General features: G+C 72.2%; 43 protein-coding genes. 35 read left to right on the top strand and 8 right to left on the bottom strand.

All coding sequences use genetic code 11. From position 1 onward, the window contains the following. Positions 1 to 9: 9 nt before the first annotated feature. From V5O46_RS29035 to V5O46_RS29065, 7 genes are all read right to left on the bottom strand, one after another. Positions 10 to 1,161: a DegT/DnrJ/EryC1/StrS family aminotransferase gene (locus tag V5O46_RS29035; protein WP_332887696.1), complete on the bottom strand. Its 1,152-nt coding sequence runs from the start codon at positions 1,159 to 1,161 to the stop codon at positions 10 to 12. Between the two features lie 230 nt (positions 1,162 to 1,391). Continuing rightward, positions 1,392 to 3,320 (bottom strand): hypothetical protein, encoded by a 1,929-nt coding sequence (locus V5O46_RS29040; protein ID WP_332887697.1) that lies wholly within the window; start codon positions 3,318 to 3,320, stop codon positions 1,392 to 1,394. A 138-nt stretch (positions 3,321 to 3,458) separates the two neighbouring features. Then, the gene (locus tag V5O46_RS29045; RefSeq protein WP_332887698.1) at positions 3,459 to 4,079 is read right to left on the bottom strand and encodes a dTDP-4-dehydrorhamnose 3,5-epimerase family protein; all 621 of its coding nucleotides are present in this window, start codon (positions 4,077 to 4,079) and stop codon (positions 3,459 to 3,461) included. 52 nt (positions 4,080 to 4,131) lie between these two features. Beyond that, positions 4,132 to 5,013 carry an SCO6745 family protein gene (locus V5O46_RS29050; RefSeq protein ID WP_332887699.1) on the bottom strand — a complete coding sequence of 294 codons (882 nt, stop codon included), beginning with the start codon at positions 5,011 to 5,013 and terminating at the stop codon, positions 4,132 to 4,134. A 609-nt stretch (positions 5,014 to 5,622) separates the two neighbouring features. Continuing rightward, entirely contained in the window at positions 5,623 to 6,171 is a 549-nt protein-coding gene (locus tag V5O46_RS29055) for a TetR/AcrR family transcriptional regulator (protein WP_332887700.1), read from the bottom strand. Between the two features lie 1,256 nt (positions 6,172 to 7,427). Further along, positions 7,428 to 8,078 carry a ScbR family autoregulator-binding transcription factor gene (locus V5O46_RS29060; RefSeq protein WP_332887701.1) on the bottom strand — a complete coding sequence of 217 codons (651 nt, stop codon included), beginning with the start codon at positions 8,076 to 8,078 and terminating at the stop codon, positions 7,428 to 7,430. 128 nt (positions 8,079 to 8,206) lie between these two features. After that, on the bottom strand, positions 8,207 to 8,998 hold the full coding sequence (locus tag V5O46_RS29065) for a response regulator transcription factor (protein WP_332887702.1): 792 nt from the start codon (positions 8,996 to 8,998) through the stop codon (positions 8,207 to 8,209). A gap of 337 nt (positions 8,999 to 9,335) precedes the next feature. On the opposite strand from V5O46_RS29065, the gene V5O46_RS29070 reads away from it, so the two are divergent. From V5O46_RS29070 to V5O46_RS29080, 3 genes are all read left to right on the top strand, one after another. Next, positions 9,336 to 10,364, top strand: coding sequence for a ScbA/BarX family gamma-butyrolactone biosynthesis protein (locus tag V5O46_RS29070; protein ID WP_332887703.1), 1,029 nt, complete (start codon positions 9,336 to 9,338; stop codon positions 10,362 to 10,364). Positions 10,365 to 10,392: 28 nt separating this feature from the next. Continuing rightward, positions 10,393 to 11,325: an NAD-dependent epimerase/dehydratase family protein gene (locus tag V5O46_RS29075; RefSeq protein WP_332887704.1), complete on the top strand. Its 933-nt coding sequence runs from the start codon at positions 10,393 to 10,395 to the stop codon at positions 11,323 to 11,325. Positions 11,326 to 11,526: 201 nt separating this feature from the next. Next, on the top strand, positions 11,527 to 13,296 hold the full coding sequence (locus V5O46_RS29080; RefSeq protein WP_332887705.1) for an acetyl/propionyl/methylcrotonyl-CoA carboxylase subunit alpha: 1,770 nt from the start codon (positions 11,527 to 11,529) through the stop codon (positions 13,294 to 13,296). Between the two features lie 356 nt (positions 13,297 to 13,652). On the opposite strand, the gene V5O46_RS29085 is transcribed toward V5O46_RS29080, so the two are convergent. Continuing rightward, positions 13,653 to 14,567 (bottom strand): hypothetical protein, encoded by a 915-nt coding sequence (locus tag V5O46_RS29085; RefSeq protein ID WP_332887706.1) that lies wholly within the window; start codon positions 14,565 to 14,567, stop codon positions 13,653 to 13,655. A gap of 406 nt (positions 14,568 to 14,973) precedes the next feature. Between V5O46_RS29085 and V5O46_RS29090 the strand changes: the two genes are divergently transcribed. The 32 genes from V5O46_RS29090 to V5O46_RS29245 all read left to right on the top strand — a co-directional run. Beyond that, a complete protein-coding gene (locus V5O46_RS29090; RefSeq protein WP_332887707.1) occupies positions 14,974 to 16,449 on the top strand; it encodes an FAD-dependent monooxygenase in 1,476 nt (491 codons plus the stop codon). Positions 16,450 to 16,569: 120 nt separating this feature from the next. Continuing rightward, the gene (locus tag V5O46_RS29095; RefSeq protein ID WP_332887708.1) at positions 16,570 to 17,229 is read left to right on the top strand and encodes a TetR/AcrR family transcriptional regulator; all 660 of its coding nucleotides are present in this window, start codon (positions 16,570 to 16,572) and stop codon (positions 17,227 to 17,229) included. Between the two features lie 37 nt (positions 17,230 to 17,266). After that, a complete protein-coding gene (locus V5O46_RS29100) occupies positions 17,267 to 17,596 on the top strand; it encodes a TcmI family type II polyketide cyclase (RefSeq protein ID WP_332887709.1) in 330 nt (109 codons plus the stop codon). A 34-nt stretch (positions 17,597 to 17,630) separates the two neighbouring features. Beyond that, complete coding sequence (locus V5O46_RS29105; protein ID WP_332887710.1) at positions 17,631 to 18,899, top strand: beta-ketoacyl-[acyl-carrier-protein] synthase family protein; 1,269 nt, start codon at positions 17,631 to 17,633, stop codon at positions 18,897 to 18,899. Further along, on the top strand, positions 18,896 to 20,113 hold the full coding sequence (locus tag V5O46_RS29110; RefSeq protein WP_332887711.1) for a ketosynthase chain-length factor: 1,218 nt from the start codon (positions 18,896 to 18,898) through the stop codon (positions 20,111 to 20,113). The genes V5O46_RS29105 and V5O46_RS29110 overlap by 4 nt, the downstream gene beginning before the upstream one ends. Before the next feature lie 104 nt (positions 20,114 to 20,217). Beyond that, positions 20,218 to 20,487 carry an acyl carrier protein gene (locus V5O46_RS29115; protein ID WP_332887712.1) on the top strand — a complete coding sequence of 90 codons (270 nt, stop codon included), beginning with the start codon at positions 20,218 to 20,220 and terminating at the stop codon, positions 20,485 to 20,487. 133 nt (positions 20,488 to 20,620) lie between these two features. Further along, positions 20,621 to 21,406 carry a 3-oxoacyl-ACP reductase FabG gene (fabG, locus tag V5O46_RS29120; RefSeq protein ID WP_332887713.1) on the top strand — a complete coding sequence of 262 codons (786 nt, stop codon included), beginning with the start codon at positions 20,621 to 20,623 and terminating at the stop codon, positions 21,404 to 21,406. A gap of 76 nt (positions 21,407 to 21,482) precedes the next feature. Next, positions 21,483 to 22,427 carry an aromatase/cyclase gene (locus tag V5O46_RS29125; RefSeq protein WP_332887714.1) on the top strand — a complete coding sequence of 315 codons (945 nt, stop codon included), beginning with the start codon at positions 21,483 to 21,485 and terminating at the stop codon, positions 22,425 to 22,427. 2 nt (positions 22,428 to 22,429) lie between these two features. After that, the gene (locus V5O46_RS29130; protein ID WP_332887715.1) at positions 22,430 to 24,784 is read left to right on the top strand and encodes an SDR family oxidoreductase; all 2,355 of its coding nucleotides are present in this window, start codon (positions 22,430 to 22,432) and stop codon (positions 24,782 to 24,784) included. 148 nt (positions 24,785 to 24,932) lie between these two features. Next, positions 24,933 to 26,309, top strand: coding sequence for an MFS transporter (locus tag V5O46_RS29135; protein ID WP_332887716.1), 1,377 nt, complete (start codon positions 24,933 to 24,935; stop codon positions 26,307 to 26,309). Between the two features lie 11 nt (positions 26,310 to 26,320). Beyond that, entirely contained in the window at positions 26,321 to 26,899 is a 579-nt protein-coding gene (locus V5O46_RS29140; RefSeq protein ID WP_332887717.1) for an NADPH-dependent FMN reductase, read from the top strand. Between the two features lie 93 nt (positions 26,900 to 26,992). Then, entirely contained in the window at positions 26,993 to 27,370 is a 378-nt protein-coding gene (locus V5O46_RS29145; RefSeq protein WP_332887718.1) for an acyl carrier protein, read from the top strand. After that, the gene (locus tag V5O46_RS29150) at positions 27,367 to 28,188 is read left to right on the top strand and encodes a 4'-phosphopantetheinyl transferase family protein (RefSeq protein WP_332887719.1); all 822 of its coding nucleotides are present in this window, start codon (positions 27,367 to 27,369) and stop codon (positions 28,186 to 28,188) included. The genes V5O46_RS29145 and V5O46_RS29150 overlap by 4 nt, the downstream gene beginning before the upstream one ends. A 44-nt stretch (positions 28,189 to 28,232) precedes the next feature. Further along, a complete protein-coding gene (locus V5O46_RS29155; RefSeq protein WP_332887720.1) occupies positions 28,233 to 29,192 on the top strand; it encodes an ACP S-malonyltransferase in 960 nt (319 codons plus the stop codon). Between the two features lie 54 nt (positions 29,193 to 29,246). Further along, on the top strand, positions 29,247 to 30,812 hold the full coding sequence (locus tag V5O46_RS29160) for an acyl-CoA carboxylase subunit beta (RefSeq protein ID WP_332887721.1): 1,566 nt from the start codon (positions 29,247 to 29,249) through the stop codon (positions 30,810 to 30,812). Positions 30,813 to 30,923: 111 nt separating this feature from the next. Further along, complete coding sequence (locus V5O46_RS29165; protein ID WP_332887722.1) at positions 30,924 to 31,790, top strand: NAD(P)H-binding protein; 867 nt, start codon at positions 30,924 to 30,926, stop codon at positions 31,788 to 31,790. Continuing rightward, positions 31,787 to 32,449, top strand: coding sequence for a putative quinol monooxygenase (locus V5O46_RS29170; RefSeq protein WP_332887723.1), 663 nt, complete (start codon positions 31,787 to 31,789; stop codon positions 32,447 to 32,449). The genes V5O46_RS29165 and V5O46_RS29170 overlap by 4 nt, the downstream gene beginning before the upstream one ends. A gap of 164 nt (positions 32,450 to 32,613) precedes the next feature. Beyond that, positions 32,614 to 32,847, top strand: coding sequence for an acyl-CoA carboxylase epsilon subunit (locus V5O46_RS29175; RefSeq protein ID WP_332887724.1), 234 nt, complete (start codon positions 32,614 to 32,616; stop codon positions 32,845 to 32,847). Positions 32,848 to 33,042: 195 nt separating this feature from the next. Further along, positions 33,043 to 33,969 (top strand): hypothetical protein, encoded by a 927-nt coding sequence (locus V5O46_RS29180; RefSeq protein WP_332887725.1) that lies wholly within the window; start codon positions 33,043 to 33,045, stop codon positions 33,967 to 33,969. Between the two features lie 59 nt (positions 33,970 to 34,028). Continuing rightward, entirely contained in the window at positions 34,029 to 34,721 is a 693-nt protein-coding gene (locus V5O46_RS29185) for a hypothetical protein (protein WP_332887726.1), read from the top strand. A 5-nt stretch (positions 34,722 to 34,726) separates the two neighbouring features. Next, on the top strand, positions 34,727 to 35,542 hold the full coding sequence (locus V5O46_RS29190) for a class I SAM-dependent methyltransferase (protein WP_332887727.1): 816 nt from the start codon (positions 34,727 to 34,729) through the stop codon (positions 35,540 to 35,542). 111 nt (positions 35,543 to 35,653) lie between these two features. After that, positions 35,654 to 36,871, top strand: a complete 1,218-nt coding sequence (locus tag V5O46_RS29195) for an MFS transporter (RefSeq protein WP_332887728.1) — start codon at positions 35,654 to 35,656, stop codon at positions 36,869 to 36,871. 32 nt (positions 36,872 to 36,903) lie between these two features. Next, the gene (locus V5O46_RS29200; RefSeq protein WP_332887729.1) at positions 36,904 to 38,046 is read left to right on the top strand and encodes a nucleotide disphospho-sugar-binding domain-containing protein; all 1,143 of its coding nucleotides are present in this window, start codon (positions 36,904 to 36,906) and stop codon (positions 38,044 to 38,046) included. A gap of 153 nt (positions 38,047 to 38,199) precedes the next feature. Beyond that, positions 38,200 to 39,270, top strand: coding sequence for a glucose-1-phosphate thymidylyltransferase (locus V5O46_RS29205; RefSeq protein ID WP_332887730.1), 1,071 nt, complete (start codon positions 38,200 to 38,202; stop codon positions 39,268 to 39,270). Beyond that, a complete protein-coding gene (gene rfbB / locus V5O46_RS29210) occupies positions 39,270 to 40,280 on the top strand; it encodes a dTDP-glucose 4,6-dehydratase (RefSeq protein ID WP_332887731.1) in 1,011 nt (336 codons plus the stop codon). Before V5O46_RS29205 ends, rfbB begins: the two co-directional genes overlap by 1 nt. Then, positions 40,277 to 41,581, top strand: a complete 1,305-nt coding sequence (rfbH, locus tag V5O46_RS29215; RefSeq protein ID WP_332887732.1) for a lipopolysaccharide biosynthesis protein RfbH — start codon at positions 40,277 to 40,279, stop codon at positions 41,579 to 41,581. The genes rfbB and rfbH overlap by 4 nt, the downstream gene beginning before the upstream one ends. Next, on the top strand, positions 41,578 to 42,987 hold the full coding sequence (locus tag V5O46_RS29220; RefSeq protein ID WP_408649079.1) for an NDP-hexose 2,3-dehydratase family protein: 1,410 nt from the start codon (positions 41,578 to 41,580) through the stop codon (positions 42,985 to 42,987). The genes rfbH and V5O46_RS29220 overlap by 4 nt, the downstream gene beginning before the upstream one ends. Continuing rightward, positions 42,987 to 43,979 (top strand): Gfo/Idh/MocA family protein, encoded by a 993-nt coding sequence (locus V5O46_RS29225; RefSeq protein ID WP_332887737.1) that lies wholly within the window; start codon positions 42,987 to 42,989, stop codon positions 43,977 to 43,979. The genes V5O46_RS29220 and V5O46_RS29225 overlap by 1 nt, the downstream gene beginning before the upstream one ends. Positions 43,980 to 44,029: 50 nt before the next feature. After that, positions 44,030 to 44,521, top strand: a complete 492-nt coding sequence (locus tag V5O46_RS29230) for a nuclear transport factor 2 family protein (protein WP_332887733.1) — start codon at positions 44,030 to 44,032, stop codon at positions 44,519 to 44,521. A 104-nt stretch (positions 44,522 to 44,625) separates the two neighbouring features. Further along, the gene (locus tag V5O46_RS29235) at positions 44,626 to 45,252 is read left to right on the top strand and encodes a DsbA family oxidoreductase (protein WP_332887734.1); all 627 of its coding nucleotides are present in this window, start codon (positions 44,626 to 44,628) and stop codon (positions 45,250 to 45,252) included. A 95-nt stretch (positions 45,253 to 45,347) separates the two neighbouring features. Continuing rightward, complete coding sequence (locus V5O46_RS29240) at positions 45,348 to 45,482, top strand: hypothetical protein (protein ID WP_332887735.1); 135 nt, start codon at positions 45,348 to 45,350, stop codon at positions 45,480 to 45,482. A gap of 304 nt (positions 45,483 to 45,786) precedes the next feature. Beyond that, on the top strand, positions 45,787 to 47,094 hold a 1,308-nt coding region (locus V5O46_RS29245), incomplete at its 3' end, for a 2-oxoacid:acceptor oxidoreductase family protein (RefSeq protein ID WP_408649080.1).

Raw genomic sequence — 47,094 nt, forward strand, 5'->3', positions numbered from 1 at the left:
GGGGTGTGGTTAGTTGTGGGTGGGTGTGGTGTGGTGTTTGATGGATGTGTGTAGTGCGGTGGCTATGGTGTGGATGTCGTTGGTGTCGAGTCCGGGGTGTTGGGGGAGGAGCAGGGTGTTTTCGGAGGATTTTTCGGTGCCGGGGAGTTCGGGGTGTCCGGGGCCGTAGGCGGGTATTTTGTGCAGGGGTGGGTAGCGGAAGGTGGTGTAGATGCCTTCTTTGAGCAGGTCGGCGGCGACGTGGTCGCGGATGGTGGGGTCGAGTTGTATCCAGTAGAAGTAGTGTGAGGAGGTGTGGCCTTTGGGTGTTTGGGGTGGCAGGAGTACTCCGTGGGTGTCTGTGAGGAGTTGGTCGTAGAGTTCGCTGTTGGTGCGGCGGCGTGTGATCAGTTCGGGGAGCCGGGCCAGTTGGACGAGTCCGATGGCGGCTGTGAGGTCGTTGCCGACGATGCGGCGGCCGAAGTCTTTGACGTTCAGTTCCCACCAGCGGTGGGAGACCTTGGCGGCGGTGAAGCCGCTGGATTGCTCGAGGCCGTGGTAGGCGAGCCGTTTGGCCCGTAGGGCGAGTTCGGTGTCGCGGACGTACAGCATGCCGCCGTCGCCTGTGACCAGTACTTTCATTGCGTCGAAGCTCCACATGGCGACGTCGCCGAAGGTGCCGCAGGCGGTGCCGTCGACGGAGGAGGACACGGCGCAGGCCGCGTCCTCGATGAGCTGGATGCCGCGCTCGCGGCAGAGCTGGGCGATCGCGGCGATCTCCCCGGGGAGGCCTCCGTAGTGGAGGACCAGGACGGCCTTGGTGTCGGGGGTGAGGGCCTGTTCGATGTGCGCGGCGGTCGGGTTCATGGTCCGCTCGTCGACGTCGCAGAACACCGGCCGGGCGCCGGTCGAGGCGACGGCGTTGCCGGCTGCCACGAAGCTCGCGGAGGGCATGACGACGTCGTCGCCGGGGCCGAGGCCGAGCAGTTCGGCGGCGAGGAAGAGTCCGGAGGTGGCGGAGTTGATGAACAGCACGTGGCCGGGGTCGACGCCCAGGTGTGCGGCGAACTGTTCCTCGAAGGCCTTGGTGCGGGGGCCGTGCCCGAGCCAGTTGCTGGCGAACACCTCTGCGATGGCGTCGAGTTCGTCGGCGCCCAGTGTGGGCTGGAACACGTTGATCATGTGTGGTTCTCCTGTGGAGGCGCGGGCTCGTACGAGCGGGGCGGGCTGGTGGAGGGGTCGGGCGGGGGCGTGCGGGGGGTTGTGGAGGACTCCGGGGTCTGGCGTGGGGCGGGGGGTTTCTGGGGGGTGTGACTGCTGTGTGGTCGGCTTCGTCGGCGGTGTCCCTTGCGCTGCGGGCGTGCGGGGCGTGGGTGTCTGTGGTGGGGACGCGGTGAGGGGGGCCGTGGTCGTCAGGGTGGTCGCCGGGCGGGCCGGGGCTGTGGCGTGGAGGGTGTCCGGTGGGGGCCTGTCGGGCCGGGGTGGGCGGGCGGTCCTCTCACGTGGTCTGGCCGTGCCGTTCGGTCGCGGCCGGGGTGGCGCCGTGGGTGGCGGGGGCTGCGGTGTGGGGTGTCTGTGAGGGTGTCTTGTTCGCTGGTCTCCGTCTGGTGGGCGGTGCTCGGGACGCTGCCGGTCCGGGCCGGGGCCGGGGCGAGGGCGGGGCCGGTGGTGGTCTGCTGTTTGGCGGATGCCGCACCGGTCCGTTCCGGTGGGACGCTGCCGGTCGGGGCCGGGGCCGGGGCGAGGGCGGGGCCGGTGGTGGTCTGCTGTTTGGTGGATGCCGCACCGGTCTGTTCCGGTGGTGCGGAGCGTGCCGGGATGTCGGTGCTCGGCGCTCCGGCCGGGGCCGGGCCGGCGGTGAGGGCCGCCGTGGCCGGTGCGGGTGTGCCGGTGCCGGTGCTGCTGTCCGGCCGGGTGGGCAGCGGGAGTTGGGCGGTGGCGGGCGGGCCGGCGCAGAGGGTGACGGCGGGGTGCACCACGTGCGCCGGAGCGGTGCGCGGTGTCACCGTGGTCGTGCCGGTGTCCGTTGTCGGTATCGTCCGCAGCCGCGCCGTGAGCGGTGGGAGCCCGGTGGTGAGCTGGTGGTGCCGGGCGGCCGGCGGATGGGCGTCTGCCGGCATGGGTGTGCCGGGCGTGGTCGCGGGCGGCGCCGTGGTGAGCGCGCGGTTCCTGGACTGCTTCGGGGCGGGGAAGGGGTCGTTGGGGGCGTGCTGTCTGCGGACGTGCACGGTGCCCGGGAGCAGAGCGGGTGCCGTGGACCTGGGTGGCAGCGGGCCGGGCCCCCCGGTGGCGGTGGTCTTCGCGCCGTGCACCGTGCTCGGCACCGTGGGCGGCCAGGGCGGGGGGCTGGGCAGGTCGGGTCTTTCGGTGTTCTCGTTGCGGTACTCGGGCAGCACCTGCGGGCCGATCACCGGCGGCGGTGCCGTCACGGGCACGGCGGGCAGGGGGACCGGGCCCCGGCGGAGGGCGCCGAGCCGGGCGCCGCCGGCCGGCGGGCCCGCCGGGGCGCCGGCCGTGGAGCTGGTCATCCGCACGCTGACGGCGGCGGGCCGTTCCCCGGTGTCGCCGAACTCTCCGGCGTCGCCGAACTGTCCGGTGTCGGGGAGCTCTCTGGTGTCGGGGAGCTCTCTGGTGTCGCCGAGCTGTCCGGTGTCGGGGAGCTCTCTGGTGTCGCCGAGCTGTCTGGTGTCGGGGAGCTCTCTGGTGTCGCCGAGCTGTCTGGTGTCGGGGAGCTCTCTGGTGTCGTCGAGCTGTCTGGTGTCGGGGGACTCTCTGGTGTCGCCGAGCTGTCCGGTGTCGCCGAACTCTGCGGTGTCGCCGAGCTGTCCGGTGTCGCCGAACTGTCCGGTGTCGGGGGACTCTGCGGTGTCGGGGAGCTGTCCGGTGTCGGGGGACTCTGCGGTGTCGTCGAGCTCTCTGGTGTCGTCGAGTTCTGCGGTGTCGTCGAGCATGGTGCGGATCGGTGGCAGTGTGGGCGGCGTCGGTGTCGAGGCGGTGGTGCCGGGCGGGCGGCGGGTGACGGTGGGCATGGTCGCGCTGGTGGGCAGGGACGCGGGTGCCGGCGCGGTGGTGAGGGCGGCCGTGCCGGTCGGCGGCAGTCTGCGGCGGCCGGTGCGGTCCTCGGGGGTTCGCGTGCGGATGGGGAGTTTGGGCGGTGTGAACCCGTGGGTGCCGGTGGTCGGCGGCGGGTGTGCGGTGCTGGGCTTCCGGCCGGTGCTGATCGGGGGGGCGGCGGGATGCGGCGCGGTGAGGTCCGTGGGCAGCGGCACGGTGGGTGGTGCGGGAGTGGTGAGGCCGGTCCACTCGCGCCGCCCGGCGCGTGGCGGGGCGGTTGTGCTCATGGGGCGTCCTTCGCGTTCATGGGGCGTCCTTTCGGGCCGGCGCGGTGCGGCGCCGCGTCCGGTGTCCGCCGTGGTTCGACGGCTCAACCCTCATGGAGGGCGGGGGGCGGGCTCAATGGCTCCGGCTACAGGGCTTGGTCAGGTTGTGTCAGAGGTCCGGGGGCGGCGGGGGACGTGACCGGTACGCGGCGGTTCCTGCCACGGGGTGAGCAGGCCGGCCCGCAGTGCCTCGGCGGCGGTCTGCGCGGAGGCGTCCTTGTCGGACATCAGGGGCGGCTGCGTGAAGCCCCAGGGCAGGCCGAGTTCGGCGTCGAGCGGGTTGATGTCCACCTGGGTGCCGGGCACGTGCGCGGTGGAGAGCACGTAGCAGATGCAGGCGTCGTCGGTGAGGGTGAGGAAGCCGTGCCCGACCCCTTCGGGCACGAACACCGACACACCGTCCTCGGCGTCCAGGACATGGCTCACGTGCCTGCCGTACGCGGGGGAGCCGATCCGCAGATCGACCAGGATGTCCCGCAGGACCCCCCGCACACTCGTGACGATCTTCGCCTGGCCCGGGGGGCTGGTCACGCTGTGGATGCCGCGCAGGGTGTTGCGCCGGGAGACGGAGTAGTTGATCTGCTGGGGGGTGAAGGCGCGGCCGAGTTCTGCCGTCAGCGCCTCGACGCGCAGCCCCTCGTAGAAGGAGCCGCGTGCGTCGCGGATGTGATGGGGCGTCATACGGAATGCCCCGGGTATGTCCAGCTCGGTTATCTGCACGTCGGCTCCGGGGGTCGTCGTCTGCTGCGGTCTCTGGGGGTGCCCGGGCGTCTCAGTCGCCGGCCGTTGCCAGGAACAGGGCGGCGAGGCCGTCGGGGAACAGCCCCGACGTGCCGATGGAACGGACCAGGCCGGCGGTCAGCGCGGTGAGTTCGGCGACACCGTCCGCGCCGAGGTGTTCGTAGGGGGCCCGGTCCCGCTGGTCCGTGTCCTCCTCGAGGGCGAGGCGCATGCGTCGTCCTCTCTCGGTGAGGGCGCCGTCGGCCGTCATCAGACCGCGCCGGCGCAGCCGGTCCTCGGCGGCCGCGCCGTCCTCGGCGGTCCAGCCGCGTTTGGCCATCTCGGCCTCGCGCGGCATGCCGTCGTCGCCGGCGCTGTGCGAGATCAGTGCCTCCAGGCCGTCCAGGCGGGCGGCGCTGAGCGCGGCGACATGGCTGTCCCCGCGGTGCTCGCGCAGCAGGGTGGCGGCGTGCCACAGCGTCAGGTGCGGTTGTGGCGGTACGGGGTGGTCGGCGTGTGCCGCGTAGAGCGGGCGCCCGGAACGCTCGCCCGCCCCGGCCGCGCCCAGGGCCAGCGCGGCGGCCTCCTTCAGCCGCAGGGAGCCGACGGCCTCCTCGCCCAGCAGGCGCCGCAGGGTGCTGTCGGCGGCCTCCAGCCGCGCGGCCCGTGCCTCCTCGGGGGAGAGGCGCTCCCATACCGCGGGGAGGTGCCGGGCGATCGTTTCGTGCCGGAAGCTGTAGAAGGTGGCGGTGACCACCCCCGGGCCGACCGGACCGAGGGCCGCGGCGCGGCCGGCCAGGTAGCGCCCGATGGGGTCGTCGACGCCCCGGCGGGACAGCTTCTCGTCGAAGTCGGGGCTGAAGTAGACCACGCAGTGCAGGATGTTCAGCAGGTTCTGGCAGTGCCGGAGATCCTGCCCGGCAAGGTGGGACATGTTCGAGGACTCCGTTTCCGCGCGGTCGCTTCGGTCGTGGCGGGCCCGCCGGGGGGCCGGCGACCGCCGGAGCCGGGACGGCTCGGGGCGCGGGCAGGGCCGTGCGCCGGCACGATCGCTGCGCCGGGGCCAGGACGTCGGGCGCTGGGCAACACCCTCGTCAACCCCTGTGGCGTGAGGCAACGGAGTTGACGAGGAGTTGACGGCCGTGTCCGGCAGTTGACGCACGCCGTGCGTACGGGCAGGGGCCCCGCCCGAGGCGCAGGGGGCGGCCCGCGCCGGGCGGATAGCGGTGTGCCGTTTTCCAGCAGGCCTTCCCCGGCGTGGTCCGAGGCAGACATCCCCCGGCGGAAGGAGACGCCCTGCGGTACGGCAACGGTGCCTGCCGTAGACCGCCGGCCGGTCCGGCCGCCGGCGGGGTCACGGGCGGGGACCCGGCCCGCAGCGGCTCCCCGGGGCGCCCCGGGGAGGGTCACGGGCACGGCCGGGGGTGATCGGGGCCGGCCCGGTGGTGACGCGCGGGGCGGTGGCGACAAGGAGGCGGCGGCGCGAAGGCCCGCGGCCGGATCGCACCGCTGTGCCCTGGCGGCCGGATCCGGTCCCGGGGGATCAGGCCTCCTCCAGCCGGCGGACCATGCCCCAGATCCGCCGGGCCGTCTCCGGATGCCACCAGTAGGCGTCGGTGTGGCCGAGTGACTCCAGCCCGGCGGTGACCACCACGGCGAGGTCCGCGGCCCGGCCGATGTCCTCGGCGTCCTCGGGCCCGTCCGCGACGATCCGCTCGCGCACCTTCGCCAGCGCCTCCTCGCGCAGCCGCGGCGGGTCGTTCGTCCCGTCGGCCCCGATCCGGACGCCCGCACGCACCAGGTGCTCGTGGAGCAGCGCCGCGCCCAGGGCGATGCTGAACTCCGCCGGGGCCTCGCAGGCCGGCTTCTTGAACGCCTCCTCGAACAGGTCGTCCACGCGCACGCGAGCCTGCGTGTACACCCCTGTCACCAACTCCGAGATGGAGCCGAAGTGGTGGTACAGCGCGCCTCTGCTCACTCCGGCCGCCCGGCAGATGTTCACGAGCCCGGCGTCGGCGAACCGGCCGTCGGCTATGAGCCCCGCCGCGGCGCTGATGAGTACTTGACGGGTGTGTCCGGGATGTTTCTCCATCGGGTTCCTACTCTTGTGTCCCGCTACAACCACGCACGGCTGCTGACCTGTTGAGATGGACAGGGGCAAGTGGGGGTACGGGGTGATGCCCACCCACGAAGCATACAACCTTGTCTGTTTTTCCTGGCAAGCCGTGGGCGGGGAATGGGCTTGATTCCCATCCTTCGCGGCAATCCTCCGTGGACCTCCGGGTGCTGCGGAATCTCCGGCGTTCGCAAGCCGACAAGTCGGTATGTTGAGGAAGGCGGCATCGGCGCCCCGGCGGTGTACGGCAGGTGTACCGGGCGGGCGGCGGGGCTGCTGCGGGACGGCGGTGGCCGAAAGGCCGCCGCCGCTGTGCGAGGGGCTGCGAGCGCTCGGCGGCCGTGCGTGCGGCAGGCCGGGCCGGCGTGCCGGGCGAGCGCTCGGCGGCAGCCTTCCGTCCGGCGGCGCGGGCGGGTGCGGGTACCGCTCCGGTCCTCCGGGGCCGTGGGGGCCGCGGCGGCCGTCACCGGTGGCGCAAGTCCGTGACGCGGGCGGCGGTGTCCGCCGGGTCGGGCGGTCCCGATGCGCCGCGGGGGGCCGGAGCCGGCCGTTGCGCAGAGCCCCGGCGGCTCTGGGCATCCGGGGCAGTCTCGGCCCGGAAGGTCCCTCTGGTCCCCGGAGCGTGCGGGCCTCGGCCCGGGTGCGGTCCCCCGCTTCCGTCTGCCGCTGGTGCGGCCCGGTTGCGCCGCCCCCGCCGCCCGCCCCCGCCGCCCGCCCGCGGCGGGGGTCCCGCGGTCGGCTCCGTGGGGCTTCGGCACCGGCTTGGGGTGTCCTGGTCTGCGGCCACGCGGGTGCCGGCGTCGCGGCAGGACAGGGCGGGATCTGCCGCCCCCGGCGAACAGCCCGGCGCCGGGGCTCGCAGCGGCCGAGCGTCCGTGGACCTCGGCCCGGACGGGTCGCAATCCCCCTTCTTCCCGCAGGGGGAGGATGCCGGACCGGGCCGGCCGGGCTCGGGGCGCGTGAGGCGGACCGGCGCAGGGGCCGGTGCGAGAAGACCTCGGCGGCGCCCGCCCGCTGGTGCTGCCTCGTGCGCTTCGGCAAGCCCGGCGTCGAGACCATGACCGCCGGGGCCGGGGCGGCACCCGGGTGCCGCCCCGGGAACGGCCGGCACCCCGGGAACGGCCGGGCCGCGAAGGCCGGAGGGGACCGGGCCGCCCGCGCCCGGGGCCGGGGGCCCGCTCCGTCGGCGTACCGGGCACGAGGCCCCCGGCCGGACCGGACCGGGCGGGGGCTCAGGACCGGGCGGACTCCCGGACCGCACCGGACAGTTCGGCCGGCGCCGGGTCCGCGGTGAGCCGCAGGCGGCCGATCATTCCGGGGTTGACGAGGCCCGGCAGCAGGAACCGCCACATCATGCCGACGCGCTCGGGCAGGTCCGCCCGGCCCGTCTGGACCTGCGACATCACCTGGATCCCGGTGAACGTTCCGGTGATCATGGCCGCGGCCTCGGCCAGGTCCAGGCCCGGCAGGAGCTCGCCCTGCTCCTGCGCCTGGCCCAGCAGCCTCTCCACGGCCGCGCTCGACTGCTGATAGGGCGTGAACGCATGGCGCCGGAAGGAGGTCTGCTCCACCGCCAGGCGCACGCAGGCGCGCAGCACCGGGTCGCGCTGGAGCCGGAAGGCGAAGTCGAAGGTGTGGTCGATGACGGCCTGGAGCTTCACCGCTTGCGCGGGCACGTCGACGGCCTCGCCGTGCACGGTGAGCAGGGCGACGGCGATGGCTTCCTTGGAAGGGAAGTGGTGGTAGAGGGCGCCGCGGGTCAGTCCCGAGCGTTCGAGGATCTCGGTGGTGCTCGCGGAGTCGTACCCGCGCTCGTCGAAGACCTCCGCGGCCGCCCTCAAGATCAGATTCCGGGACTTGATCCCGCGTTCCTGCAGTGCCATCTCTCGTCCCTGTGCTCGCTGGCAAACCGACTTGTCTGCATCATATGGCCGACCTCTTTCCTGCGGGACCGGCCGCGCCCGGAGCCGGGGCCGGGGGGCCGTGGAAGGGGCGGCCGGGCGGGGTGGGCTCAGGGGTGGCCGAGGCGGAAGCCGACGCCGCGGACCGTGATGATCCAGCTGCTGGAACCGAGCTTGCCGCGCAGGCTGCTGACGTGGGTGTCGATGGTACGCCCGCGCCGGGACCAGGTGTCGTCCCAGATCTGCGCCATCAGCTGACGGCGCGAGACGACGGCGCCGGGGCGCATGGCGAGCAGGTGCAGCAGGTCGAACTCCTTGCGGGTCAGATCCACCGCATCGCCGTCCAGGGTGACCTCGCGCGTGGCCGCGTCGATGTGCAGCGGTCCGTGCGAGATGGCTCGCGCCGTTTCGGCGCGGGGCCCCGAGCGGCGCATCACCGCTTCGATACGGGCCAGGAGTTCGCGGAAGCCGTACGGCTTGACCAGGTAGTCGTCCGAGCCGGCCTGGAGGCCGAGCACCCGGTCGAGCTCGTTGCCGCGCGCGGTGACGGCGATGACCGGGGTGTCGCTGACCGCCCGGATGCCGCGGCAGACCTCGAGGCCGTCCAGGTCGGGCAGATCGAGGTCGAGCAGGACCAGGTCGGCGTCGTGGTGGGCGTTCAGGGCCGCGCCGCCGGTGTCCACGTGCTCGGCGTGGTGGCCCTGCCGCAGCAGGCCCTGGACCAGCGCGTCGGCGGCGGTCGCCTCGTTCTCGACGACCAGGATGCGCAGGGTTCTGTGCTCGGCGCCGGACGCCGGGGGGAGCCGGGGTGCGGGCGGGACGGCACGCCGCGCCGGCGGGCTCGCGGTGCGGTGGCGTTTCGTGCGGTGAGGCCCGAGCTGATCGACGGCCTGCTGGTTCATGTGTTCTCTCCTGGGCGACAGGCATGGCTCGCGGACTGTCGGAGGGTGGATACGCTCCACGATACCAAACAGACTTGTCTGATTGTCAAGGGAAGGGCAGATCCTTCGCGGAGCTCTTGACGGAACGTCAAATGGGGCTTCCTCATTCCGTTTGCGGTGCGGAGAGAGGATGTGCCGGGAGGATGTGTGGCCACTCCCGGTAAATGGGCGGTCAAGTTTTACTTGATTTATCGGACAGACCTGTCTGTACTTACAGGGTCCGATCACCCGGCTCAGGGGGCGCCGCCGGTATCTGGGGTGCGCTCCCCTGCCCAGAAGCAGCTCAGGAGTGGCACGCATGCAGACGCAGACCCATGCCTTCGCGGTGCACGAGCCCCGGCGGAACGTCAGGACGCACCGGCCAGGCGCGATCGGAACCACCGTCGTCGGCCGGCCGGCGGCCACGGCGGGCCCCGTCCTGACCACCACCGTGCCCCGCGAGTTCGTGCACCGCGCGGCGGTCGCGGAGGTCCTGCTCACCGGCTGGGAGGCGGCGGGGGAGCAGCAGGAGGGGCCGGGCGACTCCTTCGTGGTCCGGGCGCAGTGGCCGCGCGGACACTCCCTCTTCGCCCAGTCGGGCGGCTACCAGGACCCGATGCTCCTGGTCGAGTCGGTCCGCCAGGTCGGATCCCTGCTGGCGCACGCCGAGTTCGCGGTGCCCTTCGGCCACCAGTTCATGATGCGGGACATCGCGGTCACCACGACCCCTGATCTGCTCCGCGCCACCCCGGAGCCGACCGAGCTCGAACTGCACACGCAGTGCCGTGAGGTGGTCCGCCGGGGCACGAGGCTCTCCGGCATGCGCTACGACGTGACCGCGATGCTCGGCGGGAAGCCCCTGGCCACCGCGTCGGCGTCCTTCACCTGCATCAACCCGGACGTCTACCGCAGACTGCGCAAGGACCAGCCCACCGGCACCACCCGGGCCGCCGCAGCACCGGTCGACCCGGCGACGGTCGGGCGGCTCAGCGCCGAGAACGTGGTGCTCACCGAGGAGTCGGACACGGCCGACGGCCGCCGCTCCTGGGACGTGCGCATCGACAGCTCGCACCCGATCTTCTTCGACCACCCCGTCGACCACATACCCGGCATGGTGCTCCTGGAGGCCGCCAGGCAGGCCGCGTACGCCGCCACCGGCCGGCCCGACCGGCTCGTCACCGGCGTCGGCGGTACCTTCACGCGCTACGCCGAACTCGACGCGCCGTGCCGGATCGAGGTGGCCCCGGGCGAGTGCGCCGCCGGCGAGATGCCGGTGCGGGTGACCGGGACGCAGGACGGCAGGGCCGTCTTCGCCGCCGTCGTCACCCTGAGCACGCCGGCCCGTTGACCATGCCCGCAGAGCTGAGAGGTGTCCGGTGCTGACCGTGATGATCGCCGGCGCGGCCGGGTTCGCAGGCCGTCATGCCGCCGCCGAAGCCGCCCGGCAGGGCGTGGCCCTGGCCCTGATGTCGCACCGCCGCACGCCCGGCCGGCCGGGCCCGGGCCCGGTGCGGTTCGTCCGGGCCGACCTCGCGGACCCGGACTCGCTGCGCGGCGTGTGCGAGGGCGTGGACGTACTGCTGCACTGCGCCTCCCGGATCGGAGGGACGCTTGAGGACAACCACAGCGTCAACGCCCGCGGGACCGCCGCGCTCGTCGCCGAGGCGCAGCGCGCCCAGGTCTCCCGCCTCGTGTACCTCAGCACCGCCTCCGTGTACGGCCGCGGCACCTTCCGCAGCGCGCTCCCCGGGGAACTCGAGCGCAGGCCCCTGTCGCCGACGTCACGGACGCGGGCGCTGGCCGAGGACGTCGTACTGGCCGCCGGCGGCATCGTGCTGCGCCCGTATCTCGTGTACGGCCGCGGCGACGACTGGGTCGTTCCCGGGCTCACCCGCCTGCTGCGGGCCCGGCCCGGCGGGACGTCGCGCTGGGACGCCAGGCTCTCCGTCATCTCCGTGGCCGAACTGGCCGCGCTTGTGGTGGGAGCCGGCCTCGCCCCGCGCGAGCGCCTGTCGGCGTCCGTCTATCACGCGGCACTGCCCGAGCCGGTCCCGGCGTCGCAGCTGCTGCGCGCCGTGGCCGACTGCGCGGGACTCCCCCCGGCGCTGCCCGAGGTCACCCCCGAGCAGGCCCGCGCCCGTCTGCGTGCGGACCGGGAGTCCTCGTACGCCCTGGACATGGTGACCACCGACCACTGGTTCGACAGCCGACCGGTCTGGACCGATCTGGGACGCGCGGTGCCGGGTACGGCGGCGGACGTGGACTTTCCGAGACTGCGCGAGTGGTACGCGGAGCGGATGGCCGCCTGAGGCGCACCACGAGGTACGTCCCGTCGGCCGCGGCGGGACCGCCGCGCCCCGGTGCGGCCCTCACGCCCGCACGCGTGACGGTTGACTCCCGCTTCTGGTCCGGGAGCCGGCCGGAACCTGCACCCGCACGCCTGGACCTCCCAGGCCGGTCGCGGCGCGGCCGAATCGAAGTATCTGGACCCTCAGGAGAGTTGGTACATCGTGCGCAAGGTGCTCATCGCCAACCGTGGCGAGATCGCTGTCCGCGTGGCCCGGGCATGCCGGGACGCCGGGATCGCGAGTGTGGCCGTCTATGCCGAGCCGGACCGGGACGCTCTGCATGTCCGTGCGGCGGACGAGGCGTTCGCCCTGGGCGGTGACACCCCGGCCACCAGCTATCTGGACATGGGCAAGGTACTGGCCGCGGCGAAGGAAGCGGGGGCGGACGCGGTTCATCCCGGATACGGCTTCCTCTCGGAGAACGCGGACTTCGCGCAGGCGGTCCTGGACGCGGGCCTGACGTGGATCGGCCCGCCGCCGCAGGCGATCCGGGACCTGGGCGACAAGGTCGCCGCCCGGCACATCGCCCAGCGCGCCGGTGCCCCGCTGGTGGCCGGCACGCCGGACCCGGTGTCCGGGGCGGACGAAGTGGTGGCGTTCGCCGAGGAGCACGGCCTGCCGATCGCGATCAAGGCGGCGTTCGGCGGTGGCGGCCGTGGCCTGAAGGTGGCCCGCACCCTGGAGGAGGTGCCCGAGCTGTACGACTCGGCGGTTCGTGAGGCCGTGGCGGCGTTCGGGCGCGGGGAGTGCTTCGTGGAGCGGTACCTGGACAAGCCGCGGCACGTGGAGACGCAGTGCCTGGCCGACACCCACGGCAATGCGGTGGTGGTCTCCACGCGTGACTGCTCGCTGCAGCGCCGGCACCAGAAGCTGGTGGAGGAGGCCCCGGCGCCGTTCCTGTCCGAGGCGCAGAACGCCGAGCTGTACCGGGCGTCGAAGGCCATCCTGAAGGAGGCCGGCTACGTCGGTGCGGGCACGGTGGAGTTCCTGGTCGGGGCGGACGGCACGATTTCCTTCCTGGAGGTCAACACCCGTCTCCAGGTGGAGCACCCGGTCACCGAGGAGGTCACCGGCCTGGACCTGGTGCGGGAGATGTTCCGCATCGCCGACGGCGAGGAGCTCGGCTACGACGACCCGCCCCTGCGCGGCCACTCCTTCGAGTTCCGCATCAACGGCGAGGACCCGGGCCGGGGCTTCCTGCCCGCGCCCGGCACCGTCACCGCCTTCGCCCCGCCCTCCGGGCCCGGGGTGCGGCTGGAGGCGGGCGTGGAGTCCGGCAGCGTGATCGGCCCGGCCTGGGACTCACTGCTGGCCAAGCTGGTCGTCACCGGCGCCGGCCGCGAGCAGGCCCTGCGGCGCGCGGCCCGGGCGCTGGCCGAGTTCCGGGTGGAGGGCATGGCCACCGCCATCCCGTTCCACCGGGCCGTCGTCACCGATCCCGCGTTCGCGCCCGAACTGGCCGGGTCCGCCGAGCCGTTCACGGTCCACACCCGCTGGATCGAGACCGAGTTCGTCAACACCATCAAGCCCTTCGCCGCCGCCCCGGCGGACGCGGAGGAGGAGACGGGGCGGCAGACCGTCGTCGTCGAGGTCGGCGGCAGGCGCCTGGAGGTCTCGCTGCCGTCGTCGCTGGGCACGCCGCCGGCCCGTACCGGGCCGGCGGCGGGCGCCAGGCCCAAGCGCCGCGCGGCGAAGAAGTCCGGCCCGGCCGCCTCCGGCGACACCCTCGCCTCCCCGATGCAGGGCACCATCGTCAAGGTCGCCGTCCAGGACGGCCAGGAGGTCCAGGAGGGCGACCTCGTCGTGGTCCTGGAGGCCATGAAGATGGAACAGCCCCTCAACGCCCACAAGGCCGGCACCGTCAAGGGCCTCACCGCCGAGGCCGGCGCCTCCCTCACCTCCGGCGCCGCCGTCTGCGAAATCAAGGACTGACATCCACGACAAGGACCGACGTCCAGCGGCACATACACGCGAAAAAGTCCTCCGGAAACACCGAACGGGCCCGCGCCGGCACGGTGGACGACCCTGCCGCCACCGTGCCGGCGCGGGCCCGCAGCCGAATTCGTCGACGTACCCGTCGCGGCCGCCCCCGGAAAGACGGAAAACACCGGATCCGACTGCTTGCGGAAAACGTGGCGAAACCCCGGGAGAGCCCGAGGGGGACAGCACCCGGGCGATCCGTGCACCGGAGAACGTCCGGTGCGCGCAGTGCCCGTACCCGCCAACGGCCCGGACCGCCCCGGTGACTTCACCCGGGACGGCCCCGGCCGGGTGCCGCGCAGGGGATCTCAGGCGGTGCGGCGCAGGGCGCTGAGCGTCTTGTGGACGTCGGCGTCGTGGTAGTACGTACGGCCCTGCTTGGTGCGGCGGCGCCACTGCTGCTGGCTCGCGTGGCGGTAGACCGTACCCGGCGGAACGTTCCACAGGCGGGCGACGTCGGCCGCGCTGAACCAGCGGGTCCGCGGCACCCCCACCGGTGCCGGGAGCCCGCCGCCGGCCGCGTCGGCCGAAGCGGCCGGCACCCCGGACGGACCCCTGCGCGCACCCAGCAGACGGCTCAGCTGCAGCCACTGGTGGCCGAACCAGCGGTGCTCGGGCGAGACGTCGCAGGCGATCTCGGCCGGGACGTTGGGCCGGTCCGGGCCAACCGACGCCGTCAGCCGGCCGCGGCAGCCCTCCTCCACACAGGCACCGATGTCCATCCGGCGGCGCGTCCCCGGATCGATCACCCGCCGGGCACCCCGCACCAGCTGGGCCGTCTCCTGGGAGAGATCGCCCACGGCCTCGTGCGCGGCCAGCCAGCCGGCGTGCCGCAGCAGGAAGCCGGCGAGCTGCCCGACCGCGCGCCGGGGAGCGGTGACGCCACGCCCCTCGGCGACCACGGTGGCCCAGGAGGCGAGTACGGAGAGCGTCGCGGAACGCGCCTCCACGGCGGCGGTGTTGAGCGGCAGCCCGGGCAGCGGCCCCCCGGACGTCCGCTCCCGCTCACGGGCCACGCTGATGTCGAGCCGCTTGCCGCACTCCTCGTACAGCGCGGGCAGCTGCCTCAGCTCCGCGAACAGCCGCTCCCGGCACGCCGGGCACAGCCGCAGCCCGTCGACGACGAGACGCCTCGCCCGCCCGGCGGACTCCCGCCGCACACAGCCGGCCCCCGCGCACGCCGCCGTCAGCACGGCGTTGCTGCTGGTTGTTCCGTACGACACCGTTACCCCCCACTCTCGGAATTCTGCAGGAACGGCAAAGCTAATGACGAGAGTTCGGGACAGGCAACCGGACAAGCGCGTTGTTGGGAATCCCTGACATGTATTTCACGGTTCCCCGGCGGGAAGAACCCGGGACGGGAGCCGCCCGGTGCGGCCGTGCCCGGTACGGAATTTTGCGTTCCTCTGACGCTCCGCTCACCGGCACTTATCGCTCGTGTAGCTGACTGCCGGAACATTGCGTAAACCTGAACAGCAGAGCCTTGAAGTCCCGCTCCCCGGCGAAGAAGCTCATAACTACCTTCCGCTGCTCTGTCTTGAGCCGCACCCGATTCGAACTCCGCGTACCACCGGTACGCCGATACCCCAACCCTTTGACGGATCCCCTGAGTTGGCCGAGGAGAGGTTCATGGACGCCGCAGTGATCGTCGTGGGCGCAGGTCCCGCCGGAATGACGCTGGCAGGTGAACTGCGGCTCGCGGGAGTCGACGTCATCGTCCTGGAGCGCCTGGAGCAGCGCACCGGGGAATCCCGCGGTCTGGGCTTCACCGCACGGACCATGGAGGTCTTCGACCAGCGGGGCATCCTGCCCCGGTTCGGTGAGGTCGAGACCAGCAATCAGGGGCACTTCGGCGGGCTGCCGATCGACTTCGGTGTCCTGGAAGGCGCCTGGCAGGCGGCCAAGACCGTCCCGCAGTCCGTCACCGAGACGCACCTGGAGGAGTGGGCCACCAGCCTGGGCGCCGACATCCGCCGCGGCCACGAGGTCCTCTCGCTGACCGACGACGGCACCGGCGTCACCGTCGAGGTGCGCGGCCCGGAGGGCGAGCAGAGCTTGCGCGCCGACTACCTGGTGGGCTGCGACGGCGGCCGCAGCACGGTGCGCAAGGCCGCCGGCTTCGACTTCCCCGGCACCGCCGCGACGATGGAGATGTTCCTCGCCGACATCAAGGGCATCGAACTCCAGCCCCGCATGATCGGCGAGACGCTGCCCGGCGGCATGGTCATGGTCGGCCCGCTGCCCGGCGGCATCACCCGCATCATCGTCTGCGAGCGCGGCACCCCGCCGCAGCGCCGCGAGACCCCCCCGACCTGGCACGAGGTCGCCGACGCCTGGAAGCGGCTCACCGGCGACGACATAGCGCACGCCGAGCCGGTCTGGGTCAGCGCCTTCGGCGACGCCACCCGCCAGGTCACCGAGTACCAGCGCGGCCGCGTCCTCCTGGCCGGCGACTCGGCGCACATCCACCTGCCCGCCGGCGGCCAGGGCATGAACACCAGCATCCAGGACGCCGTGAACCTCGGCTGGAAGCTCGCCGCCGTCGTCAACGGCACGGCCACGCAGGAACTGCTCGACACCTACCACAGCGAGCGGCACGCGGTCGGCAAGCGGCTCCTGATGAACACCCAGGCCCAGGGCCTGCTGTTCCTCAGCGGCCCCGAGGTGCAGCCGCTGCGGGAGGTACTGACCGAACTCATCCGGTACGAAGAGGTCGCCCAGCACCTCGCCGCCATGGTCAGCGGCCTGGAGATCAGCTACGACGTCGGCTCCGGCGAGCACCCGCTGCTCGGCAGGCGCATGCCGCACCTGGAACTGACCACCGCCAGGCGCACCACGTCCAGCACCGAGCTGCTGCACTCCGCCCGCGGCGTGCTGCTCGACCTCACCGACAACGCGCGGCTGCGGGCCCGCGCCGCCGGCTGGTCCGACCGCGTGGACATCGTCACCGCCGAGCCGGGCGCCGTCTCGGCGGCCGGCGGCCTCGACGGCACCACGGCCGTCCTGATCCGCCCCGACGGCTACGTCGCCTGGGCCGCACCCGGCTCCCACCACGACCTGCCGATGGCGCTGGAGCGCTGGTTCGGCAAGCCCCTGGCCGGCTGAACGCCGCACCCCACCGGCACCCCCCCCAGGCCCCGCCCGATCCGAAGGAGACGACCCGGGCCCGCACCGCGCGCCGCGGGCCCGGCTATCGGACCCGCACACCCATTGGAGGAGAACCGAATGGCTACGCCGCAGGCAACCGTCGAGCGGGTCAAGGCCGGTCCGGCGGAGCAGCGCCGGGACGTCGTGCGAGCGGCCCGCGCCGTCTTCGCCCGCGAGGGCTGGGCACACACCACCCTCGAGGCCGTCGCCGCCGAGGCCGGTCTCGAACACGCCGTCGTCGAGCACTACTTCAAGGACAAGGAGCAGATGCTGCTCTCCGTCCTGCTCGACAGCTCCGCCTCCGTCGCCGCCGCACTCACCGTCGTCGCCGAGAGCCACCTCGTCGGCGTCACCGACCTGGAACAGCAGCTCACCGCGCTGGGACGGGCCTGGCTGACGCCCCTGGCCGACTTCCCCGAGCACTTCGCCATCGTCCGGCACGTCAGCGCCGAGGTGACCCGGCTGCCCACCGGGTTCCTGGAGATGTGGCAGACCGCCGGACCCCGGCAGGCCCAGCGCGAACTGGCCCGCAGGCTGGCGCGCCTCGCCGACGAGGGCCTGCTCGACATCGTCGACGCCGACCACGCGGCCGGCCGCTTCATCCAGCTGGTCGCAGGCAGCGTCGTGCAGCGCTCGTTCCACGGCGCCCTGCCGCTCGCGGACTTCGAGACCGAGGCGCTGATCGCCGCCGGGGTGACGGACTTCATCCGCCTGTTCAGCCCCGGGCCCGTCCGCTGACCCACCAAGCGTCACCCAACGGAGGAGAGAGAAGCACATGCACAGCACCCTGATCGTGGCCCGGATGGACGTCCGGTCCAGCGCCGAGGTGGCCACGCTCTTCGGCGAGTTCGACCGGACCGAGATGCCGCACCGCATGGGCACCCGCCGCCGCCAGCTGTTCTCGTACAACGGCCTGTACTTCCACCTGCAGGACTTCGACGGCGAGAACGGCGGCGAGCTGATCGAGGACGCCAGGACCGACCCGCGGTTCGTGCAGATCAGCGAGGACCTCAAGCCGTTCATCGAGGCGTACGACCCCGCGACCTGGCGCTCGCCCGCCGACGCGATGGCCACCCGCTTCTACAACTGGACGGCCGCTCAGTGATGCCGTCCGCCGACACGAGGGGAGGCCACCGCTAGTGGGCCGCCGGGTAGCAATCACAGGAGTCGGAGTGCTCGCGCCGGGCGGCATCGGCGCCAAGAACTTCTGGAGTCTGCTGAGCGAAGGACGCACGGCGACCCGGGGGATCACCTTCTTCGACCCCTCCGCCTTCCGATCCAGGGTCGCGGCCGAGGCCGACTTCGACCCCGAACTGCACGGGCTGACTCCGCAGGAGATCCGCCGCATGGACCGCGCCGCCCAGTTCGCTGTGGTCACCGCCCGTGAGGCACTCGCCGACAGCGGGCTCGACCTCGCCGGGTTCGACCCGCACCGCACCGGTGTCACCATCGGCAGCGCGGTCGGCGCCACCACCGGACTCGACGACGAGTACCGCGTGGTCAGCGACAACGGCACCCTCGACCTGGTCGACCACACCTATGCGCCGCAGCACCTGTACAACCACTTCGTGCCCAGCTCGTTCGCGGCCGAGGCGGCGTGGGCGGTCGGCGCCGAAGGCCCGGCCACGGTGGTCTCCACCGGCTGCACCTCCGGCCTCGACTCGGTCGGCCACGCCGTCGAGCTGATCCGCGAGGGCACCGCGGACGTGATGATCGCCGGTGCGACGGACGCCCCGATCTCGCCGATCACCATGGCGTGCTTCGACGCGATCAAGGCCACCACACCGCGCAACGACGACCCCGCGCACGCCTCGCGGCCCTTCGACGGCACCCGCAACGGCTTCGTGCTCGGCGAGGGCAGCGCCGTCTTCGTACTCGAAGAGCTGCAGAACGCCCGGAAACGCGGCGCGCACATCTACGCCGAGATCGCCGGGTACGCCTCGCGCTGCAACGCCTTCCACATGACGGGCCTGCGCCCCGACGGGCGGGAGATGTCCGAGGCCATCGACGTCGCCCTCGCCGAGGCGCGGATGAACCCCGACCGGATCGACTACATCAACGCGCACGGCTCCGGCACCAAGCAGAACGACCGGCACGAGACCGCCGCGTTCAAGCTGAGCCTCGGCGACCACGCGTACCGCACCCCCGTGAGCTCCATCAAGTCGATGGTGGGCCACTCGCTCGGCGCGATCGGCTCGATCGAGATCGCCGCGTCCGTCCTGGCGATGGAACACCACGTGGTGCCCCCCACCGCGAACCTGCACACCCCCGACCCGGACTGCGACCTCGACTACGTGCCGCTCACCGCGCGCGAGCAGCGCACCGACGCGGTCCTGACGGTCGGCAGCGGCTTCGGCGGATTCCAGAGCGCGATGGTCCTCGCCCGACCCGGGAGGAACGCGGCATGAGCACCAGGACAGTCATCACCGGTATCGGCGTCGCGACGCCCAACGGGCTCGGCGTGGACGAGTTCTGGGCCGCCACCCGGGTCGGCAAGAACGCCATCGGGCGGGTCACCCGCTTCGACCCGTCGTCGTACCCGGCACAGCTCGCCGGGGAGATCCGCGGCTTCGAGGCCAAGGAGCACCTGCCCAGCCGGCTGATCCCGCAGACCGACCGGATGACGCAGCTCGCCCTGGTCGCCGCCGAGTGCGCCTTCGAGGACGCGGGCGTCGAGCCGGGCAACATCCCCGAGTACGACATGGGCGTCGTCACCGCCTCCACCTCGGGCGGCTTCGAGTTCGGCCAGAACGAGCTGAAGAAGCTGTGGAGCCAGGGCAGCCAGTACGTCAGCGCGTACCAGTCCTTCGCCTGGTTCTACGCCGTCAACAGCGGCCAGATCTCCATCCGCAACGGCATGAAGGGCCCCAGCGGTGTCGTCGTCAGCGACCACGCGGGCGGCCTCGACGCCATCGCCCAGGCGCGCCGGCAGATCCGCAAGGGCAGCAAGCTGATCTTCTCCGGCGGCTTCGACGCCTCGATCTGCCCCTGGGGTTGGGTCGCCCAGATCGCCGGCGGCCGCCTCTCCACCAGCGACCAGCCCGAGCGCGCCTACCTGCCCTTCGACCGGGCCGCGAACGGCTACGTGCCGGGCGAGGGCGGCGCGCTGCTGATCCTGGAGGACGAGCGGACCGCCCGTGAGCGGGGCGCCGGGAAGATCTACGGCGAAGTCGCGGGCTACGGCTCCACCTTCGACCCGAAGCCCGGCAGCGGCCGCGAGCCGGGGCTGCGGCACGCCGTCGAGGCGGCCCTCGCCGACGCCGGAGTCACGGCCGCCGACGTCGACGTGGTCTTCGCCGACGCCGCCGGCAGCCCGGACCTGGACCGCCAGGAGGCCGACGCGATCACCGCGGTCTTCGGGCCGTCCGGAGTCCCGGTCACCGCGCCCAAGACGATGACCGGCCGCCTCTACTCCGGCGCCGCCCCGGTCGACGTGGTCTGCGCCGTTCTGGCGATCCGCGAGGGCCTGATCCCGCCGACCACCAACGTCGAGCCGTCGCCCGAGTACGACCTGGACCTGGTGACCGGCCAGCCGCGCACCGCCCCGGTACGCACCGCCCTGGTGCTCGCCCGCGGTGTCGGCGGCTTCAACTCCGCCGTCGTCGTCCGCGCGGTCGACTGACCTCCCTCCCTCGCCGGCCCCGCCGCCCCGCCGACTCCCGAGCGGGCGGCGGTACACCACCGCTCCGCACCCGCGCGGGTGCTCGAACCCAGAAAGGGACCCGTATGTCCGACAAGGAATTCACCATCGAGGACCTCAAGCGCATCCTCCTCGAGGGCGCCGGTGCGGACGAGGGCGTCGACCTCGACGGCGACATCCTCGACACCGACTTCGAGGAGCTGGGCTACGAGTCCCTGGCGCTCCTGGAGACCGGTGGCCGAATAGAGCGCGAGTACGGCATATCCCTCGACGACGACGTCTTCACCGACAACCGCACCCCGCGGACCCTGGTGGCCGCCATCAACGGCTACCTCGAGGAACTCGTCGCCTCCTGACGGGACGCTCCCGGCCCCAGCACCGGCCCGCCGGCACGGCCGCCGCGCCGGCTCCCGTCGCGGCGGCCGTGCACGCCAGGCCCCCCTTCATGGCTCGTACGCCAAGTCCCTTTTGCTTACGGAGAACACAGACATGTCGCAGCAGGACAAGAGGGTCGCCCTCGTCACGGGTGGCACCAGCGGAATCGGGCTCGCCGCCGCCAGGCTCCTGGCCACGCAGAACCATCGGGTGTTCATCGGTGCCCGCAGCGCCGACAACGTCGCCGAGACCGTCAAGCAGCTCCAGAGCGAGGGCCTCGACGCCGACGGCACCACCCTCGACGTGCGGTCCACGGACGACGCCCGGGCCTTCGTCCAGGCCGCGGTCGACCGCTTCGACACCGTCGACGTCCTGGTCAACAACGCCGGCCGCAGCGGCGGCGGCGTCACCGCGGACCTCACCGACGAGCTGTGGGCCGACGTCATCGACACCAACCTCAACAGCGTCTTCCGGCTGACCCGCGAGGCGCTCACCACCGGTGGGATGCGCGCCAAGGACCGCGGCCGCATCATCAACATCGCCTCCACCGCGGGCAAGCAGGGCGTCGTCCTCGGCGCCCCCTACTCGGCCTCCAAGCACGGCGTCGTCGGCTTCACCAAGGCCCTCGGCAACGAGCTGGCCCCCACCGGCATCACCGTGAACGCGGTCTGCCCCGGCTACGTCGAGACGCCGATGGCGCAGCGGGTCCGCCAGGGCTACGCGGCCGCGTACGACGCCACCGAGGAGGCGATCCTGGAGAAGTTCCAGGCGAAGATCCCGCTGGGCCGCTACTCGACCCCCGAGGAAGTGGCGGGCCTGGTCGGCTATCTCGCCTCCGACACCGCCGCCTCCATCACCTCGCAGGCCCTCAACGTCTGCGGCGGCCTCGGCAACTTCTGAGCCCAACGGCCGCGCCGGACGCGCCTGTTCCGTCCGGTCCCCACTCCAACCCGACCCCGAAACCGAGGAGCACAGCATGTCGCAGCCCGGCCTGCGCGAGGTGGAGCACGAGACGACGGTCGCGGCGCCGGCCGCCGCCGTGTACCGGCTGATCGCAGAGGTCCAGAACTGGCCGCGGATCTTCCCGCCGACCATCTACGTCGACCGCGAGGAGCAGGGCGAGGGCACCGAGCGCATCCACATCTGGGCCACCGCCAACGGCGAGGCCAAGAACTGGACCTCGCGCCGCACCCTGGACCCCGAGCAGCTGCGGATCACCTTCCGCCAGGAGGTCTCCGCACCCCCGGTCGCCGCCATGGGCGGTACGTGGATCATCGAGCCGGTCTCCGAGGGCGAGTCCCGAATCCGGCTCCTGCACGACTACCGGGCCGTCGGCGACGACCCGGAGAGCCTGGCGTGGATCGACGAGGCCGTCGACCGCAACTCCCGCTCCGAGCTGGCCGCGCTGAAGGAGAACGTGGAGGCCGCGCACGCCGCCGAGGACCTCACGTTCTCCTTCGAGGACACCATCCGCGTCAACGGCCTGGCCAAGGACGTCTTCGACTTCATCAACGAGGCGCAGGCCTGGCCCGAGCGGCTGCCGCACGTCGCCACCGTCCGCTTCGACGAGCCCTCCCCGGGCCTGCAGGAGCTGGAGATGGACACCCGCGCCAAGGACGGCTCCACGCACACCACCAAGTCGTACCGGGTGACCTTCCCGCACGAGAAGATCGCCTACAAGCAGGTGACCCTGCCGGCACTGATGACCCTGCACACCGGCTACTGGACGTTCGCCGAGGACGAGACCGGCGTCTCCGCCTCCTCACAGCACACCGTCACCATCAACACCGCGAACATCGCCCGGATCCTCGGCGCCGACGCGACCGTCGAGGACGCCAGGAAGTACGTCCAGGGCGCGCTGTCCACCAACAGCCGGGCCACCCTCGGCCACGCCAAGGACTACGCGGAAGCGCGGGCCTGACCATGCCCGGGGACTACACCGAGACCCAGGTGGTCGTGGTCGGCGCGGGCCCCGTCGGGCTGTTCCTCGCGGGCGAGCTCCGGCTCGCCGGCGCGGACGTGGTGGTCCTCGAACAGCTCACCGCACCGACCACCGAGTCGCGGGCGTCCACCCTGCACGCCCGCACCATGGAGATCCTCGACAGCCGTGGTCTGCTCGCTCCGCTGGGCGACATACCCAACGAGCCGATGGGCCACTTCGGCGGGATCCCGCTCGACCTCACGCTTCCCAGCCCCTACCCGGGCCAGTGGAAGGTCCAGCAGACCCGCATGGAGGAGCTGCTCGGACAGTGGGCCAAGGACCTGGGCGCGGACATCAGGCGCGGCCACGAGGTGACCGCCCTGACCGCGACCGGCGACTACGCCGAGGCCGAGGTGCGCACCGCGGCGGGGACGACGGAGCTCTTCCGCGCCAAGTGCGTCGTCGGCTGCGACGGCGAGAACAGCGTCGTGCGCCGCCTGGGGGGCTTCGCGTTCCCCGGCGCCGACGCGGAACGCGAACTGCTGCGCGCCGACGTCGCGGGCATCGACGTACCCAACCGCCGCTTCGAGCGGCTCGACGGCGGACTCGCCATCGCCGCCCGGCGTCCCGACGGAGTGACCCGGGTGATGGTGCACGAGTTCGGTGCCAAGCCCCGCGGCACCCAGCCGCGGTTCGCGGACGTCGCCGACACCTGGAAGCGCGTCACCGGCGAGGACATCTCCGGCGGCACCCCGCTGTGGGTGAACTCCTTCGGCGACGCCTCCCGGCAGGCGGAGAACTACCGCGACTTCCGGTTCCTCCTCGCCGGCGACGCGGCGCACCAGCAGATGCCGATCGGCGGGCAGGCCCTCAACCTGGGCCTGCAGGACGCCGTCAACCTCGGCTGGAAACTCGCCGCGCAAGTGGCCGAGCGGGGCCCGCACGGACTGCTCGACAGCTACCACGGCGAACGGCACGCCGTCGGCCAGAAGGTCCTCGGCAACATCAGGGCACAGGCACTGCTGCTGCTCGGCTCCGCCGAGGTCGAGCCGGTCCGGCAGGTCCTCGCCGAACTGGCCGCGGGCAGCGAGAACGTACGGGCCCATCTGGCCGGAGCGATCTCCGGCCTCGACACCCGTTACGAGGTGGGGCCGGGCGAACACCCGCTGCTCGGCCGCCGGCTGCCGCACTGGCAGCTCACCACCGACGAGGGCGCCGTCACCAGCACGGCGACGCTGCGCCCCGGGCGGGGCGTCCTGCTCCTGCTGCCCTGCGGCAAGCCCGGCGGCGCCGCCCGGCACGAGGCGCTGCGCTCCGCCGCGGCGCCCTGGGCAGACCTGGTGCGCACCGTCAGCGCCGGCTCGTGCACCGGCGGCGCGGCACCGGACACCGGGGCCCTCCTGGTGCGCCCGGACGGCTACGTCGTCTGGGCCGACACCCCCGGCACGGACCTGGAGCAGGCGCTGCACCGCTGGTTCGGAACGCCCGCCGCGCAGGCGGCGGCCACCCGCCCCGCCCCGGCGGCGCCGTCGGCCGCGGCGCGGGCGAACACCAACCCGTCGGCCACAGCGACGGCGAAGAAGTGGAGAACACACATGAACAGGCTCACGGGCAAGACCGCGCTGGTCACCGGCTCCAGCCGGGGCATGGGCCGGGCGGCCGCGACACGCCTCGCCCAGGAGGGCGCGCTCGTCGCGGTCCACTACACGGCACGCAAGGACGCCGCCGACGAGGTCGTCACCGAGATCGAGAAGGACGGCGGCCGGGCCTTCACCGTCCGCGCCGAACTCGGCGTCCCCGGCGACGTGCACGAACTCTTCCTCGGCCTGGAGAGCGGACTGCGCGAGCGCACCGGCTCCACCGACCTGGACATCCTCGTCAACAACGCCGGTGTCATGGGCGGCGTCAAGCCCGAGGACACCACCCCGGAGAAGTTCGACGAGCTCTTCGCCGTCAACGCCAAGGCGCCGTTCTTCCTCATCCAGCGCGCGCTGAAGAACATGCCCGACGGCGGCCGCATCATCAACATCACCTCCGGCCTCACCCGGTTCGCGAACCCGGACGAGATCGCGTACGCCATGACCAAGGGCGCGGTCGACCAGCTCGCCCTGCACTTCGCGAAGTACCTGGGCCCGCGGAACATCACCATCAACTCCGTGGCACCCGGCATCACCCGCAACGACAACCCCGTCTTCGGCATCCCCGAGGCGGTGGAGCAGATGGCGCAGCTGTCCGCCTTCAACCGCGTCGGCGAGCCCGAGGACATCGCCGACGTGGTGGCCTTCCTCGCCGGTGACGAGGCCCGCTGGATCACCGGGTCCTTCGTCGACGCCACCGGCGGCACCCTGCTGGGCTGACCCGCCCGGCCCCACGGACGGCCGGCGTGCCCCCCCGTCACGTCGGCAGGGCCGGCCGGGCACCAACCCGCCCGGCCGGCCCGACCCCCCCACCACCCCCATCCCGCGACCAGGCCGGAACAGGACCATGACACGTACGACACCACCCGTGAACGGCGCCCGAGCGGCCCCGTGGGGCCTGCTGTTCGTGCTGGCGGGCAACATGCTCATCGACGCCCTGGAGGTGTCCGTCGCCCTGGTGGCGCTGCCCGCCATCGGCGCCGACCTGGATCTGGCCCCCCGTCAGCTCCACTGGGTGGTCTCGGGGTTCGCCGCCGGCTTCGGCGCCCTGCTGCTCTTCGGCGGCCGGGCCGTGGCGATCCTGGGACGCCGCCCCGTCTATCTGGCGGCACTCCTGGTGTTCGCCGTCGCGTCCCTCGCCGGTGCCCTCGCGGACCACGCGGCCCTGCTCACGGCCACCCGCTTCGTGAAGGGCTTCTGCGCCGCGCTCACCGCGCCCACCGGCATCGCCATCATCGCCTCCTCCTTCCCCCAGGGCCCCGCCCGCTCCCGGGCCCTGTCGGTCTACTCCCTCTTCGGCGCCAGCGGCTTCTCGGCGGGACTGCTCCTGTCCGGGGCGCTCACCGAGATCAGCTGGCGCTGGACCTTCGCCTTCCCCGCGCCGGTCGCCCTGCTGCTCTTCGTCGCGGGCCTGCGCCTGATCCCCCGCGACGAACCCCGCCCGGCCGCACCGCGGCGCTACGACATCGCGGGCGCCCTCAGCCTCACCGCGGCCCTGCTGCTCCTGATGCACGCCGTCTCCCGCGGCCCCGACACGGGCTGGGACCACCCGTCCGTCATCGCGGCGTTCGCAGGCGCGCTCGTGCTCGGACTGCTCTTCGTACGGATCGAACTCACCGCCCGGCAGCCCCTGTTGAACCTGGGCCTGCTCACCCGAGGACCGTTCGTGCGCTCGGCGCTCGGCGCCGGCGTCCTCAACGGCTCCTACCTGGGCCTGCTCCTGGTGAGCACCCTGCACCTGCAACAGCGCGCCGGCTTCGGCCCGTTGCAGACGGGCCTCGCCTTCCTGCCCGCGGCGGCACCCCTCGCGCTCACCGCACTGCACTCCGGACGCCTCGTCACCCGCTTCGGCCCGGCCCGGCTGATCGCGGCGGGCGCCACCGCCGCACCGCTCGGCTACGCGCTCTACCCGCGCACCGGCGCCGAGGTCCACTACGCCACCGATGTGCTGCCCACGATGCTGTTCGTCGGCGCCGCGTTCGTGTGCGCCTTCACCGCCCTCCACACCCAGGCCACCGGGTCGGTCCCGGACTCCCTGCAGGCGGCGGCGGGCAGCCACTACCAGACCGCCGTCCAGCTGTCGGCGGCCCTCATGACCGTGCTCTGCGCCGCGCTGTACCCGGCGGGCCGGGAGCCGGTGCTCCTGCTGATCACGGCCGTCGGACTCGCCGGTCTGGTCATCGCGCTCCGCGGCCTTGCGCCGCGGCGGTCGGCGGACACCACCGCCCACCACGTTCCCCGATGAAAGGAAACTCCATGTCGAAGCCTCTGCGGCTTGCGATCGTCATCAGCAGCGTCCGCGAAGGCCGGTTCGGACCTACGGTCGGTGAGTGGTTCGCCGGTATCGCCAAGGACCGGGACGACCTCACGGTCGACGTGATCGACCTCGCCGACCACGAGCTGCCGCGCGCCATCTCCTTCGAGCCGTCGCCGGAGGGCGCCGAGGCCCTCGCCAAGGTGTCGCCGCGCCTGGAGACGGCCGACGCGTACGTGGTGGTGACGCCGGAGTACAACCACAGCTACCCGGCGTCGCTCAAGCACCTCATCGACTGGCACTACACCGAGTGGCGCGCCAAGCCGGTCGGTTTCGTCTCCTACGGCGGCATGGCCGGTGGCCTGCGCTCCGTGGAGCACCTGCGTCCGGTCTTCGCCGAGCTGCACGCGGTCACCGTCCGCGACGCGGTCAGCTTCCACGGCCTCGACGGCTTCGACGACGCGGGCCGGCCCAAGGACCAGACCGGTCCGGCCGGCGCCGCCAAGGTGCTCCTCGACCAGCTCGTCTGGTGGGGCAACGCCCTGCGCGAGGCCCGGGAGAAGACCCCCTACCAGGCCTGACACGGCCGTCGGACAGCTCCGGCCGGGCCGGGCGGCAGCACGCCGCCCGGCCCGGCCGGCCCGACCCCTCACCCCTTGACCTCGGGACGGACCATGACAGCGACTTCACACGCCGGCCGGCCCCGCCCGCCCGCCGCCGAGGTGAGCGCACCCGACCGCGCGACCCTGGCCGCCGCCGCACCCGACGAGCGCGTGCGGATGCTCGACACGTACGTACGCCAGGAACTCGGCCGGGTCCTGGACATCGCGCCCCATCTCGTCGACACCACGGACCGGCCGATGAACAGCCTGGGCATCGGCTCGATCGCCGGCCTCGAACTCCAGCACCGCATGGAAGCCGCCCTGAAGGTCGAGCTGAACCTGCAGATGCTGCTGCTCGCGAACAGCGCCGCCGAGCTGGTCGACTGCCTGGCGGGTCAGCTCGGGAGCGTACGAAGACCGCACCGGCACCGCTCGCCGGTACCGGCATGAACGGGAGCAACCGGCCGAGAGCCACGCCACCGGCCCGCCGGCCGGCCGACGACCCCTCCTTCGACTTCACCGTCTCCGCGGACCGGGTCGACCTGTGGCTGGTGCGCAGCCCCGCCGTGCCGGACGCGACGGCGCTCGACACCACGGAACTCGACGCGGCCGAACAGCGCAGGGCCGACTCGTTCATGCGCGCCGAGGACGGGCTGCTCTACGCCTCCGCGCACATCGCGCTGCGCAGGCTCCTCGGCCGCTACACCGGCACGGCACCCGCGGACGTGACGTTCGTCCGCGAGCCCTGCCCCGGCTGCGGCGGGGCCCACGGCAGGCCCGCCGTGGCACGGCCCGCCGAAGCCGCCCCGGACCTGCACTTCTCGCTGTCGCACAGCGGGGGAGTCGCCCTCGTGGGCGTCGCCGCCGCAGCGATCGGCGTGGACGTGGAGAAGCGGCCGAAGCAGGAGAGCGTCGAGATCTGCGCCCGGGCCCTGCACCCGGACGAACAGCGCGAACTGGCGGCGGCAGGGGAGCCGACCGCCTGCTTCGGCCGGATCTGGACCCGCAAGGAGGCCTTCCTCAAGGGCATCGGCACGGGCCTGAGCCGCTCGCCCGCCCAGGACTATCTCGGCGCCGACACCGGACGCCATCCGGCCGGGTGGGCGATTCTCGACGTCCCCTGCGGCCCCACCCACTCCGCCGCCGCCGCGGTCCGCGGACCCGCCCCGGGGCGGGTCCGCATCCGCCGGCTGACCGAGGACTGGCTGCGCGCCCCCGGCCCGGGCGACGCGGCGCACGTATCCGAACCGGTGCTGCTCGCCTGCTGAGGCGGCCGTCACCGGCACCGTCGAGTGACGACAAGGACATGAGGATGACCGGCACCGCATTCGTGTTTCCCGGGCAGGGCTCGCAGCGACTCGGCATGGGCAGGCACCTGCTCGCCCAGCGGCCCGACCTGCTCGACACCTACTACCGCGTCGCCGACGACCACCTCGGCATCCCGTTGTCCCGGCTGTCCTGGCACGGGCCCGCCCGGGACCTGGACGACCCCGTGGTCGCCCAGCCGGCGATCCTGCTGGCGAGCCTGGCCACCCTGGAGGTGCTGCGCGGCCGGGGCATCGAACCCGACGCGGTCGCCGGGCACGGCCTGGGGGAGTACGCGGCACTCGTCGCCGCGGAAGTCCTGGAGTGGACCGACGCCCTGTCGCTGGTCCGGCTGCGCGGCGAGCTGACGGCCACGGTCGCCGACCGGGTGCAGGGCGCGACCGTCGCGGTGCTCGGCCTCGACCGGGCAGCCGTGGCACGGCTGTGCGCCGCAGCCGCGACAGCCACCGGCCGCGCCGTCGAGATCACCGGTGACAACGGCCCCGGCCAGACGGTGGTCTCCGGCGAGGCCGAGGCCGTGACCGCGGTGATGGGCGCGGCCCGCGCCGCCGGGGCCGCACGGGTGGCCGCGCTGAAGCCCGGAGGGCCCTTCCACTCCCGGCTGCTGCGCGGCGTCGAGGCGGAGTTCACCGAGGCACTGATCTCCACGGACTTCCGGGAACCGCGCATCCCGCTGGTCTCCAGCGTCACCGGCACCCGGGTGACGACCGCGGCGGAGGCCGTCGTGGCGCTGCGCGGCCAGCTCACCAGCCCCGTGCGCTGGAACCAGGCGGTGCGCACCCTCGACGCCTGCGGCACGCACCGGTTCGTCGAGGTGGGCAGCGGCCTGGTCCTCGGCGGGCTGATCCGGCGCATCACGCCGGGCGCCCGTGTCCACGCCACGCACACCGCCCGCCAACTGGGCCTGACCGCCGACGCGTTCACCGCGGCGGCCACCGGGGTCTGACCGACGCCGTTCGCCGCCGTCCGACCCACGACCTACGGAGAGTGTGCAGACCCCATGTCCGCAAGCGACCAGACGATCCTCGACCGCATATCCGAGCTCACCGAGATCAAGGAGACGGCGCGGCAGGGCCCCGACCCGGCCGCCACCGAACGGCAGCACGCCAAGGGCAAGCTGACCGCGTACGAGCGGATCACGCTGCTCCTGGACAAGGGCTCGTTCAACGAGGTGGAGCCGCTGCGCCGGCACCGCGCCACCGGCTTCGGCCTGGAGCACAAGAAGCCGTACAACGACGGAGTGGTCACCGGCTGGGGCAGCGTCCACGGCCGTACGGTCTTCGTGTACGCCCATGACTTCCGGATCTTCGGCGGCGCCCTGGGCGAGGCCCACGCCCAGAAGATCCACAAGATCCAGGACCTCGCCGAGGCCGCCGGCGCCCCCCTCGTGTCCCTCAACGACGGCGCGGGTGCCCGCATCCAGGAGGGCGTCACGGCGCTCGCCGGGTACGGCGGCATCTTCCAGCGCAACACCAGGTCCTCCGGGGTGATCCCGCAGATCAGCGTCATGCTGGGCCCGTGCGCCGGCGGAGCGGCCTACAGCCCCGCCCTGACGGACTTCGTGTTCATGGTCCGCGACACCTCGCAGATGTTCATCACCGGCCCCGACGTGGTCAAGACCGTCACGGGCGAGGAGATCACGCAGAACGGCCTCGGCGGCGCCGATGTGCACTCGATGACCTCGGGCGTCGCGCACTTCGCGTACGACGACGAGGAGTCCTGCATCGAGGACGTGCGCTACCTGCTCTCGCTGCTGCCCGCCAACAACCGTGAACTGGCCCCCGTGGAGCGGTCGGGCGACCCGGCGGACCGGCTCAATGACGCCCTGCTCGACCTGGTGCCTGTCGGCTCAGGGCAGGCCTACGACATCCGCAAGGTCATCGAGGAGGTCGTCGACGACGGCGAGTTCTTCGAGGTCCACCCGGGCTGGGCCACCAACATCGTGTGCGCCCTGACACGTCTGGACGGCCATGTCGTCGGCATCGTCGCCAACCAGCCCGCCGCCATGGCCGGGGTCCTCGACATCGAGTCCTCGGAGAAGGGCGCACGCTTCGTCCAGTTCTGCGACGCCTTCAGCATCCCGCTGGTCACCCTGGTCGACGTGCCGGGCTTCCTGCCGGGCGTCGACCAGGAGCACAACGGCATCATCCGACGCGGCGCCAAACTCCTGTACGCCTACTGCAACGCCACCGTGCCGAGAGTGTCGCTGGTGCTGCGCAAGGCGTACGGCGGCGCGTACATCGTGATGGACTCCCGCTCCATCGGCGCGGACCTCTCCCTGGCCTGGCCCACCAACGAGATCGCGGTGATGGGCGCGGAGGGCGCGGCCAACGTCGTGTTCCGGCGGGAGATCAACGCGGCCGACGACCCCGACGCCGTACGCGAGCAGCGCATCGCGGAGTACAAGGACGAGCTGATGCACCCGTACTACGCGGCGGAGCGCGGCCTGATCGACGACGTCATCGACCCGCGCGAGACCCGCTCGGTGCTGATCCGCTCGCTCGACATGCTCCGCGCCAAGCACGCCGATCTGCCCACCCGCAAGCACGGCAACCCGCCGCAGTGAGCCGGGGCCTCCGGCCGGACGCCCCGACGCCCCGCTCCCGGAAGCCGCCACCGAACCACCCAGCCACCCAGCCACCGAGCCACCGAGCCACCGAACTGAGGACACCTACCCATGCCGAACCAACACACCGTCCTGATCACCGCGGCCACCGGAAACGTGGGCCCCCACGCGGCCGCCGAACTCCTCAGGGCCGGGGCCCGCGTCCGCGCCCTCGTGCTCAAGGACGACCCGAACGTCGGCCGGCTGCCCGAGGGCGTCGAGCTGTTCGAGGGCGACCTCGCCCGGCCGGACACCCTGGACGCCGCCCTGGACGGTGTCGACGGCGTCTTCCTGATGTGGCCGTTCTTCACCACCGACGTGACGACCGCACCCGAGGTCGTGAAGAAGATAGAGGCCCGGGCACGCCGGGTGGTCCTCGTCTCGTCGGTAGGCGTGCACATCGGTCTCGAGCGCGTCGACAACAACTGCCACGCCTACCTGGAGGAGCTCCTGGAGGCGACCGGCCTGGAGTGGACCTTCCTGCGCACCACCGGCTTCCAGGCCAACGCCCTGGGCTTCGCCGAGCAGATCCGCGGCGGGGGAGAGGTGGTGCACTTCCCCTACGGCGCGGCGACCCGCACCTCCGTGCACGAGGCCGACCTCGCGGCCGTAGGCGCGGTCGCGCTGGCCGGCCCGGGGCACGCCGGCCAGAAGTACCTGGTCACCGGGCCCGAGGAGCTGTCGCAGAAGGAGCAGGTGCGCATCATCGGCGAGGTGATCGGCCGCGACCTCGGCTGGCAGGACGTGCAGCACGAAGCCGCGCGTGCCGCCATGGTCGCCTCCGGCTGGCCCCCCTCGTACGCGGACGGCGCGCTCGACTACTTCGCGATGATCACCGAGACGCCGGAGCTGAGCTCGACGGTGGTCGCGGACGTCACCGGCAGGCCGGCCAGGACCTTCCGCAGCTGGGCCGAGGAGCACGCCGAGGCCTTCCGGTGACCGCTCCCGACGCGCCGGGCCCCGGCTTCGTCACCTTCGGTGTCCTCCGGGTGGACGGGGCCGGCACGGCCGCCGAACTGGTCGGGATCCTCACCGACGAGGTCAGGAGCTGGGTGCGGCACACCCCGGGGTTCATCTCCTCGCGGGTGCACGTGAACGCGGACCGCACCGTGGTGATCAACCGGGGCGAGTGGACCGACGAGGCGGCCTACCGCACCTCGTTCAAGGAGAACCCCGCGGGCGGGGTCCTGCACGCCCTGGGCGCCCGGCCGGGAGTGCTCGCGGCCACCGTCTTCAGCGGCGCCCCGGCGACCCCCGTCGTCGAGGGGCCCGAGTCCGGGGAGCAGCCCGGTGTCGTGGTGGTGGCCACCCGGCACCTGGGCGGCCGGGAGTCCGCCGACGCCGTCCTCGACCTGCTGGCGAGCAGCGGCGAGTGGAAGCGGGAGTTCCCCGGCTTCATCTCGGCGACCCCCTACGTCGACCAGGACGGCACGACCTTCATCAACTACCCGATGTGGGTGAGCGAGGTGGCCTACCAGGCGTGGATGGGCGATCCGCGCATCGCCGAGGGGCAGGAGGAGCTGGCGCGGCTCGAGGTCGCCCCGCCCGAGTACGTGCTGTGCACCGTGGCGGCCCAGGTCGACGCGGCCGCGCCGTGACCCCGTTCCCGCCCGCACACAGTGATTTGCGGAACTTCACAGAGATCTGAATCTGGCTCCCTTGAAGTTCCCGCACGGGTCGAAGAAGCTTGTCATTAGCTTCCGCTGATATGGCAAGTGACCCGTGGAGATGGCCAGTTGACCCGTCGTGAGGAGCACATGAAGTGGACACGGAGGGGACCGCTCCCTTTCTCCGCGTGGTGAAGGGCAGCCCGAGCGACGCGGAACTGGCCGCGGTCACCGCGGTGGTTCTCGCCGCCGTGGCAGGGGCAGGGGCAGGCGCAGACGACGAGGTCGACGCCCCCCGCCCCGCAGCCGCCGGGTGGCGCAGGCCGGAACGCCAGTCGGGCTTCCTCGGCCCGCGCACCTGGCGGGAATCCGTCGCCGGGGCCGAATGAGCTCGCTCGGAAAAGGCGCCCAGCCCGCTCGGGACGGCGCGGCGACCCGGAAAAGCGCGGCAGTGCAGAAGAACGCGGCGATGACGCAGGCGTGCCTTCGGGGCGAATTCGTATTCGTACGCGGGTGTCCCTTCGTATCCGCTCCGGCGTTCACTCGTTTCGCTGCATCACATCAGTAATCTCGGGAGTTCCTTCATGTCGAGGAAGAAGAACCTGCGGGCCTGGACGGCGCTCGCCGTCGGCGCGCTCCTGGCCACCGCGGTCACCGGTCCCGCGGCCGCCCGCCCGGCCGGCGACGTGCGCGGCGTCAGCCGGGTCGCGGAGGCCGGCGCGCAGCGGACCGTGGACGTCACCAGCACCGCGACCGGGCTGCAGGCGCCCGCCACCCTGGCTCCGGGGACGGTCACCTTCCGTACCACCACCACGGTCGACGGCTCGGGCTGGATCGGCCTGGCACGGCCGCGCCCGGGGGTGAGCTGGGACCGGTTCCGCACCACCTTGCTGAAGATCATCAACGCCGACGGCCCCGACATCATCGAGGGCAGCGAGCAGATGAGGACCACCGGCGTCCTGCTCGGCGGCACGGTCATCTACCCGGACCAGCCCGCCTCGTTCACCCAGCGGCTCAGGCCCGGCCGCTACTTCCTGTTCGACTACAAGCACATCCGTGACGCGCAGCCGCGCCACCGCACCCTGACCGTCTCGGGAACCGCCGACGGCACGGCCCCCCGGGCCACCGCCGCCGTCACGGCGAAGCTGATCGACGGCAGGCCGCGCTACGAGGTGACGGGCACCGTGACCGCCGGCCGGCCGCTGGTCTTCCGCAACTCCATGCCCGAGGGCCAGCCCGCGGAGGCCATCTTCTTCCCGCTGGAAGACCACGTGACCGAGGAGGACCTGCTCGCCTGGTTCGCCGAGTTCGGCGACAGCGGCCAGTTCCCGGAGGACCCGGGCCCGCTCGGGGAGGGCCCCGGCGGGCTGCCCATGTCCGCCGGCGTCTCCTCGGTGCTCCAGCTGCCCCTGACGCCCGGCCGGTACGTGATCATCGACTGGCTCAGCGACGCCGAGGACGGCCGCATGCTCCTCAAGAAGGGCCACTACGAAATCATCCAGGTGCACTGAGCCGGGAGCAGCGCGTCCCTGCAACCGCCCACGCACCACGAGCCGTGGAGTCACAGCCGATGACATCGGTGCACCCGCCCGAAGCGGAGACCGGACACGCGACCTTCGACGTGCTGCGGGCCGAGGCACCCGCCACGGCCGAGGCGCTGGTCACGGAACTCATCGGGGAGACCGCCGAACGACTGCGCCCGGCCTGCGGGTTCCGCTCCGCGCGCATCCTGCTCAGCCGCGACGGCACCACGGTGGTGCACCACGTCGAGTGGGCCGCCGAGCAGCACCGGGAGGCCGCGATCGGCGGCCTCCCGGAGCACAGCGTGCTGGGCGCTCCCGCGCGCGGACGCGCCGTCGAGACCGCACTGGCCTTCGGGGGCACCCCCGCCGCCGGGCCGCAGGGCCCGGCGGCGGGGCGAGCGCCCGGCGTGGTGGCCGTCGCGGTACGGCGGCTGGCCTTCCCCGGCGCCGCCCGCGCCGTGCTCGGCCTCCTGGAGGAGACCGGCGCGTGGAAACGGCACGTCCCCGGCTTCATCGGGGCCACGTCCTACCTCGGCCGGGACGGCCTGACGTTCGTGAACTGCCCGGCGTGGGTGGACGAGAACGCCTACCACACGTACGTGAAGCATCCGAAGATCGCCGACGGCCTGGAGCGAGTGGCCCGACTGGAGGCCGAGAAGCCGCAGTTGCTGCTGTGCACGGTCGCAGCGCACATCGCGGCACCCGCACGGGCCGTCGTTCCCGGCGACAGCGAAAGGTGACGAAGATGACGGAAGCCGTCGCGACCGCGGGCCCCGCCGGGGGCGCGCACAGCACGGGCTCCCTGACCCCGGGGCAGGTGTCCCCGCTCGACCAGGTGAAACTGTTCGAGTCGAAGTACGACCCGGTGTCCGTGCAGATCCTGGAGGGCCTGCCCATCGAACGCACCTGGCGCTGTCTGGAGCTGGGCCCCGGCGCCGGTTCGATGGCCACCTGGCTCGCCGGCCGCGCCGGCCAGGGCTCCGTACTCGCGGTGGACGTCGACATCAGCCACCTCGCCGATGTCCGGGCCCCGAATCTGACGATACGTCAAGGAGACGTGGCCGAGCAGGACTTCGCCGACGGGTCCTTCGACCTGATCTACGCCCGGGCCGTGTTCGAGCACCTCGACGACCCGAGGCGCACCCTGGAGAGGGTGCTGCGCTGGCTGGCGCCCGGCGGCTGGCTGGTCCTGGAGGACTTCTACTACCTGCCGCCCGAGCACGCCACCACCGACGTGGGCCGCACCCTGATCGCCGGCTACCTCAAGCGCATGGCCGGCCAGGGCGCCGACCTGTGGTGGGGCCGCCGCCTGCCGGCCACGCTGGCCCAGGCCGGGCTGACGTCCGTGGCCTCCCGGGTCACACCGGCGGGACCCGGCCAGAGCGACGTCGACACCGAACTGATCGCCCTGCGGCTGCGCCAGGAAGGCCACGCCCTGGTCGACAGCGGCCTCGTCACCGCCGAGCAGCTGTCCGGCTTCCTCGACTCGCTCGCCACCGGGCACGCCCGCGACATCACCACGCTGCTCGTCTCCGCGTGGGGACGGCGCGCCACCGCATGACGGCTCACCCGCGCCACCCGAACCACCCGAACCATCCAAGCACCCGAACCACCCGAAGCATCCGAAGCACCCGAGCGGTCCGCTTCCGACAGCACGACCCAGGAGACAGCGATGAAAGCCTCCCGCGGCGCAGCCGGTGCCGGCGCTCTCCCCACCCTCTTGCTCGCCTCGACCCTCACCATCATGGCGGGCGCGGTCGTCGCCCCCGTCCTGGAAGTGATCCGCGGCCAACTCGACCTCAGCGGCACGGCCGCCGGCATGATCCTCACCGCCCACGGCCTGTCCATCGCGGTCGCCAGTCCCTCCGTCGGCTGGCTCATCGACCGCTGGGGCGTGCGGGTCCCCCTCGCGGGCGGCCTCGTGCTCTACGGCCTCGCCGGCGGCGCCGGACTGTTCACCGAGTCCTACCCGGTCCTGATCCTCAGCCGCATCGTCTTCGGCGTCGGCGCCGCCGCGGTGTTCGCCGGCTCCACGGTCGCGCTGCTCTCCTACTACGAGGGCGCACGGCGCGACCGCGTCATGGGCTGGCGGTCCACCGCGATGAGCCTGGGCGGGGTCAGCTGGCCCCTGCTCGCCGGCGCCGTCGGCGGGATCTCCTGGCACGCGCCCTTCGCTATCTATCTGATCGGTGTCCCGCTCGGCCTGGCCACCCTGCTGTTCCTGCCGAAGCAGGAGAACACCGCGCAGGCGAACGACGAGGGGCCCACGGAACGGCTCCTGCCGCTGCTGACCCGCAAGCCGGCCCTGCTCGGCTTCTACGGCATGCTGGTGGTGGCGGCGATCCTGCTGTACGGCCTGGCGGTGTTCATCCCCTTCCGGCTCGCCGAGATCGGCATCGAGAAGCCCTTCCTCGTCGCGCTGATCAGCACCACCTCCTCGGTCACGATGAGCCTGATCGGCTTCGCGTACGCCAAGCTGCGCTCCGACCTCGGCTACAGCGTCCTGCTCCGTGCCACGGCCGGAGTCTGGACCGTCGGCTTCGTCCTGCTCGGCACCACGGGACACATCGCGCTGATCGTGGCCGGCACCGGCCTGTTCGGCCTCGGCATGGGCATCCTCATGCCGGCCACCACCGTCCTCATCGGCGACACCGCGCCGCCCCGACTGCGCGGCCAGGCCACGGCCCTGTCCGGCACCGCGTCCTTCGCCGGGCAGTTCGTCTCCCCGCTGCTGCTCGGTCCGCTGGTCGACGCGACCTCGGTCAGGACCGGCTTCCTGGCCTGCGCGGGCCTCGCCGTCGCCCTCCTGGCGGCGCTGCTCGCCACCGGCATCACCGACCCCGACCGGGAGCCGCAGCAGACGGCACCGGCCAAGCAGGCGGCGGCCTGACCCGACGCCCCACCGGCACAGAAGGAAGAACCATGAAGTTCCTGTTCATACCGGGTGGCAGCCCGGCCACCGTCTTCGGTCTGGTGCCGCTGGCCCGCGCGGTCCACAACGCCGGGCACGAGATCCTCATGGCCTCGACCAAGGACATGATGCCGTCGGTCACCGGCACCGGGGTCCCCGGCGTCGCGGTGACCCCGCACGACATCTGGCGCTTCATCACCCAGGACCGGGAGGGCAACGCCAAGGAGATCCCGATGGACCTGGAGAGCCAGGGCCCGTTCGTCGGCCGCTGGTTCGCCCAGATGGCCGCCGACGGCCTGCCGGCCCTGCGCGAGATCAGCACCACCTGGCGGCCCGACCTGGTGGTCGGCGGATCCATGTCGTACGCGGCCCCGCTGCTCGCCGCCCACCTGGGCATCCCCTACGTACGCCAGGCCTGGGACACGGACGAGTCCAACGCGCAGGACCGCGGTGCCGAACTCGAACTCGCCCCGGAACTGCGGGAACTGGGACTCGACCGGCTGCCCGAGCCCGATCTGCGGATCGAGATCTGCCCGCCCAGCCTCACCCCGCCCGACGCGCCGCCGGCCGAACTGATGCGCTGGCGCCCCGGCAACCTGCAGCGCGAACTCGAACCGTGGATGCTCACCAGGGGCGAACGCCGCCGGGTGTGCGTGACGTCGGGCAGCCGGGCCACCCCGGAACGCAACCTCGCGTTCCTGCGCGACCTGGTCCGCAACATCGCCCCGCTCGACGTGGAGATCGTCGTCCCGGCGCCCGAGTCCCTCGCGGCCGGACTGCGCGCGGAACTCCCCGGAGTGCGCACCGGCTGGATCCCCCTCGACGTCCTCGCACCCACCTGCGACCTCGTGGTGCACCACGCGGGCGGCTCCACCACGGTGACCTCCCTGGACGCCGGAGTACCGCAGCTGATCATCCCGGAGGCGGTGGTCTTCGACGCCCCGGCGAACCGCATCGCCGACTACGGCGCGGCGCTCGTCCTCCCGCCCGGCGACGCCACCCCCGAGCGGGTCGCCGAGGCCTGCGAGCGGCTGCTGTCCGAGCCCTCCTTCACCGACCGCGCCCGGGAGCTGTCGCAGGAGATCGCCCGTCTCCCGCTGCCGCCCGAGATGGTCCCCCGCCTGGAGAAACTCGCCGGCCGCGACCAGCACTGACCCCCCGGGTCCGCGGCAGCCGGAAGCCCCGAGGCCGGGCGCCGAATCATCGGTGCCCGGCCTCACCCATGCCCACCACGCCCCAGCCCTGCGGCGTCGGGCAGGGCCGGAAGACACGCACGTGCCAGAACCACCACCCTGAGGAGAACCCCAATGAAAGCGCTGGTGCTGTCGGGCGGGTCGGGAACCCGGCTCCGGCCCCTTAGCTACTCCATGCCCAAACAGCTCATCCCCATCGCCAACAAGCCCGTCCTCGCCCATGTCCTGAAGAACATCCAGGAGTTGGGCGTCACCGAGATCGGAGTGATCGTCGGCGACTGGGCGCCGGAGATCTCCGACGTCATGGGCGACGGCTCCCGGTGCGGCACGCGCGTCACGTACATCAAGCAGGACGAGCCGCTGGGCCTGGCCCACTGCGTGGAGCTGGCCCGTGACTTCCTGGGCGAGGACGACTTCGTCATGTACCTCGGGGACAACATGCTCCCCGACGGGATCCAGGAGATAGCCGAGGAGTTCCGCTCCGCCCGGCCGGCCGCGCAGGTCGTGGTCCACAAGGTCTCCGACCCGCGGGCCTTCGGCGTGGTCGAGTTCGACCAGGACGGCCAGGTCGAACGCCTGGTGGAGAAGCCCCAGGAGCCCCGCAGCGACCTCGCGCTGATCGGCGTCTACTTCTTCACCTCCGCCATCCACGAGGCCGTCGGCGCGATCGAGCCGAGCGCCCGCGGCGAACTGGAGATCACCGACGCCATCCAGTGGCTCGTCACCCAGGGCGCCGAGGTCCGCGCCAGCGAGTACGGCGGCTACTGGAAGGACACCGGCAAGGCCGACGACGTACTGGAGTGCAACCGGCACATCCTGGCCGGCCTGAGCACGGACATCGCGGGCGACATCGACGCGGAGAGCGAGATCGGCGACCAGGTCGTCATCGCGCCCGGCGCCCGCGTCGTACGGTCGCGCATCGACGGCCCGGCGGTCATCGGGCCCGGCACCGTGATCACCGACAGCCACATCGGCCCGTTCACCTCGATCGGCTCCGGCTGCGCCCTGAGCGCCACCACCGTCGAGGAGTCCATCGTCCTCGACGGGGCGCAGATCTCCCGGATCGAGAAGGTGCACTACTCCCTCATCGGACGCAACGCCACCGTCGGCATCGGCGCCGGCACGCCCGCGCCGCACCACCGTCTCATCGTCGGCGACCACACCCGCGTGGAGGTGGCGGCCTGATGCGGCTGCTGATCACCGGAGGCGCCGGCTTCATCGGCTCCCACTTCGTCCGTACACTCCTCGACGGCGGCTACCCGGGCCACGAGAACACCCGCGTCACCGTCCTCGACAAGCTCACCTACGCGGGCAACCGGGACAACCTCCCGGCCGCCCACCCCCGCCTGGAGTTCGTGCACGGCGACATCTGCGACCTGCCGCTGCTCCTCGACCTGCTGCCCGGCCACGACGCCGTGGTGCACTTCGCCGCCGAGTCGCACGTCGACCGGTCCCTGGACTCGGCCGCCGAGTTCGTCCGTACGAACGTCGCCGGCACCCAGACACTCCTCGACGCCTGCCTCACCACCGGCGTACGACGCGTCGTGCACGTCTCCACGGACGAGGTGTACGGCTCCATCGACGAGGGCTCCTGGACCGAGGAGTGGCCGCTGGCGCCCAACTCGCCCTACGCGGCGTCCAAGGCGTCCTCGGACCTGATCGCCCGCGCCTACTGGCGCACCCACGGGCTCGACGTGTCGATCACCCGCTGCTCCAACAACTACGGCCCCTACCAGCACCCCGAGAAACTGATCCCGCTCTTCGTGACCAACCTGTTCGAGGGACTGCCGGTGCCGCTGTACGGCGACGGCGGCAACATCCGCGAATGGCTGCACGTCGACGACCACTGCCGGGCCATCGAGACGGTGCTGTCCCGGGGCCGGCCGGGCGAGATCTACAACATCGGCGGCGGCAACGAGCAGACCAACCTGCACATCACCGAGCGGCTGCTCGACCTGTGCGGCGCCGACCACTCCCTGGTCCGCCGGGTCGCCGACCGCAAGGGCCACGACCTGCGCTACTCGCTCGACGAGACCAAGATCCACGAAGAGCTCGGCTACCGCCCGCGGATCTCCTTCGAGCAGGGACTCGCCGGCACGGTCGCCTGGTACCGCGACAACCCCGGCTGGTGGAAGGCCATCAAGCACCCGAGCGACGACACCGGTGATGAACGCCGGGAAGGGATTTCCTCATGAGCGCCCACAAGGGTCTGATCCTCGACGAGGCCAAGAAGTTCCATCTGGACGTCCGGGACGACGCCCCCTTCGTGCCCGGCACCACGGAGATCTGGCCCGCGGGCGCGGTGCTCGACGAGAACGACCGCCTCGCCCTGGTGGAGGCCGCCCTGGAGATGCGGATCGCCGCCGGACCCAGCTCCCGCAGGTTCGAGTCCCGGTTCGCCCGCAAGCTGGGCCTGCGCAAGGCGCACCTGACCAACTCCGGGTCCTCCGCGAACCTGCTCGCGATGACGGCCTTCACCTCGCACCTCCTCGAGGACCGCAGGCTCAGGCCGGGCGACGAGGTGATCACCGTCGCGGCGGGCTTCCCGACCACGGTCAACCCGATCATCCAGAACGGGCTCGTGCCCGTGTTCGTCGACGTCGAGCTCGGCACGTACAACACCACCGCCGCCCGCGTCGCCGAGGCCATCGGCCCCAAGACCCGCGCCATCATGATCGCGCACGCCCTCGGCAACCCCTTCGAGGCCGCCGAGATCGCCCGGCTCGCCGAGGACCACGGCCTGTTCCTCATCGAGGACAACTGCGACGCCGTCGGCTCTACCTACGACGGCAGGCTCACCGGCACCTTCGGCGACATCACCACCGTCAGCTTCTACCCCGCCCACCACCTGTGCATGGGCGAGGGCGGCTGCGTCCTGACCTCGAACCTCGCCCTCGCGCGGATCGTGGAGTCACTGCGCGACTGGGGCCGCGACTGCTGGTGCGAGCCGGGCGAGACCAACAAGTGCCTGAAGCGGTTCAAGTACCAGATGGGCACCCTGCCCGAGGGCTACGACCACAAGTACATCTTCTCCCACGTCGGCTACAACCTGAAGGCGACCGACATCCAGGCCGCCCTCGGCCTGTCCCAGCTCGACAAGCTCGACGGCTTCATCACCGCCCGCCGCCGCAACTGGACCCGGCTGCGCGACGGACTGGAGGACGTACCGCACCTGGTACTGCCCCGCGCCACGCCGCGCAGCGAGCCGAGCTGGTTCGGCTTCGCGCTCACCGTCGACCCGGACGCGCCGTTCGAGCGGGCCGAGCTGGTGGACTTCCTGGAGGACCGCAAGATCGGCACCCGCAGGCTCTTCGCCGGCAACCTCACCCGGCACCCCGCCTACATCGACCAGCCGCACCGGATCGTGGGCGACCTCACCAACAGCGACATCGTCACCGAGCAGACCTTCTGGATCGGCGTGTACCCGGCACTCGACGACGAGAAGATCGACTACATGGTCTCCTCGGTGAAGGAATTCGTGGGAGCCCGTTCGTGACCACCCACGCCGCACCCACGGACCTGCGCACCGGCAGGGCCCTGCGCCGCAGGACCGACCCCGCACTGCCGCACCGCTTCGCCCGCTCCGCCGCCACGACCCGGGGCAGCCACCTGAGCACCGAGGACGTACGCGACTGGCTCGACGGACGCGGCCGGGCCCACCGCTTCCAGGTGGACCGCATCCCGTTCGCGCAGCTCGACGGCTGGTCCTTCGAGGAGCCCACGGGCAACCTCACGCACCGCAGCGGGCGGTTCTTCACCGTCGAAGGGCTGCGCGTCACCAGCACCGCGGGACCCGCGGGCCAGTGGCACCAGCCCATCATCAACCAGCCCGAAGTGGGCATCCTCGGCATCGTCGTCAAGGAATTCGACGGCGTACTGCACTTCCTGATGCAGGCCAAGATGGAACCGGGCAACCGCAATCTGCTGCAGCTGTCCCCGACCGTCCAGGCCACCCGCAGCAACTACACCAAGGCCCACCAAGGCGCCGACGTGAGGTATCTCCAGTACTTCACCGACCCCGCCCGCGGCCGGGTCCTCACCGACGCGTTGCAGTCCGAGCACGGCTCCTGGTTCCACCGCAAGAGCAACCGCAACATGATCGTCGAGGCCGTCGGCGACGTACCGTCCCACGACGACTTCTGCTGGCTGACCCTCGGTCAGATCGGCGAGCTGCTCCGCCTGGACAACGTCATCAACATGGACGCGCGCACGGTGCTGGCCGGCGCGGCCCTCCCCGACGAGGACACCGCCGCCCTGCACCCGGACACCGAGCTCCTCTCCTGGTTCACCGCCGAGCGCGCACGCCACGACGTGGCGACCGAGCGGATCCCGCTCAGGAACCTGCCGGGGTGGCGGCACGGGGAGTGGACCGTCCACCACGAGGACGGCCGCTACTTCGACGTCATGGCGGTACGGGTACAGGCCGGCAGCCGCGAGGTCGCCGGCTGGACCCAGCCCCTGTTCGAACCGAAGGGCACCGGCGTCACGGCGTTCCTGACCCGCCGCATCGGGGGCGTACCGCACCTGCTGGCGCACGCCCGGGTCGAGGGCGGCTTCGCGGACACGGTCGAACTGGGTCCCACCGTCCAGTACACCCCCGAGAACTACGCGCATCTGCCCGAGGCGGACCGGCCGCCGTTCCTCGACCTCGTGCAGCACGCCGACCCCGCACGGGTCAGCTACCGCGCCCTGCACTCGGAGGAGGGCGGCCGCTTCCTGAACGCGGAGAGCCACTACCTGTTCGTCCAGGCGGACCAGGACGAGGCACCGCTCACCCCGCCCCCGGGATACATCTGGGTCACACCCCACCAGCTGACGTCCCTGCTGCGGCACAACCACTACCTCAACGTCCAGGCGAGGACCCTGCTGTCGTGCCTCACATCACAAGCGGTGCGGCTCTGATGAAGCCCGTACGCATCGGAGTCATCGGCTGCGCCGACATCGCCCGGCGGCGCATGCTGCCGGCGATGTCGGCGGGCCCGGACGTCGAGCTCGTCGCGGTCGCCAGCCGCGACGAGGCCAGGGCGCGGCAGACCGCCGCACACTTCGGCTGCCGGCCGGTGCACGGCTACGACGCCCTCCTGGCGCGCGACGACATCGACGCCGTGTACGTGCCGCTGCCCGCGGCCCTGCACGCCCCCTGGGCCGAGGCGGCGCTGCGCGCGGGCAAACACGTCCTCGCGGAGAAGCCCCTCACCACCGACGCGGCCCGCACCAGGGAACTCCTCGCCCTGGCCGACAAGAACGCGCTCGTCCTGATGGAGAACGTCATGTTCGTCCATCACCCCCAGCACGCGAAGGTACGGGAGCTGCTCGCCCAGGGAGCCATCGGTGAACTGCGGTCGTTCCATGCCGCGTTCGCCGTCCCGCGGCTCCCCCCTCACGACATCAGGCTGCGCGCCGACCTCGCCGGCGGAGCACTGTGGGACACCGGCGTGTACCCGGTGCGGGCCGCCCTGCACTTCCTCGGCCCCGGCCTCCGGGTCACGGGGGCGACGCTCGTCCACGGCTCCGGACAGGACGTCGACACCGCGGGCAGCGCACTCCTGCACACCCCGGACGGGGTCGGCGCCCAGCTGTCCTTCGGACTCGACCACGCCTACCGCTCGACGTACGGACTCTGGGGCAGCGAAGGACGCATCACCGTGGAACGGGCCTTCACCCCGCCCGCCGGCCACCTGCCCCAGGTGCGGCTCGAACGACGCACCGGGGCCGAGCACGTACCACTGCCCGCGGACGACCAGGTGAGCCGTACCGTCTCCGCCTTCGCCGCCGCCGTCCGCACCGCCTCCGTACCGGACCAGGCGTCACCGCAGCACACGGCACTGCGTCAGGCCTCCCTGCACCAGGCGGATCTGCTGCAGGCCGTGCGCCTGCGCGCCGTTCGGCTGTGACCCGGATCCGGGCGGTCACGGGACGGGCCGACACCTGTGAGGAGCACCGCATGCCCTCGATCGACGACGAGGTCGCCGCGCTGCGCGGACAACTGCGCGTACTGAGCGACCGCCTGGAGATCAGAGACCTCCTCGACCGGTACGTCGTCGCCCTCGACACCATCGACGAGACCGCGGACGACGACTGGTTCTCCGAACTCTTCACCGAAGACGCCCGGTTCACCTTCCCCATCGGCTCCCACACCGGGCTCGCGGGCCTCGCCGCCTTCCAGCGGAAGGCCAGGGCCCGGTGGGCCCGCACCCATCACCTCAGCGCCAACCACCGCATCGAACAGGCCGGGGACACGGCCACCGTGCGCGTCCACCAGCTGGCCACGCACGTGCACCAGGGCGGCGACCCCTCCCGCACCTTCGACGTGGGCGGCTACTACGAGGGCCGGGCGGTGCGCACCCCCTCCGGCTGGCGGTTCGACCGGCTGAGCTTCCACGTCGTGTGGAGTACCGGGGAACGGCTGGCGGAGATGACCGGGGCCGAGTTCTGAGCGGCGCCCCACCGATGGACGTACCGGCCAAACAGTGGCCGGAACACGGCAGGCGCAGGCCGTCCGCTTGACCTCAACCATGCTTGAAGTCGGAGAGTCGACCCATGACCACGAACACGCTTCCCACCCGCCGCGTCGAGCTCGTGCTCGACCTCATCTGCATCCACTCCTACCTGGGCTTCGTCCGCCTGTCGCGGGCCGTCGAGCGCTACCGCGACCAAGGCGGCGAGGTCCAGATCGTCTTCCGGCCCTTCCAGGTCGCACCCGACGCCCCCGCCGAGGGCAAACCACTGTTCGACGTGCACAGGGAGGCGTTCGGAGAGGAGCAGGCCCGGGCCATCGCCGAGGACACCTCCTTCGGCGCCGAGGACGGCATCGAGGCCCACTTCGACAAGGCCGTGCACGTCAATACGTTCGAGGCGCACCGGCTGCTCGCCGCGGCGGCCGAGCAGGGCCGAGGCGAGCAGATGGCGGAGCGGCTCTTCCGCGCCTATCTGACCGACGGGCTGAACATCGGCGACGCGGACACGCTGCGCCGCCTGGCCGCCGAGGCCGGGGCCGAGCCCGCCGAGGGCGGCGCCGAGGAGCTGCGGGCCGGCCTCGCCGAGATCCGGCGGGCCGGTGTCACCGCCGTACCGCTGTTCCTCTTCGACACCGGCCGGACGATCAGTGGGGCCCAGTCGGAGGAGACCTTCTCGAAGGCTCTGCAGGCCCCTGCCGGCAAGGACTGAGAACAGCCTCCGCTCGACCTGCCGCGCGGGTGTGCCCGACCTTCCGGGCACACCCGCGCTTCGCGTTCACGGAGCCCCGACGAGGAAGGCCGACGATGGAAGCCGACGTCACGGAGCACAGACGGCCCGCCGGCGAGGCACCGGCCCCCGAGCACGGCCCGCCGCCGGCCCTGCTCGCGGGCGAGGAGAGGGACGTTCCCGACCGATGGATCTTCCGGGGCACCGACTGACGCCGGCCGACGGCACGGCGCAGTACCGCAACAGGAGAGTGAGCAGGAACGTCTCTGCCGCAGAACGTGACGGCGCACGACGAGCTCGACGGTGTGACCGGGGCCGCCGCACCCGGTGGATCAACCTCCGCCCTCCGACACCGAACCCCTGCTCCGGCCGAATGCGGAGGCACACGACACCGACACCATGACCCCCGTACGCGACGAACTCCGCGGCCTTCTGCGCCGACGCGTACGAGGCCGCCACCAGGCGTCACCAGGCCGTCACCAGGAAGAAGAACGCAAATGTGCCGTTCCGGCACACCTGTCAGCAAAGGAGGGACCGGTGGCCGTCGCCACAGCGGGTAAAGAGGTGCGCCGTCTGGACCGGGTGATCATTCGCTTTGCGGGCGACTCGGGTGACGGTATGCAGTTGACGGGTGACCGTTTCACGTCGGAGACGGCGTCGTTCGGCAACGACCTGTCGACGCTGCCGAATTTCCCGGCGGAGATCCGGGCCCCCGCCGGGACGTTGCCGGGTGTCTCGAGTTTCCAGTTGCATTTCGCGGACCATGACATCCTGACGCCGGGGGACGCCCCGAACGTGCTAGTGGCGATGAACCCGGCGGCGCTGAAGGCGAACCTCGGGGATGTGCCGCGGGGCGCGGAGATCATCGTGAACACCGACGAGTTCACGAAGCGGGCGATGCAGAAGGTCGGCTACGGCTCCTCGCCGCTGGAGGACGGCTCCCTCGACAGCTACAGCGTGCACCGGGTGCCGCTGACGACGCTGACGGTGGAGGCGCTGAAGGAGTTCGGCCTGTCGCGGAAGGACGCGGGCCGGTCGAAGAACATGTTCACCCTCGGCCTGTTGTCATGGATGTATCACCGGCCCACCGAGGGCACGGAGAGCTTCCTGCGGGCGAAGTTCGCGAAGAAGCCGGAGATCGCGGCGGCGAACATCGCGGCGTTCCGGGCCGGCTGGAATTTCGGGGAGACGACGGAGGACTTCGCGGTCTCCTACGAGGTGGCCCCGGCGGCCGCGGCGTTCCCGGCGGGCACGTACCGGAACATCTCCGGGAATCTGGCCCTGTCGTACGGACTGGTGGCGGCGTCGCGGCAGGCGGATCTGCCGTTGTATCTGGGTTCGTATCCGATCACCCCGGCCTCGGACATCCTGCACGAGCTGTCCCGGCACAAGAACTTCGGGGTGCGGACGTTCCAGGCGGAGGACGAGATCGCCGGGATCGGCGCGGCCCTCGGCGCGGCATTCGGCGGCTCGCTGGCGGTGACCACCACGTCGGGGCCCGGGGTGGCGCTCAAGTCGGAGACGATCGGTCTCGCGGTGTCGCTGGAGCTGCCGCTGCTGATCGTGGACATTCAGCGCGGCGGCCCCTCCACGGGGCTGCCCACCAAGACCGAGCAGGCCGATCTGCTGCAGGCCATGTACGGCCGCAACGGCGAGGCTCCGGTGCCGGTGGTGGCACCGAAGACCCCCGCGGACTGCTTCGACGCCGCGCTGGAGGCCGCCCGGATCGCCCTGACCTACCGCACCCCGGTGTTCCTGCTCTCGGACGGCGCTCTGGCGAACGGCTCCGAGCCCTGGCGCATCCCCGATCTGGACGAGCTGCCC

Origin of the sequence: Streptomyces poriticola, from assembly GCF_036689765.1 — a bacterium.
GTDB lineage: Bacteria > Actinomycetota > Actinomycetes > Streptomycetales > Streptomycetaceae > Streptomyces > Streptomyces poriticola.

Bases quoted from the DNA above. Each gene is read 5' to 3' on its own strand.
- V5O46_RS29035 (WP_332887696.1), bottom strand. From the start codon at position 1,161: ATGATCAACGTGTTCCAGCCCACACTGGGCGCCGACGAACTCGACGCC.
- V5O46_RS29040 (WP_332887697.1), bottom strand. From the start codon at position 3,320: ATGAGCACAACCGCCCCGCCACGCGCCGGGCGGCGCGAGTGGACCGGC.
- V5O46_RS29050 (WP_332887699.1), bottom strand. From the start codon at position 5,013: ATGTCCCACCTTGCCGGGCAGGATCTCCGGCACTGCCAGAACCTGCTG.
- V5O46_RS29055 (WP_332887700.1), bottom strand. From the start codon at position 6,171: ATGGAGAAACATCCCGGACACACCCGTCAAGTACTCATCAGCGCCGCG.
- V5O46_RS29060 (WP_332887701.1), bottom strand. From the start codon at position 8,078: ATGGCACTGCAGGAACGCGGGATCAAGTCCCGGAATCTGATCTTGAGG.
- V5O46_RS29065 (WP_332887702.1), bottom strand. From the start codon at position 8,998: ATGAACCAGCAGGCCGTCGATCAGCTCGGGCCTCACCGCACGAAACGC.
- V5O46_RS29070 (WP_332887703.1), top strand. From the start codon at position 9,336: ATGCAGACGCAGACCCATGCCTTCGCGGTGCACGAGCCCCGGCGGAAC.
- V5O46_RS29090 (WP_332887707.1), top strand. From the start codon at position 14,974: ATGGACGCCGCAGTGATCGTCGTGGGCGCAGGTCCCGCCGGAATGACG.
- V5O46_RS29095 (WP_332887708.1), top strand. From the start codon at position 16,570: ATGGCTACGCCGCAGGCAACCGTCGAGCGGGTCAAGGCCGGTCCGGCG.
- V5O46_RS29100 (WP_332887709.1), top strand. From the start codon at position 17,267: ATGCACAGCACCCTGATCGTGGCCCGGATGGACGTCCGGTCCAGCGCC.
- V5O46_RS29110 (WP_332887711.1), top strand. From the start codon at position 18,896: ATGAGCACCAGGACAGTCATCACCGGTATCGGCGTCGCGACGCCCAAC.
- V5O46_RS29115 (WP_332887712.1), top strand. From the start codon at position 20,218: ATGTCCGACAAGGAATTCACCATCGAGGACCTCAAGCGCATCCTCCTC.
- fabG (WP_332887713.1), top strand. From the start codon at position 20,621: ATGTCGCAGCAGGACAAGAGGGTCGCCCTCGTCACGGGTGGCACCAGC.
- V5O46_RS29125 (WP_332887714.1), top strand. From the start codon at position 21,483: ATGTCGCAGCCCGGCCTGCGCGAGGTGGAGCACGAGACGACGGTCGCG.
- V5O46_RS29130 (WP_332887715.1), top strand. From the start codon at position 22,430: ATGCCCGGGGACTACACCGAGACCCAGGTGGTCGTGGTCGGCGCGGGC.
- V5O46_RS29140 (WP_332887717.1), top strand. From the start codon at position 26,321: ATGTCGAAGCCTCTGCGGCTTGCGATCGTCATCAGCAGCGTCCGCGAA.
- V5O46_RS29145 (WP_332887718.1), top strand. From the start codon at position 26,993: ATGACAGCGACTTCACACGCCGGCCGGCCCCGCCCGCCCGCCGCCGAG.
- V5O46_RS29150 (WP_332887719.1), top strand. From the start codon at position 27,367: ATGAACGGGAGCAACCGGCCGAGAGCCACGCCACCGGCCCGCCGGCCG.
- V5O46_RS29155 (WP_332887720.1), top strand. From the start codon at position 28,233: ATGACCGGCACCGCATTCGTGTTTCCCGGGCAGGGCTCGCAGCGACTC.
- V5O46_RS29160 (WP_332887721.1), top strand. From the start codon at position 29,247: ATGTCCGCAAGCGACCAGACGATCCTCGACCGCATATCCGAGCTCACC.
- V5O46_RS29165 (WP_332887722.1), top strand. From the start codon at position 30,924: ATGCCGAACCAACACACCGTCCTGATCACCGCGGCCACCGGAAACGTG.
- V5O46_RS29180 (WP_332887725.1), top strand. From the start codon at position 33,043: ATGTCGAGGAAGAAGAACCTGCGGGCCTGGACGGCGCTCGCCGTCGGC.
- V5O46_RS29185 (WP_332887726.1), top strand. From the start codon at position 34,029: ATGACATCGGTGCACCCGCCCGAAGCGGAGACCGGACACGCGACCTTC.
- V5O46_RS29190 (WP_332887727.1), top strand. From the start codon at position 34,727: ATGACGGAAGCCGTCGCGACCGCGGGCCCCGCCGGGGGCGCGCACAGC.
- V5O46_RS29195 (WP_332887728.1), top strand. From the start codon at position 35,654: ATGAAAGCCTCCCGCGGCGCAGCCGGTGCCGGCGCTCTCCCCACCCTC.
- V5O46_RS29200 (WP_332887729.1), top strand. From the start codon at position 36,904: ATGAAGTTCCTGTTCATACCGGGTGGCAGCCCGGCCACCGTCTTCGGT.
- V5O46_RS29205 (WP_332887730.1), top strand. From the start codon at position 38,200: ATGAAAGCGCTGGTGCTGTCGGGCGGGTCGGGAACCCGGCTCCGGCCC.
- rfbB (WP_332887731.1), top strand. From the start codon at position 39,270: ATGCGGCTGCTGATCACCGGAGGCGCCGGCTTCATCGGCTCCCACTTC.
- rfbH (WP_332887732.1), top strand. From the start codon at position 40,277: ATGAGCGCCCACAAGGGTCTGATCCTCGACGAGGCCAAGAAGTTCCAT.
- V5O46_RS29225 (WP_332887737.1), top strand. From the start codon at position 42,987: ATGAAGCCCGTACGCATCGGAGTCATCGGCTGCGCCGACATCGCCCGG.
- V5O46_RS29230 (WP_332887733.1), top strand. From the start codon at position 44,030: ATGCCCTCGATCGACGACGAGGTCGCCGCGCTGCGCGGACAACTGCGC.
- V5O46_RS29235 (WP_332887734.1), top strand. From the start codon at position 44,626: ATGACCACGAACACGCTTCCCACCCGCCGCGTCGAGCTCGTGCTCGAC.
- V5O46_RS29240 (WP_332887735.1), top strand. From the start codon at position 45,348: ATGGAAGCCGACGTCACGGAGCACAGACGGCCCGCCGGCGAGGCACCG.